Below are 55,848 nucleotides of genomic sequence, written 5' to 3'. Positions count from 1 at the left end.
GTAGAAGTTCAGCTCGATCCCCCCACGTTTCACACTCAGAAACTGGTAGGGCGCCGTCTGTTCGAACGTGATCTCGAATCCGATTGCGGTATAGAACTCACCCACCGACTCGATCGACCGTGCCATCAGTCTGGGAATCGTCTTTTCTGTCATGCCTTCGACGCTAGGAGTTCGGCTCGACCGGTCGCACATAGAAGTGAGAACCCCGACATTCGCTGGTCATCGAACGTCCGGATCTATCTCGATTCAAAATTCCTGTGGCGGAATTCGTTTCGGCCGGCCACCGTTTCGCAACGGCTCAGTCGGGTAGCCGTGCTGTAGCAAGCCACGAGGCAGGAGGGAAGGGTCATGACGAGACCGATACTGGAAGCCCGGAGCCGCAACACGGTCCACAACGAGGGCATGGAGGTCGACTTGGACTCCCTCACGCCCGCGAGCACGCGGGTCATGGTGCGCGATTTCCTCGCCCCGTTGCCCGAAACCGCGGTCGCGGACACGATCCAGGTGTTCGACGAGCTCGCGAGCAACGCCCGCCGCCACGGGCTCCCACCACGAAGTGCCCGCATATCGCTGAACCACGTCCGCGACCGGGTACGCATCGAAGTAGACGACACCGGCCCCGGTGAACCACACCCACGCGCCCCCGACCACACCGGCGGTCTCGGGCTGCTCGTAGTCGACAACCTCGCCAACACCTGGTCTTGTAGCCGGCACAACGGGCACAAAACCATCCACGCCGAACTCACCTTCGCCCACGACGTCCGTCCCGCGGCGTGATCGGCACATCGAGCAGTTACTCGTACAAGCCTCTCATCTGGGCAGCGGGATGTCGGCCTTGAAGCGGTCGCCGGGTGGCAGTCCGCGTAGTACGGCGCTGGTCCAGGCCACCGCCGGTGGCCAGCCGGCCGTGGCGTTGACGAGGTGTTCGGGGAGGGGCATGGTGTAGAACCGCAGGTCGGCGCCGCGGTTCCAGTAGTCCTGGACCGTCGGTAGAACGACGTCGGCGGGGATCAGTTCGTCCCAGATGCCGTGCCACCAGAAGATCGGGCTGTCCGGGATGTGGTGGCCGAGACTCTGTTCCGCGAGAATCCGCATGACCTCGGGGGTGGTGTCGAGCGATTTGCCCGGCTTGAAGTAGGCACTGATCGGCCGGTACGCGCCGGCCGCCGCGATCGTGTAGACACAGCGTTTGCCCATGTCCGCGACAATCGCCTGGCCTTCCGGGGTCAACAGTTCCTCGGCGTCGAACTCGTCGGGGAATTCTCGTGACAGCGCGGCGAATCCGAGCCACATGGTGAAGTTGCTGATTCCGGTGAGCCCCGACTGCGCGGCCACGGCGAAGCGGGCCTGGGCCTGCAGATCAGCAGGGAAGCCGCCGACCGCGGTGCCGAGCAATCGCACGTCGGGCGCATAGGTCTGACGCAGTTCGGCGGCGCGGATCGACCCCGAGCCGCCGCCGGAGTAGCCGTAGAGTGCGATGCCGGAATCGGCCAGCCCCAGCGCCGAATTCTTCATGGCGCGCAGGCTGTCGAGCACCATCTTGCCTTCGTCGTAGGTGTTGAAGGTGTTGAACTTGCCGTCGAAGTCCGCGACATTGATCGCGAAACCCTGGGCCAGCCAATAGACCGCGAGCGCGGCCTCTTTCATCGTTCCGGTCCGCAGGGTGTAGGACGGATTGCACGACGAGTCGGTCGAGTCGATCGCCTCCTGGAACGACACCACCGGCCGCGGGCTGCCCGACCAGGGGATGCCGGGAATGATCACCGAGGTCGCCGTGGCGATCGGATTGTCGTACACATCGTTGCTGCGGTACAGCAGCTGTTCGGTGTGAACAGGGAAGGGTAGCCCGAGCAGCCGGGTCTGCACCGTGCGGGAACGGATGATCTGCCCGGGGGCGTAGGAACCCAGGTCGGCCGGGTCGTCGTACCACGGGTCCTCAGCGGGAACCGGAATCGGCAACAGATCGTAGAGCTGAGGCTCGGTGGGCAATTGCGGCAGCTGATTCTGATCCGGCGGAAAGCTCGGATACGGATCTGCCGCGGCGACCGTGGTGCCCGATATCGCCAGACACATCGCTGCCAGCGGGGCGACCGCCCATCTCCGCGCAACTCTCGGGTTCTTCATCGAATCCTCACTTCGGTAGGTGACGCCGATTACAGCACGCCACCTTGTTGTTAACAAGAGCTCTTGTTGCTATTTCGTATTAGCTACGCTGATCTGCGTGACATCGATCGAAAAGCGCCCACGGCGAATCCAGGGGCTCGACGCCGAGCAGCGCCGAGCCCGTCGGCGCGAGCAGATCCTGCACGCCGCGTTCGAGCTGATCGCCGCCAACGGATACCCGAACACCTCCATCGAGCAGATCTGCCAGACCGCACTGGTCGGCAACAAGGCGTTCTACGAGTTGTTCGACAGCAAGGAGGCCTGCTATCTCGCCCTGTTGCAGCAGGTCAGCGAGCGATTGCAAGCCGACGTCGCCGCCGCGCTCGCTCGTGCGCAGGGCGATCGCGATGCCGTCGTCGTCGAGACCCTCAGCGCCTTCGCGCACGCGCTGGTCGACGACCCCCGCGTCGCCATCGTCACCTTCGGCGAGGCGAGCGCCATCTCGGCCACGGTCGAACAGCAGCGCCGCACCAACCGACGGTGGGCGGCCGAATTCCTCGAAACACTGTGGCGTGATTACGGATTCGTGCCCGCCACCGGTTCGCGGGTCGACCTGCACGCCCTGGCTGTCGCCACCATCGGTGGGCTGTTCGACACGGTCTCGGACTGGCTGCACCACACCACCCGCGGCACTTCGGGTGACATCGACACCCTCATCCGCGACCTCACGGCATTCACCCAGATCGTCCACCTCGGCCTGGGCGCGGCCGCGCGGACACCTGACCCGAGCAACTAAAAACAAGAGCCCTTGTTCAAAACAAGAGCTCATGTTGTAATCGGCTGCACCTACCGAAGGAGCAGCCATGCAGTGCCGCATGCATTCCGTTGCCACCACCGCACGTCAGATCGGTGCGCTCCAACGATCCGGGGTCATCGACCTTCGGCGACCACTCCAGGTCGCGCGCATCGCACGCACGATGCGCACCTACGGCCCGATCGCCGGTGGCGTACGCAGCTCCGCGCAACGGACGCCGGACCGGATCGCGCTCAGCGACGGCGACCGGCGGATCACCTACCGTGAACTCGACGAACGCACCGACGCCATCGCCGCCCGCTGGTACCGGGACGGGTTCGGTACCGACCACACCATCGGCGTCCTCTACCCGGACGGCGCACCACTGGTCGAAACAATGGTCGCCGCAGGCAAACTCGGCGCGCGGCTGGTTCTGCTCAACACAGGTTTCGGCGCCACCCAGCTCACCGATGTACTGGCCCGCGAGCAAGTCGACGCACTAGTTCTCGACCCGAGCCTGCCCGTCGCGGCCACTCCCCTGCCCGACACGATCACCGTGCTCACCCTCGATGGCAGCGGTTCCCAGCGGCCACCAACGCCGGCCCGGCAGGGCGGGTTCGTCCTGCTCACCGGCGGCACGACCGGAACACCGAAAGGTGCGCCACGCCGGGTCGAATCACCCTTGGCGGCAGCACAATTCGTCGACCGGGTACCGCTGCGACGCGAGCAGACCGTGCTGTTGTGCGCACCGTTGTTCCACGGAACGGCGCTGTCACAGTTCATCCTGGCGCTCAATCTCGGTTCCACGATCGTGGTGCACGGAAAATTCGACGCCGCCCGCGCGCTCGCCCAGATCGCCGAACACCGTGTCGAGATGGTCGTCCTGGTACCGACCATGCTGCGGCGCATCCTCGATCTGAGCCCAGAAGTGCTGGCACACACCGACACCACCTCGCTGCGCATCGTGTTCACCGCGGGCGCGGCGCTACCCTCGGCGCTCGGCACCAGGGCGATCCAGACGTTCGGACCCGTGCTCTACAACTTCTACGGCTGCACCGAAACCGGCACCGCCACCATCGCGACCCCACAGGACTGGACAGCCGCACCCGGCACCGTCGGCAAGGCCCCGGTGGGCATCACCGTCGCGCTCTACGACTCCGACGGCACCCGCATCACCGACCCCGACGTGGTCGGGACCGTCTACGTCGGCAACTCGATCGCCTTCGCCGGATACTCCGGCGGCGGCTCCAAACAGACCCGCGACGGCCTGATGAGCACCGGCGACCTCGGCCACTTCGATTCCAGCGGAAGGCTTTTCATCGACGGCCGCGACGACGACATGATCGTCTCCGGCGGCGAGAACGTCTTCCCCGGAGAAATCGAAGACCTCCTCTACACCCACCCCGCCATCACCGAAGCAGCCGTCATCGGCGTCCCCGACGAAGAATTCGGCCAACGCCTCGCCGCCTTCATCGTCCCCACCGGCAACCTCGACGCCGACACCGTCCGCACCTACGTAAAAACCCACCTCGCCCGCTTCAAAGCCCCACGCGACGTCACCTTCGTCGACGACCTCCCCCGCACCCCCACCGGCAAAATCGACCGCCGAACCCTCCTCACCCTCACCTGACCACCGACACTGCGTCAGCGCCTCAGACCGAGAACCCTGCGCCGGTCGGGGAAGGCAAGTGCTACCTCCGTGCGAACTTGACGAAGATGGCGGCGACGACCAACCAGCCCGCAGCATAGGCCGCGGCGCGGATGGGGTTCCAATTGTCGATGAGCAGAAGAGCGCCGAAAACCGCGAGGCCGGCGAGCAGGAGCATGATCCGCATGGGATCAATCCTCCCGTCTCGGCATCATCGGCACAATGCCACGGCAAGAAGCACTTCCGACGACGAACCACCGCCGCGAGCAACGACCTTGGGGTCGGCCCGCGGCGTGGTCGGGTGTCAGCTTTCGATGGCGGCGTGGAAGGCGACGGTGTCGAAGATGTCTTCCATTCGGGTGGCTTTGCCGTCGCGCATGGTCCAGGAGTGCAGGAAGGGCAAGGTGGTCGAGGTTCCGCTGCGGGCGATGACCTGGCGGGTGCCCAGGACGATGACGCGGTCGTTCTGTTCGATGAATTCGACCGGGTGGAGCACCATGCCGCCGAGGACCGACGGGACGCGAGCGAGGAACTCCTTGATCCCCTCGTGGCCGATCTTGGTTCCGCCCAGGCCGTATTTGTGCATGCCGTCCGGGTGCACCCACTCGACGTCGTCGTGCATGGCGGAGAGGATCTTGGCGACATCACGGGTCGCGAAACCCTCGTACGCGGTGCGGATCACCGCGATGTTCGGCGTCGTCACCTGAGTGTGGTTCATCGCGGCGTCACCTCACGGACGTGTGCGGGGTAGTGCGCGGCGAGGGTACGCCGGATTCCCTCGCGCCAGTCGACGGTGCACGGGCCGGTGAGGGAGCGGCGCATTTCGGGGTCGAACTGGTAGGTCTCGCGGGTGATCTCGGACGGGACGAGTTTCGCCTCGATGCCACTGAGTTCTTCGAGGTAACGGACGCAATCGGTGATCCCGACCGACTCGTCACCACCCCAGTTGACCACCCGGGCGGGTGCCGACGCCGCGTCCCACAGCGCGGGGACCTGGGCGACGAGGTCGTCGGTGTAGAGCAGCGAACACCAATTCTGGCCCTCGAGCGGAACCGGGATCGGCTCGCCGGCCAGCATCCGCTTGAAGTACAGCATGGGCACCCCGCCGTATCCGCCTGGGCCGTAGGCGATATTGAGGCGGGCGATCGTGGTCGGCAGTTCGAGTGTGTTCGCCAACGCTCGCACGGTGCCTTCGGCCGCGATCTTGCCGACCGGGTAGGTGGGCAGCCAGTCGGCGACACCGTCGATCGGGTCGGATTCACGATAGGCGTGGTCGAGGGTCTGCCGCTTGTACAGCGCGCCGGTCGACACGAACAGAAACGCCTCGGCGGTGCGGCAGTGGGTCATCAGCCGCGCGCACGCGGTGGAGTTGACGGTGAGCGCGTCTTCGAAATCGGTGCCGTCACCACGGTGAACCGCCGAGTGCAGCACATGGGTGAAATCGGTCGGCAGCTGCGCGTAACCCGCGGCCGTCGTGTCGTTCATGTCCCAGTGCTCGGTGATCACGCCGGCGGCGCGCAGTTCGTCCTCGACACCCGGTGTTCCGAAGCGGCCGAGGCACCAGACCTCGTTGTGGGCGGCGAGCGCCTCGGCGACCGGTCTGGCGACCTGCCCCGTGCCGCCGGTGATCAGAATCTTCTTGCCCTGCAACGTATTTCTCCCTATCGGTCGGCGTCGGCCTGTGCCAGCGCGCGGTCGAGTTCTTTGCGCAGAATGGACTGGAACGCGGTGACGTGCCGTGGTCCCATCAATGTGTAGTGCTCACCGGGCACATCGATGTAGCGGTTCGCCTCGGTGGTGAATTCGTCCCACCTGCGCAGTTCGTTGTCGATCCAGTCCTGTTTGGTGCCGCGCAACGGGACCGCGCAGAACACACTCATCGAGCGAACGGCGCCGCTCGGCGTGTACGTGCGGCCGAGACCGGTGAGCCCGTCGGCGAGTTCGGCCCACGCCGTGAACTTCGTCAGATCCAGGTCGAGTTCGGCGACGCGGTCGGGCGGGGCGAGTTCGATCAGGCGCGCGAGCTGGTTCCCCTTGGACAGCGCTCGCAGTTCGGCGGGCAGTTCGACGGCCTGCCGCTTGGTGACCAGGTCGAGGAACATCGCGAGATTCGTCGCGGTCTCGGTGAAATCGAGCTCGTCCATGCGGTATTTGATGTGCGGTGGCAGGTTGAAGCTGCCGAGGAAATCGACCCGTTCCCCGTCGGCTTCGAGCCGCTTGGCGATCTCGAACGCTACCGCGGCGCCGAAGGAATAACCGGCCAGGGCATACGGACCGTGTGGTTGCCGCCGTCGGATGGCGCTCGTATAGACGTCGACCATCTCGTCGAACGTGTGGAACGGCTCCTCCCCCTTGTTGAAACCGCGGGCACGCAGCGCGTAGAACGGACGGTCTCCGACGAAGTACTTGGCCAGATTGACGAACACCAGCACCTCACCGACACCGGGGTGCACACAGAACAGCGGCGTTTTCGTACCACTGGTCTGCAACCCCACGATCGGATCGTAACGGCGCGGCCCGCCACCGCCCTCGTCCACGACAGCTGCCAGCTCCCGCACCGACGGTGCGGTCAGGATGGCGATGATCGGCAGGTCCGATACGCCGAAGCGGCGGGCGATCTGCTGCTGCAGCCGAAGAATGTCCAGTGAGGTGCCACCGAGGTCGAAAAAGCTGGCCGTGGCGCTGATTTCGGTTGCCGGAACATCGAAGAGCTCCGCGTAGACATCGGTCAGGATCGACTCGGTACCCCCCTGCGGTGCCGAGTATCCGCCGAGCTGGCGGGTCGTGAGTGCCGCGGTGTCGGCGATGACGCGGTCGTAGCCGCCTGATTCGAGCTGTTGGCGCATGCGCGGCCGCAAGGTCTTGCCCAGGCTCGTCTTCGGGAAGTCCGCTTTGCTCAGGGGCAGAATGAATCCGGGGCGGAACCCGCACAGCAACACCACCGTGGAACGGACGGCCGTCAGTAGGCGATGCAGGTCGGCTTCGTCGGCGGTCTCGGCGTGCAGGGCGATCACGAGCTGTTCGGTGTCACTGCCGGGGCGACGCGTCGGGAACGCGGCCACATAGCCACGGGCGATGCCGTCGAGTTCTTCGACGGCCGTTTCGATCTCGTGGCTGAAGTAGTTCACGCCGTTGACGATGATGCTGTCCTTGCTGCGACCGACCAGCGTGAGCCGGCCGTCGGCCAACCGCCCGAGGTCGCCCGTGCGGAACCAGCCGTCGGCGGTGAATGCCGCGCGGGTGGCCTCGTCGTTGTTGAAGTAGCCGCGGGTGACCATGGGGCCGCGCAGCTGCACCTCCCCCGCCGCGCCCGCAGGCAGCGGTCGCCCGTCCTGGTCGGCCACCCGCAGCTGTAATCCGGGCACCGGATGTCCGACGGCGGCGAACTCCTGCCCGGTGTCGGCCCTGGGGAAGTCGCGATTGTAGATACTTCCCGCGCAGGTCTCGGTCATCCCGAACGCCGGCCACAGCGCGGTCTCGCGTAGACCATAGGCGGCAAAGGTGTCGAGGAACCGTGTTCCGGTCGCGACCACATTGGCTTCGCCGCCGCTCACGATATGCCGCAAGCAGCTCAGGTCGAGACGGGCGCCGTCGACGTCGGGTTCGAACAGCGTATTCAGTTGTCCGAGCAGGAAATTGGGTGTGAAAGTCATGGTCACCCGGTGGCGGGAGACGATCCGCAGGAATTCCATCGGATCGTCGGCCACGACCTCACTCGGCGCATGGATCTGTCGCGCACCGCAATACAGCGGCAGCAGATGCGTTTCGAGCAGGGCCGCGACGTGATCGAACGAGATCCAGTTGAAGGTGATGTCGTCGGGATTCAGCTGCTGTACGGCGGCTTTGGCTGCCATGGAGCTGAGCAGATTGCCGTGGGTGAGTGTCACAGCTTTGGCGTTTCCGGTGGATCCGGAGGTGAGGACCAGCAGCGCGAGGTCGTGGGCGGAGGCGAGGTACGGGGTGGGCTCGTGTTCGCCGGTGCGCAACGATTCCACCGTCACCGTCGCCAACCCGGGAACCGCGGGCATGGTGTCGTCGATCGACTGTGACGTCACCACGAGTGGGCGTTCCAGCAATTCGTCGACATGACGCAACGCGCTCGCCCAGCGGGTCGGATCGGTGGGCTGGGCGACCATCGGGCACGGCACGAACCCGCCGAGGAAACACGCCCACAGCACGGTGACGAAGTCTTCGTGATCATCGAGCAGGAGAGCGACTTTCGACTGCGGGCGCAACCCGCGGTCGCGCAACGCGCCGGTGAGCGACAAGGCCTCGTCGAGCAGTTGGGGATATGAACGGTGCACCCGCACGGTCGGTCCGTCGCCGGTGCGCTGCAGGTAGGTCGTGCCGCTCGTGGGATGGTGCCGGGCGGCGTGCAGGAGAATCTGAGCCACCGACCCGGCGTCGTTGACCGCGTGGGGTACAGGAATGGTCGAAATATTCGATGTAGCAGTCATTGTGCCTATCCACTGATCAGAGTTGCGCCGCGGCGCGATATTCAGGCGGTGGCGAAGACCTCGTCGTACTCCAGCCGTGGCAGCCGTCCCATCCAGGCGTCCGGGCCCGGCTTGCCGATATTGATGACGCACAGCGGGACATGCCTGCCGTCGGGGAAGAACTCGCGTCGCACGGCGTCGCCGGCGAAGCCGACCATCGGGCCCGCGGCCAGACCCGCGGCGCGAATGCCGACGATGAGGTAGGCCACCTGCAGCGCGGCGTTGAACGTGGCCGAGGGCTCACGGACCGCCGGATCGGCGAAGACGTTCTGCGGGTTCTCCATGAACGGAACCAGTTTGGGCAGCTCGTCGTGGAAGTCGAGGTCGGCCGCGAGAACGACCGTCAGCGGCGCCCGCGCGGTCTTGTCCTTGTTGCGGTCGGTCATCGCCTCGACCAGCTTCGACTTCGCTTCGTCCGACCGCACGAGGACACCGCGCAGCGGTTGCTGGTTCATCGAGGTCGGCCCGAACTTCACGAGTTCGTAGACAGCCCGGAATTGCTCGTCGGTCACCGGTTCGTCGGTGAATGTGTTGGCGGTGCGGGCAGCGCGGAACAACATGTCCTGCGCCGCCGCGTCGAGCGCCAGTAGATCGGTTGATGTCGCCGTCATGAATCCTCCGCGGCTCGAGTTACTTAGACTAGTCAGTCCAGTCCAGTAAATAGTAGATAGACTGGCTCGTCCACCCGTAATCTTGGTGACCCAGGCCACTCATCCGTGAAAGGCGCCGACGGACATGTCGACATCGGCAACGCGATCGACCGGACCCGGCGGCCGCCCCCCAGGGGGCGATCCGGGTAAGCGTCGAGCCATCCTCGACGCCGCGATCGACACATTCCTGCGCGACGGCTACGAGCGGGCAACCCTCGACGTGATCGCCGAACGGGCCGGCGTGGCAAAACAGACCGCCTACAACCATTTCGGCGACAAACAGACCCTGTTCCTGGCCGCGGTCGAGCACGAACGGGCCCAGGTGGCAGCGACCTTCGGGACCGCGATCGCCGGGCCGGATCGCACCGACGTCACCGCCGCGCTCGTCGAGATCGGCCACCGCGTCCTGCGGGTGCTGCTCGACGAGCGGGCGTCCGCACTGCGCCGTCTCATCATCAGCGAGGTGGCCCGGATCCCGTCACTGCGCCCCGCCTGCGCCGACGGCGAACCGAAACAGCTGGTGGCCCAGATCGCCGACCTGCTGCGTTCCCGCAGCGAACTCGACGTCGAGGATCCCTCGACCGCGGCCCGTCAGTTCGTCTCGCTTCTCGTCCAGCAGGGTCTGCACGCGTCGATGTACGGCACGATCCCGCTCCCCCGCACCGAGGCCGAGACCATCTGCACCGAGGCCGCCAACCTGATCGTGCGCGCTTTCCGCACCGCTCCGTGACCCTCCCGACCCTCGCCGACAGCAAGGTGACCCACGACGCGAGACGCGGCTGCCACGGCCGCCCCATTTCGAGCGCGTCGACCTGGTGTCGAGGGGTAACCTGTTCAATCGATACAGTCGTCGGATCCGGCGAGGTCGGATCCGGAATCGGAAGTCGGTAAGCCCCATGGTCTCCGCATCGGAGTTGGAAGAACTGGCCCGCCAAGCCGAGGTCGACGGCACCGCTCCTAGAGTCGGTGTGATCATCGAACGCGACGGAACAGTCCTACTCCTGGAGCGTCACGACAGTGGTCCGGTCAAGGTCCCGCTGAAGCTTCCCGGGGCCACGGTGAAGCCGGGCGAAACCCTCGCCGCGGCGGTGACGCGTGGGGTGCGCGAGGAAACAGGGCTTGTCGTCACCGGGATCCGCCATCACGTCGGCGATTTCGACTACCTGTCCCCCGACGCACACCGCGTCCGCCGACTGCATTTCGCCGTGGATGTCGCGGCGTTCGAACCGATTCAGCTCACCGCCCATGCGCGGTACGCCTGGACGCCACTCGACGGCCACCTCCCGGTGACATCCTCCATCCGCGGCATCCTCGGTACGTACCGCGAACTCCGGGGACGCGCCGCAATGTCGTGAGATGGATCCCCACTCCGGCGCCTAGCCCGGCACCGACTCCGCAGCCCTCGTAGGACGCCCCTCGACGAATGGCTCCGCCACCCCGTCGGCATCGACTGCGGCAACCGTCGTGGTCTGCGGCGCCGCGACGGCGTGCGCAGCGGTGGCAACACCGACGTACACCGTCGACTCCACCAGAGATAGACCGATGGCACGAACCTCTCCCGCACCGCACGACGCGCGGCGCCCGTCCTCCGGTGATCAGGCCGCTGAGGCGTCCGGGGTGTGCCTGCCGGCGCGGGCCTGCAGGTCCTTGTCGATCTGCGCGAAGTCGCGGTCCTTGGTCTCGGGGACCCGGCGGTAGACGAATATCAAGGCCACCAGGCAGATCACGGCGAAGATCAGGAAGACGGGTCCTGATCCGATCGCCCCGGTGAGGGGCAGGAAGGCCGTCGACATGATGAAGTTCGACAACCAGCTCACCGCTGAGCCCGCACCCGAGCCCTGTGCCTGCACGTCGGGTGGGAAGACCTCCGCGAGGATCACCCAGAACACCGGGCCCATCCCGATGGCGAAGGACGACACGAACACCAGCATGCACACCAGCAGGATCACCGAACCGAGATCGACGATGAACGAGACACCGAGCAGTGCCACCGAGATCCCCATTCCGACCAGGGAAATCAGCAGCAGCGGTCGGCGTCCGAGCCGGTCGATCAAGCGCAGCGAGACGAATGTCATGGCGAGATTGACGATGCCGATGATGACCGAATACACGATCGAGTTCGAGGCGCTGAGACCGGTCTCCTCCATGATCGTCGGCGCGTAGTAGAGCACGGTGTTGATGCCGACGAACTGCTGCAGGACGGCGAGTCCGAGCGCGACGATCAGCGCGGGGCGGACCCGGGGCGCCAGCAGCACGCGCCAGCCCTTCTGCTCGGGACTGTTGTCCTGTTTCCGAAGCCGCTGGCGTTCGGCTTCCTGGTGGCGGTAGTGCTCGATCACCTTCTCGGCGCCCGCTGCACCGACGACCGAGCCGATGGTGGTTCGTGCTTCGTCGATACGCTTCTGCGCGATCAGCCAGGTGGGCGTTTCCGGCAGCCGTTTCACGATCAGCACCAGCAAGACGGCCGGAATCGCGCCGACCCAGAACATCGCACGCCAGTCGCCGCTACCGCTGAAGGCGAGGTTCACGAGGTAGGCGACCAGCATGCCGACCGTCTGCAGCAGCTGATTGAGCGTGAGCATTCGACCGCGGATCTGCGGCGGCGAGATCTCACCCAGATAGGTGGGAACCAGTGCCGAGGCGATGCCGACACCGAAGCCCATGACCAGGCGGCCGAGGACGAGCAGGGGGAATCCCGTCGCCAGCGCCGACACGATGAAGCCGACCGCGAACAGCAGCCCGGCGCCGCCGAGCACCATTTTGCGGCCGAATCGGTCCGCGAGCCCGCCGGTGAACATGGCCGCGACCAGCGCGCCGAGCAGCAGAATACTTGTCACCAGGCCCTGTTGGGCGTCGTGGAGGTCGAGATCGCCTCGGATGTAGAGCAACGCACCGGAAATGACGCCCGTGGCGTAGCCGATCATGAAGGTGGCGAGGTTGATCCACAGTCCCCACCGAGCGACCATGCGCAATCCCGCGCTGGGAACGTCGAGTTGCGAATTCTCCGAACTCGTCATCTCATTCCCCCTGGCCGGGGAGCCCGGTCGGAGCCCAGCCCTCGGGGCCGGTGCTGCCTGCCGCGTATTCCCCTATCGGCACCCGGTTTTCGCGCCAAGCCTGGCGGACCGGCTCGATGATGCGCCAGCACTGGACGGCCATGTCGCCACGGACCGACAGCGGTGGGATGCCCTCGATCACGCCCCGGAGTACTTGGCCGTAGGGCGGCAGCATGCCCGCGCCGAACTCTCCGGCCAAGCTCACCGGATCGATCTCGAACGAGTCGCCCGGCCCGCTGATGTTCACGTCGAGCCCGAAGGTGTTGGCGCCGAGGGGTATTCCGATGTGGAGCCGGTTGGGTTGCGGGCTGCCGGTCATGCCGACCGGTACTTGCTGCGGCGGCTTGAAGGTGACCGTCACCTCGGTGCGCGGTGAGCCGAGCGCTTTGCCCGAGCGCACCCGGAACGGCACCCCCGCCCAGCGCCAGGTATCGACCGCGAGCACCAGTTCGGCGAAGGTCTCGGTATTGCGGGAACCGTCGATGCCGTCCTCGTCCACGAAGGAGGGCACCTGGCGGCCGTCGATCTCACCCGCGGTGTAGCGGGCGCGGCGACTGTATTCGATCGGGTCGTCGTCCCAGATCCGGGTGGCCCGCAAGATCTGGGCCTTCCCGTCGCGTACGGCGTCTCCGTGCAGGGACGGCACGGGCTCCATCGCGAACAGCGACAGCACCTCGAGCAGGTGGCTCTGGATCATGTCCGCCAGCGCGCCGGTGCCGTCGTAGAAGGCGGCCCGGCCTTCCAGCGTCAGGCTCTCGTCGAAGACCACGTCCACGCTGTGCACGTGCTGGTTGTTGAGCAGGGGTTCGATCATGCGGTTGGCGAACCGCACGCCCAGGATATTGAGGACGGTCGACATGGCGACGAAGTGGTCGATCCGGTGCACATGGTCTTCCGGAACCAGCTGTGTCACCAGTTCGTTGAGCGCGGCGGCGCTCTCGGCGTCACTGCCGAACGGCTTCTCGATCGCCAACCGGGTGCCTTCGGGCAGGTCCAATCCGGTGAGCACGCGGCAGACCTTCTCGGTGACGGCCGGCGGCAGCGCGAAATAGATGATCAGCTGACCCGAGCACGAGTCGAGCAACGCGCGCAGATCGTTCTCGTTGGTGGCATCGGCCCTGACATAGCGGGTGGTCGCGACGACGGCTTCCACCTGCGGTCCGCGCGCGTCCACCGTCGCGAAGGACTCGGTGACCTGCGCCCGCCAGCGGTCGTCGTCCCAGCTTTCCACCGCACTGCCGACGAGCTGAAGCTTGTCCACACTGCCGGTGGTCAACAGCGCGCCGAGGCCCGGCAGCAGCAGCCGCGCGGTCAGATCGCCGCTCGCACCGAGAATCACCAGCGTCTGATCACGTGAACCGTTCGCACCAGTTGTCGAGTCCGAGGTCATAGTCCTTCGCTCCTGTCGTGCGTATTGCGACGAGCAACGCGGCCTGCAATGCCGATCCGACCCTGCGCCCACAGCGGAGCGCCTCCTGCTTGAACTTGCGCGGGACAACTCTATGTTGCCGATGGACCCGGCGCCGGGAGGTCGTGAGCAGCGCGTCACCGGGTGCACGAAACGGCGTGAAGCCGATCAGCGCGACCCGGGTTCCGTTGACCGCGACCATTCATACTCGCGTTCGACATGGCATATCCGCGCCCGGTAGCCGAGATAGAACCGCTCGCGTCCCTGGCGCTGCGCTGCGACATGTGCGACGTTCTCACGCCAGCTCCGTAGGGCATCCAGGTCACGCCAATACGACACGGTGATGCCGCAGCCCGCGTCTCGGGCGAACTCCATGCCCAGGTAGCCGTCGACCTGTGCTGCGAGGTCCGCCATTTCCGCTGCTGCTTCGACGTATCCAGCCAAGTCCGCGGTATCGGCCGACAGGGCCGTGGTCAAAATCGCTGCATAGTAGGGCGGGGCGGTGGTGCGGACGAATGGCAAGTCGCCTTGCCACGACGTCATGACCTCTTCCTTTCAACGGCTCTGCGCCGGTAGACAACACAACGGGTGGTCGCTGGGTGATGATCCACCCGCGACGGTTCAACGGCGACGCGCGGCCATCTGCGGTGGGGGTGCGCCAGAATCGAAGACATGGGTACCGCATCGGCAGTTGCTGTCGCCGTCGTGTTCGTCTGGCTCGGCATGGTGCTGGCCATCTCGTTTCTCGAGGCGCCGCTCAAGTTTCGCGCACCGAACGTGACCCTCGCGATCGGGCTCGGTATCGGCAGGATCGTTTTCCGTGCGCTCAATATCGTCGAAACCTGTTGGGCGGCAGTTCTTGTGGTTACGTTGGCGCTCGGCCTTCCCGACGTCGCGGCAGGTTGCGCTGTCGCTGTCGCGGTGATCGCCCTCGCCGTCCAGGTGATCGCCGTCCGTCCGCGACTGAGCCGTCGCAGCGACGCGGTGTTGGCCGGGCTCGATGCACCGCGCTCACTCGGCCATTACGGCTATATCGCGCTGGAAGTGGTGAAAACGGTCGCGCTGCTCGTCGCGGGTATCGCCCTGCTGATTTCCGCCTGACACCTCGCGGAAGGGCCGCCGCGAAGCCGCGATCGCACCTATTTCTTGGGGACCGAGGGCCACCAGACCTTGTCGCCCAGGAGTTCGAACAGGGCCGGGACCACCAGGGTTCTGACCACGAAAGTGTCGAGCAGGATGCCGATGCCGACGACGATGCCGAGCTGGGTGAGGGTGATCAACGGCAGTACGCCCAGGACGCAGAACACCGCGGCCAGTACCGCGCCCGCGCTGGTGATCACCGCGCCGGTGGATGCGACGGCGCGGACCATGCCCTGGGTGGTGCCGTGGGTCGCGGCCTCCTCACGCGCTCTGGTCACCAGGAAGATCGTGTAGTCCACGCCGAGTGCGACCAGGAACAGGAAACCGAACAGTGGCACGTTGGTGTCCAAAGCCGGGAAGCCGAACACGGTGCCGCTGATCCAGCTGCCCGCACCGAGGGCGGCGAGCGCGCTCAAGACCGTGACGCCGACGAGCAGCACCGCCGCCGGGACCGCGCGCAAAAGGGCAAGCAACACCAGCAGAACGACGACCAGGATCAGCGGGATCACCAGTCCCTGGTCCCGGCGCGCGGCGTCGCGGATATCGAGGGCCTCGGCATCGGAGCCGCCGACGAGCGCTTCACCGTTGGGGATCGCGCCGAGTGCCGACCGCATCGCCTCGACGGTGGTGAACGCGTCGGCCGAGCCGGGCGGCGCGTCGAGGACCACCGACCACCGCGTCGTACCGGTGTCGGAGTTTCCGGTTCGGGTCGCCCGTGAAATCCCTGGCACCGTATCGAGCTCGGCCTGCACCGACGGTGCGGCCGCCGTGCGGGCGATCACGACGGCGGGGTCGGCGGAGCCGGAGGGGAAGTGTTCGGCCAAGGTCTGTAGTCCGTCGACGGATTCGGCTTCGACCCGGAACTGCTCGGTGCGTGACAGGCCGATGTCGGTGGTCGCGAGACCTGCGGCGAAGACCACAAGGACCGCCGACGCGACACCGGCGACGAGGGCCGGGCGGCGCACCACACGCATGGCGACGTTCGCCCAGATGCCGTGCTCGGCCGGGTCACGACCGTCGGCGTGCGGCACGAACGGCCAGAAGATCTTTCGCCCGCACAGCGCCAAGGCCGGGGGCAGGGCGAAGAGGACGAAGATCAACGCGACGACGAGTCCGGCCGCCGCGAACGCACCGAGGCTGCGCGTGTTCGGCAGCGCGGCCAGCAGCAGAGTCAGCAGTGCGAGCACAACGGTGACATTGCTGGCCAGGATGGCGGGCGCGGCATGGCGCACGGCGGCGCGCAGAGCGTCGCGATGGTCGTCGTGGCGATGCAGTTCGTCGCGGTACCGGGAGACGAGCAACAGTGCGTAGTTCGTGCCCGCGCCGAAGACCAGGACGCTGGTGATACCGGAGGTCGAGCCGTCGAAGGTGAGACCGGTGAGCTGGGCCAGTGCGGTGCCGACGCTGGTGGCGACGCGGTCGGCCAGGCCGACGACCGTCAACGGGACGAGCCAGAGCACCGGTGAGCGGTAGGTGAGGATCAGCAACACCATCACCACGAGCGCTGTGACGATCAGCAACAGGGTGTTGGCACCGGAGAAGGAGTCGGCGATGTCGGCGCCGAAGGCGGGACCGCCGGTCACTTGCACGCGCAGCGGTTCGGGCAGGTCCGTGGTGAGGGTAGTGCGCAGTTCGTCGACGCGATCGGTCAGCGCGAACCCGTTGAGGTCCGCAGGCACCGGGATCTGAGCGATGGCGGCGCGGCCGTCGGGCGCCGGGACGACGCGCGGACCGCCCGACGCGGAGACCTCGGCCCGAGTGAGCGCGGCCTCGAGTGCGGCCAGGTCGGGCGGGGTGAGCACGCCGTCATCGGTGCGGGTCGCCACCAAGATCGCGGCGGCTTCGTCCGCGCCAGGGAAGTCGTCGGCGGCAGCGGCGGCCCGAGCGGATTCCGCCGAGGACGGCAACGACACCGGAGCCTGCCCGGCGCTCTGGTTGCTGCCCGCCGACGCGATGACAGCCATCGCGGCCACGAACACCGCGAGTAGCAGCGCCCACGATCGTCGCCCGGTCACCATCCGGGAGAACCGATCCCATCCCTGCCCTTCGCTGAGTCGCATCACGCGGACAACTATTTCAGAAACTTAACTATCTGACAATGTCAGCCCCCGGAAGCGACTAAGCTCGCAACCGGATCGAGAGGAGACATGCGTTGGGTGACCAGACCATCGAGGACACCGATCCGGCTCGCGACCGGTCGGAGCTGGAAACCGAGATCGCCCGCGATCTGCGCGCGCTGACCGCGGTCTCCGAACAGATCGGTCATGTCTTCGCGCGGTCGAACGATCTGCGCCCCAACGACTTCCGTGCCCTGATGCATGTGGCAACCGCACAGGCCGAAGGCGCACCGGTGACCGCGGGGCGGCTGAGCACACTGATGGGTATTTCCGCGCCCGCGGTCACCTACCTCGTCGAGCGGATGATCGAATCCGGCCATCTCGAGCGAGTACCCGACGCCACGGACCGCCGACGAGTGCACCTCGGCTACACCGACCACGGCATGTCCGTGGCGGCCGGATTCTTCGAGCCACTCAGCACCCGCACCCGAGCTGCGATGGCCGAGCTGCCCGCTGCCGATCTCGAGGCTGCCCACCGAGTGTTCGTCGCGATCACCGGCGCGCTGCGCGATTTTCACAGCGAGTTACCGGCGCAGACCGACCGCTGAGCCCGTCGCCGACGTCGGGCTCGGCTCGCCGACCGCGCCTCCACCGCTCGTCCGCCGCCCACAGCGTCGTTGGGCTCGATCCGCGCACCGCCGTGCCACATGCCTGCCGTGGCCGATGTCGGTGGCAGACTCGAACGGTGGTGACAAAGCAGTGGGGTGACACCGAGAATCGGCAGTGGATTCTTCGGCGCAGGCCAGAAAACATATTGAGCGACAACGACTTCGAATTGCAGCATGCGCCCGTACCCGAACCCGGTCCGATGGAGGCGCTGGTGCGGGTGCGGTGGCTGGGGATCGACGCTACTCAGCGGGGTTGGCTCAACGAGGAAGCCGGGTATATCGAGCCGGTGCCGCTGGACACGGTGATGCGTGGCAGCGGTGCCGGTGAGGTTGTGGCCTCGAACAACCCTGACTATCCCGTCGGGTCCTGGGTGGTGGGGATGGTCGGGTGGCAGGACTACGTCATCGCCGGTGGGCAGGGATTGTTCGGCTTGAACGTGGTTCCCGACGGTATCGACCCGAAACTGATGCTGAGTGCGTTCGGGGTGAACGGGCTCACCGCCTACTTCGGGATGGTCGATATCGGCAAACCCGAAGTCGGCGACACCGTCGTGGTTTCCGCGGCTGCCGGTTCCACCGGGTCACTGGCCGGGCAGATCGCCAAGGCCCTGGGTTGTCGGGTGATCAGGATAGCCGGGGGTCCGGCCAAATGTGCCTGGCTGACCGAGACTGCGAAGCTCGACGTCGCCATCGACTACAAGCACGACAACGTGGCCGAGCGGCTGGCCGAGGCTGCGCCGGACGGTATCGATGTCTTCTTCGACGGTGTCGGCGGCACCATCCTGGAGGCCGGCCTGGCCAACCTGGCGAGGAGCGCGCGGGTGGTGCTGTGTGGCGGCATCGCCTCCGGCTATACCGCGACCGCTCCGGCGGCCGGGCCCCGCAACTACATGGAGCTGGCCATGCGTCGCGCGCGCATGGAGGGCTTCATCTTCCTCGACTACGTCGAGCGTTTCCCCGAGGCGTTCGAGCGGCTGACGACCTGGCATGCCGACGGTGCGCTCGTGGTCGCCGAGAACATCGTCGACGGTCTCGAATCCGCGCCGAGCGCGCTGCGCGGCCTGTTCGGCGGCGCCAATATCGGCAAGCAACTCGTGCGCATCGATACATAGGGAGATCGCCGGAATCGGCAGGAACGAGGTGGCTATGCCGTCGGGTCCAAGGGTGAGTCGATGAGTGACGGTACGACGCTGCGGTCCTGGTGGAAGGACCCGGTCGACTACCGCTGGCTGGTGCGCACCCTCGCCGCTCGCTCGGCGCTGCTGCCGCTGAAGGTGCTGATGGGCACCGCCGGTGCGGGGATCGCGGTCATGGGTCTGGTGATCGCGGGCACGCCTGCGGGGCCGCCCGTCGCGGCGTCCGTTGTCGGAGTTCTGGCGGGCGCGCTGTGGGCCGCGCGCTGGTGGCTGCTGCCCTGGCCAGGCAGAACGGAGTCGCTGGTCCTGATCGCCTGCGCCGATCTGCTGTTCACGATCGAGTTCCTCCAGGTGCACAACCGCCTGTTCGGCGCCATGGGTGCCGTACTACTGCTGGCGACCGGCAGTTATCTGAGCTTCTTCCACAGCGCACGGGCGGTGGCCGCGCATTCGGCCTGGTCGGTGCTGTCGGTGGTGGTGCTGTCCGTGCGGATCGCGACGGGCGGGGACGGCGTCACCCTCGCGGTCGCGGTGGGTCTGCTGCTGGCGACGGTGATCACCGCGGTGCCCGCGTTCCAGCTGCTGTACTGGCTGCTGCGCATCGAGTCGCTCTCGGACCCTCTCACCGAACTGCTCAACCGGCGGGGCCTCGAGAACCGGCTCCCCCGACTCGTCGAGGACCATCGCGCCGTCTGCGTCATCTCCTTCGACCTGGACCGGTTCAAGAGCGTCAACGACACCTGGGGCCACCGCATCGGCGACATCGTGCTGATGCGAACCGCCCGGCGTCTGCGCGAGGCCACTCCGGATTCGGCGGTGGTGGCGCGGACCGGCGGCGAAGAGTTCGTCGTGGCCGCTCCGATCGCGGCGGCCGACGCCCGCGAGGTCGCCGAACACCTCTGCCGGGTGGTCGCCGCGCCCTCGGATAGCGAGGTGGGCGTGACAGCCAGCATCGGCGTCGCGGTCTTCGACGCGACGGCCTGCCCGCACTGCCCACGCCCCACCCCCGACCGCTTGCTGCAGTGCGCCGACGCGGCGATGTACCAGGCGAAACAGTCCGGTGGAAACCTGGTCGTGCTCGACGACCTCACCCGGCCGCCCGGGCACTCCCACACCCCGGACGGGGAATGAACCGGGAATTGCCGCTGCCGAGGGCGGTGCGCACCACGGCGATCAGCCGGAAAGCGCAGGAATGCGGGCGATCTCGCGGCCGATCCGGGTGAGAAGTCGGCTGGTCAGGTCCGGGTCTTCGGCGGTGTTCGAGTCGGTGTAGTCGCCGAGAGAGTAGACGGCCGTGAAACCGGCTCGGTGCCAATGGTCGCGGGGCAGGGTGTTGCGGCCGGCGACCGCGACGACGGGGGTGGGGTGGGCGCGGCCGGCCAGAACCGCAAGGAGTTTTCCGTGGGCGGTCTGCTCATCGATGCTGCCCTCGCCGGTGATCACCAGGTCGACATCGGGCAGGTGGCGGTCGAATCCGAGCAGTTCGAGAAAGAATTCGGCACCGGAGACCATGGTGCCGCCGAGCAGCAGGGCGGCGAAGCCGATCCCGCCCGCGCTGCCCGCACCAGGCGAGACCGCGACAGCCGCCGCGTCCGGATAGCCGCTGCGGACGAAAGCGCGGACCAGGTTGCCCAGTCCGTCGTCGAGAAACCGGACGTCGGACTCGGTGGCGCCCTTCTGCGGGCCGTACACGGCGGCTGCACCGTCCGGTCCTAGCAATGGGTTGGTGACATCGCTCGCGACCACGATGTCCACCTCGCTCAACCGGACCGCCCGCGACGAGTCGACCGTGTGGACGCGGGCGAGACTCCGCCCACACGCGCGCAATCGCTGTCCACTCGCGTCGGCGAAGGTGAAGCCGAGCGCGGTGAGCATCCCCATCCCACCGTCGGTGCAGGCGCTGCCGCCGAGCGCGAGAACCAGGCGTTGCGGCCGGTGCCGCAGCGCCTGCGAGATCGCTTGTCCCACACCGAGACTGCTCGCGTCCAGCGGCAGCATTCGGCCGTTCGGCAGGGTGGCGAGGCCGCAGGTGCTCGCGACCTCGACCACGGCGGTGCCGTCGCCGACGGCGATCCGCGCGTACGTCGGGGTTCCCGACGCCGCGGCCACTGTCACCGGATACGGCGTGAAACCGGCCGTGACCGCCGCGTCGACGCTCCCGTCGCCGCCGTCGGCCATCGGCATCCGCAGGCTGTCGATCCCCGCCTCCGCCAAGCCGTCGGCCAGGCGGTCGGCGACCTCGGCCGCGGTGAGGCTTCCTTTGAATTTGTCCGGGGCGACCAGAACCCTCACGCGGTCGACGTCCTCTCTGCGGTCCGGATCTCAGTCCGCTTGCGCTACCGCGCCGAGCAGTTCCCGGACCCGGTTGGCGACGGTGATGAATTCCGGCGTCTCCATCGTCGTGGCGTAGTCGCGGTGCGCGGGCAGGTCGACATCGAGCAATTCGATGATCTTGCCCGGCCGTGGACTCATCACGACCACCCGATTGGCGAGATAGACGGCCTCGGCCACCGAATGCGTGACCAGCAGGACCGTGGTACCCGTCTCCCGCCAGATCCGGTGCAGTTCGACGTTCATCCGTTCCCGGGTGAGCGCGTCGAGTGCGCCGAACGGCTCGTCCATCAGCAGCACTTCCGGTCGGTGCAGCAGGGCTCGGCACAGCGAAACCCGTTGCTGCATACCACCGGAGAGTTCGTGCGGCAGGGCGTTCTCGAAGCCGCCGAGGCCGGTCATCTCGATGAGCCGATCACATTCGGCGGCCGCTGCCCGCTTGTCCATGCCGCGCATCTCTGCCTGCAGCAGGATGTTCTTGCGTACGGTTCGCCATTCCAGCAGCGCGGCACGCTGGAATACGTAACCGATATTGCGCTGCGGCCCCCGCACGGAGGCGCCGCCGAGTTCGACGCTGCCCCCGCTCGGGTCGGTGAGGCCCGCGACGACTTTCAGCAGCGTCGATTTGCCGCAACCGGACGGGCCGACGATCGACACGAATTCGCCGCGACGGACGTGGAGGTCGACATCGTGCAGGGCGGTGACCTCACCGCGGGTGGAGGAGAACCTTACGGTCAGCCCGTCTACGGCGACCGCGGTGCCGGTGCGGGTGTCGGTGGGTGTGCTCATTTCGTCACCTGTTCCGTCACGGCCGGCTGCTCGGGGTAAATTTGGAGTCCCAGTACTTGCCCGGGTCCTCGGCCTGCTCGAGGAGCTTGGCGTTGCTGAGCACCTCGACGGTGGCGCGCCAGTTCGCCTCGGCATTGGTTCCCGGCGCCTTGCCGACGGTTTCCGGGGTGGTGAGCAGCGGGATGGTCTGCTGCCACTGCTGCAGCAGCACCGGCTGCGGCGGCAGTTGCGGATCCTTGCCTTCCATCGCGGCGACCGCGGCCTCGGGCTTTGCTGCCGCGGCGGCGAAGGCCTCGCTGGTCGCGTCGACCATGGCCTGCACCAGTTTGGGCGAGGAGTCGATCGTGGCCTGGTTCGCGATCAGGCCGTTGCTGAAGAAGTTGAGTCCCTGCTCCGAATACCGCAGGTAGCGAACCTCTTTGCCGCTCTTGTTCGCGATGGTGGGACCTTGGTCGTGCGCGAAGCCGATCAGCCCGTCGACGCGGCCCGAGAGCATCGCCGACATCTTGCCCGCGGAGTCGAGGCTCTGCTGGGTGACCTGATCGGCGGGTACGCCCGCCTTGTCGAGATAGACCGGGAAGGTGGTGGTCGGTGCGTCGCCCGCGGAGACGGCGATGGTCTTGCCCACCAGGTCGGCCGGCGTCCGGATATTCGAATCGGCGAATACCTGCACCGCCGACGGCGTGGTCTGCAGGAAGACGCCGACGCTCTTGACCTTGACGCCCTTGTCGATATTGCTCAGGACGGCGGGCGTATCGGCCCAGCCGAAATCGGTCTGCTCGGAACCGGTGGCCTGCGTGGTCTTCGTCGACCCCTGGCCGGCCGAGATCTTCAGATCGATGCCGTGCTTGGCGAAAATGCCTTCCTGCACTCCGTAATAGAACGGGGCGTGCTCGCCGTAGGGGTACCAGTTGAGCATCAGCGACACCGGGGTGGTCTTCCCGTCGGTGCCGGGCTCCTTGGCTTCGGTGCCGCCGCCTCCGCAGCCGGTCAACACCAGCACCGATGCCACCGCGGCGGCCCCGATGGACGTGAGCGTGCGTGTTCGGAATTTCATGCGAGTTCTCCAGCTGTGGCGCGAATACGGTGGTTCGGCATGCTCAAGCCGCCCCGACGACCGAGGCCGTGGATCGACGGGAGGCGTGCCAGGGAATGAGGAACTGTTCGGCGATCTCGATGATCGCGAACAGGATGATGCCGAGCAGCGACATGATGATCAGGGCCGCGAACAGCATTGCGGTGTCGATGTTTCCGTTGGCCTGCAGAATCACATAGCCCAGACCTTCGTTGGCGCCGACGAATTCCCCGACGACGGCACCGGTGACGGCGAGAGTAGCGGCGATCTTGAGTCCGGACATCAGTTGCGGAAGCGACGCCGGGAAACGCACCTTCACGAACGTCTTCCAATTGCTCGCGCCCATGGTGGAGGTGAGTTCGAGGATCTCCGGGTCGACCGAGCGCAGGCCGGCCATACCGGAGATGACGATCGGGAAGAACGCCATCAGCACGGCGACGAGAATCTTGGGGCTGGTGCCGAAGCCGAGCCAGACGATGAACAGCGGGGCGATGGCGATTTTCGGGATGACCTGCGCGAAAAGGATGAGCGGGTACATCGTTCGCTCGACGCTACGCGAATAGATCATCACCAGGGCGACGGCTTCACCGATCAGCGCGGCGATGATGAAGCCGACCACCGTTTCGTAGGTCGTGACCCAGGTGTTCTCGAGCAGGTACGCCGAGTTGTCGACGGTGGTGCGCCAGGTGTCGGCGGGCGACGGCAGGATGTAGGGCTCGACGAGCTCGAATTTCGTGACGGCCCACCAGGCGACGACGAGCACCGCCACCAGGGCGAGTGGCCGCCAGACGGTCGACCAGAGACCGGCCGGGGAGGGGAGCTTTCGGCGCCGGGGGCGAACGGGTTGCGCCGCTTTCGGTGCGGGGGAACCGGCCTCGACGGACGTGACTACCGCCATCTGGAGTCCTAAAGCTAGTAGTGGAGCGGGATTCGAACTGCACCCGCTGGGAATGCGCTTTCCGAAGCTGGATCCGAGGCTAGTGTGACCCGACCCACAGTGTCAAGGGTTTCGAATCGGACCAGGTCAGGGGCGGTGCAAAACGCTGCTGTCGCGCAGGATCACCCGGCCGGGCACGAATTCGTGTGCGCGCGAGGACGTTGCGGTGTCGTCGAGCGCGAGCGCGACGGCCCGTTCGCCGATGTCCACCAGCGACAGCGCCACCGTCGAGAGCCCTGGTACGTGGTCGCGCAGCGTGGGAATGTCGTCGAACCCGGCTACGCAGACATCGTCGGGCACCGCCAAGCCGAGCTCGCGCCAGGCCGCGATCGCCCCGATCGCCATCACGTCGCTCACGGCGAAGACGCAGGGCGGGACCGGCTGCCCGTGGCGCAGATCCAGGGCCGCGGCGAGGCGACGCGCCGCACTGAAACCGCCGTCGCGGGAGAAGTCTCCCGCGATCTCGACCAGCGGTGTCACACCCTGCGACGCGAGCGCCTCGACGAAGCCGTTGCGCCGGTCGACGGCGGTCCTGATGTTGCCGGGCCCGCCGATCACCGCGAAGTCGCGATGACCCTGACCGAGGAGTGCGTGCGCCAATTCGGCTGACGCCACATAGTTTTCGGGCTCGACGGCGGCACCGAAGGACAGCGGTTGCCCGACGACGACCACCTTGCCGTTGTTGTCCAGATACCGCGCGCACTCCTGCTCGAGATCGCGGTCGAGATCGCCGCTCTGGCGCGAACCCGCGAGGATGATCGCGTCGGCGCGGTGCGAGATGAACGTGCTCACCGATTCGCGCTCGATGTCGAAATCGCGTTGCGTGCTGGCCAGCAGGACGAGCTTGCCCGCCCGGCGCGCCGCCGTCTGCACCCCCTGCACGATCGAGGAGAAGTAGGGGTCGGCGATGTCGTGCACGACGAGTCCGATCAGCCCGGTCGACGACCGCGCCAGGGCCTGGGCCTGGGCATTCGGCACATAGCCGAGCTCCGCGGCGGCGGCACGGACCCGGTCGGCCACGCCTTCGCCGGGCACCCGCGACGACCCGTTGAGCACGCGCGAGGCGGTCGCCTGGGAGACGCCCGCCCGGATCGCGACGTCTTGCAATCTCACAGCCGCCATGACTTCGTGCCTCGTTCCCTCGGTTCGGGGTGGGGGTTGACCGGACTCGGTGACTTAGCATAGCTTGGAAAGCGCATTCCGAGCTGACTTGTCCATCGCCGTGTGCGGAGTTTCTCCGCACCGTCCGCGACCCATTCTGCGGGTCGTCAGCCACGCAAATCAGAAGAGGCACAGAACAATGCCCGATTCCACTCCCCCGCGCACGCTCCGCATCGCCATGAACGGCGTCACCGGGCGCATGGGTTACCGCCAGCACCTCGTGCGCTCGATCCTGCCGATCCGCGACGCGGGCGGCCTCCTGCTCCCGGACGGCAGCCGCGTCCAGGTGGAGCCCATCCTGGTGGGCCGCAACGCCGCCAAGCTGGCCGAACTCGCGGCACAGCACGGTATCGCCGAATGGAGCACCGATGCCGCCGCCGTCATCGCCGACCCATCCGTCGACATCTACTTCGACGCACAGGTCACGTCCCGGCGCGCCGAGGCGCTCGCGGCGGCGATGAAGGCGGGCAAGCACGTGTTCACCGAGAAGCCGACCGCCGAAACGCTCACCGAGGCGGTAGAACTCGCCAGGGTCGCCGCGAACGCGGGCGTCACCGCGGGTGTCGTGCACGACAAGCTCTATCTGCCTGGCCTGGTGAAATTGCGCAGGCTGGTCGATGAGGGCTTCTTCGGGCGGATCCTGTCGCTGCGTGGCGAATTCGGCTACTGGGTCTTCGAGGGTGACGGCCAACCCGCCCAGCGGCCCAGCTGGAACTACCGCGCCGAGGACGGCGGCGGCATCGTCGTCGACATGTTCTGCCACTGGAACTACGTGCTCGAGGGGCTACTCGGCAAGGTCGAGGCGGTCACCGCGAAGGCGACGACCCATATCCCCACCCGGTGGGACGAGCAGGGCAAGCCGTACGACGCCACCGCCGACGATGCCGCCTACGGCATCTTCGAGATGGCCAACGGCGTTGTCGCGCAGATCAATTCGTCGTGGGCGGTGCGGGTGTACCGCGACGAGCTCGTCGAGTTCCAGATCGACGGTACGCACGGTTCGGCCGTGGCCGGATTGCGCAAATGTGTCGCACAGCATCGCTCGCATACGCCCAAACCCGTGTGGAACCCGGATCTCCCGGTCACCGAACCGTTCCGCGATCAATGGCTCGAGGTGCCGGCGAACGCCGATCTGGACAACGGCTTCAAATTGCAGTGGGAGGAGTTCCTCGCCGACGTGGTGCACGAGCGGCCGCACCGCTACGGGCTGCTCTCCGCCGCGCGCGGTGTCCAGCTCGCCGAACTCGGGCTGCGCAGCTCCGCCGAAGGCCGCCGCATCGAGATTCCGGAGGTCACGCTGTGACCGCGGCCTCGACCGATGTGTCGGTGCTGCTGCCCGCCGGTGACCGGCTCGAACGGTACGTCCTCGGCGCTCCGGGTGCGTGGACGCGGCCGACCGGGCCGATCACCTCGCGGGTGGCTTTCGCGGCCGCGCATGTGATTCCGCATGCCACGGCCGACAACACGCCAGGCGCGCCCGTGACGATCGACTGGGACGCGACGCTGGCCTACCGGCACGAGCTGTGGTCCTACGGACTCGGTGTCGCCGATGCCATGGACACCGCGCAGCGCGGGATGGGCCTCGACTGGCGGACCACCGCCGAATTGATCCGGCGCTCCGGCGGCGAGGCCGCCTCCACCGGTGGCAGGCTCGCCTGCGGTGCGGGCACCGATCAGCTCGACCTCGACGGCCTGCCCGCCGGATCGGCCGGGCTCACCAGGATCGTCGACGCCTACCGCGAGCAGATCGACGTGGTGACCGAGGCGGGCGCGCAGGTGATCCTGATGGCTTCGCGGGCTCTCGTGCGGGTCGCGGAGTCGGCGGCCGACTATGTGGACGTCTACGAGCGACTGCTGGCGGGTGTCGACCGGCCGGTGATCCTACACTGGCTCGGCACCATGTTCGATCCCGCGCTGCACGGCTATTGGGGTAGCGACGACATCGCCACCGCCACCGAGACTTTCCGGACGCTCATCGAGAACAACAGGTCGAAGATCGACGGCGTCAAGGTCTCGCTGCTTGATGCCGGACACGAGATCGCGCTGCGGCGCGCCTTGCCCGCGGGGGTCCGGCTCTACACCGGCGACGATTTCAACTACCCCGAGCTCATCGTCGGTGATACGCAGGGATATTCGGACGCACTGCTCGGCATCTTCGCGGCGGTCTATCCGGCCGCCTCCACCGCACTGCAGGAACTCGACAACGGCAACGTCGCACGCGCATCCGAAATACTCGCCGGCACACAGGAACTCGGACGGCATATCTTCGCGGCGCCGACCTACTACTACAAGACCGGGATCGCGTTCCTGTCGTGGCTCAACGGTCGTCAGCCCGGCTTCTCCATGGTCGGCGGGTTGTCCACGGGCCGTTCCGTCACGCACCTGGCCGAGCTCTTCCGGCTCGCCGACCGGGCCGGGCTGCTGGCGGACCCCGAACTGGCCGCGCACCGCATGCGGCTGTACCTCGAACTGAACGGACTCGGATCATGACATCGGTTGTCGCGCAGCAGGTCCCGTACGACTCGGCCGCGCCGTACCGGTCGCTGTCGCTGAACACCGCGACGACCAAGCGGTGGACCCTGGCCGAGGCGGTGGACGGTGCGGCCAGGGCCGGGCTCGGCGCGATCGGGCTGTGGCGTGATCGGGTCGACGAGCTCGGGGCCACTACCGCGGCGAAGATCGTGGCCGACGCGGGTCTGCGCGTCTCCAGCCTGTGCCGCGGCGGCTTCCTGACCGGGCGGGAAGACGGACCGGCCGCGCTCGACGACAACCGCCGTGCGATCGACGACGCGGCGACACTCGGCACGCGGGAACTGGTGATGGTGATGGGCGGGATCCCCGATCGGGATCTCGCGGGCGCCCGAGCACGGGTCGAGGAGCGGCTCGCGCTCCTGGTCCCCTACGCCGCCGAACGCGGCGTACGCCTGGCGCTGGAACCGCTGCACCCCATGTTCTGTGCCGATCGAGCCGTGATTTCCACACTGGCACAGGCACTCTCGATGGCAGCGCCGCATCCGGCCGAGACGGTGGGTGTCGTGGTCGACACCTTCCATCTCTGGTGGGACCCGACCCTGGCGGAACAGATCGCGCAGGCCGGTGCGGACGGCCGGATCAGCTCGTATCAGGTGTGCGACTGGCTGAACCCGATGACCGCCGACCCGCTGCTGTCCCGGGGCATGATGGGCGACGGCGTCATCGACTTCGCGACCATCGGACGCTGGGTCCGCGACGCCGGGTACCGCGGCGACGTGGAAGTCGAGATCTTCAACGCCACGGTGTGGTCGAGCGACGGCCACGAGGTGATCGAGACGATGAAGCGACGGTATCGGGAGCTGGTACTGCCGTCCCTTGTCGGCTGAGGTCACCCGGCCGCGGTGCTGTCAGCGTTGACGGCTGCCCCATCGGATTATGCGCGAGAACTTCTTTCGAGCCCGCCGGCCACGGGCTGCTCGCCCGTGGCCGTCGTGTCCGGACAGGTGACGGATGAGGTCGGCACGCTCGGCAGCGGAGATTTCCGGGTGTGCGAGGGCGCAGGCCACGGCGTCGTGTGCATAGTAGGGACGCCTCCTGTCGTAGGCACTTCGCGCCGCGTCGAGGACCTGGGCGGGAGGGTAATGCCCTGTCGACGCCAGGCATAGGCGGGCGAGTTTCGTGATGGTGCTGGGGAACAGGCCGTGCGAGACGGTGTCGCCCGGCTTGCCTTCGGCGAGGGTGATCAGACCGGCCAGGATCCGTGGGCTGTCCGGGGTAGGGATATCGACGGGGGGCGGAAAATCACGGGCCAGGTAGGTCAAGACGGCCCATGCACCGTCAGTGGAGTCGAATGCCGCATGCACCGCCTCGAGCAGGTCCGGTCGCATCAGCCGGGCCGTGCACAGCAATTGCGCATCGGGGACGTCGCGCAGGACGAGGCACAGTCGCCGCGTGTCCGTAACCGAGATTTTGTCCAGTGCCACGAGAGAATCGGTGGACCCGGCGAAGTCCACATCCCGAGGCCGGATACCGGAGAACACGGTGCGCAGGACGGAGTCCGACAGCCACTCCATCGGCACCGGCCCGAAGAACGCCACGAGCCGGATGACAGCTTCGTCCACCGGCATTCGGACCGCCGTCTCCATCGGGAGACGGGCAATCACATCACCCAGGGCAGCCGTGAGCCGACTTCGCGAAAATTCCGGCAGGACTTCGTGAATCGTATATGCGTAGGCATACCGAGAGTGGACATAGCGGCTGATGCCGAGCAGGTCACCCACCAGCCGCTCGTGGTCGATGTGGCCACCGATCACGAGCTGTCGCCACGCCTGGTACGAGGCATACCGCCGGTGTTCGATGAAGTCCGGTGGGCGAGGATCGCTGCGGAAGAGCTCGGCTCCATGATCCGCTCGGCCGGTCATGATCATGGAGGATAAGCAAACTCCTCCGCTACCGCGAGCGACCGAGGCTTGCTAGTACCGCCTGCGCCGATCGTTCACCCGAGGTGGCCGCGTCGGCCAGGGACGGTACATCGAGCTGGTAGTCGCACGGCTGTCAGCGGATCCTCAGGTTTGCCTGGGAAGGTCGGTGACACCCCAGACAAAGGAGTCGTTCGTGTTCAACCGTTGGGGCGAGCTGGTACATAGATTTCGTTTCGCCGTCATCGCGGTTGTCGGTGCCGCGCTGCTCGGACTCGGTGGGTACGGGCTCGGATTGTCCGATCACCTCACCTCGAGCGGCTGGGACGACCCCGGCTCCGAATCCTCGCAGGGCTCGCGGATCGCCGACGAGGCGTTCGGCCGCGACCATACCGCCGACGTCATCGTGCTCTACAACGCTCCCGACGGTAAGACGATCGACGATCCGGAGTTCAGCGGCACGGTTGTCGCAGGTCTGAGCAAGGCATTGGCCGAGCACCCCGACGCAATCGACAAGATCAACGGCGCCTATTGGCGGGTGGGCGACGCGGCCGCGGTGCCGTCGGTGTTCGGGTCGGCCGACAAGCGGCACGCGTTCGCCTCGGTCGCGCTCGTCGGTGACAACGACACCGACCTGCTGCGTAGCTACCGGGCGGTGAGCGACGCCTTCCACATCGACGGTGTGGACGTGGAGGTCTCGGGACTGCAGGCCATCGGCGGCACCCTGAACGACACCATCGCCACCGACGTCCACCGGATGGAACTGCTGGCCATTCCCGCTGTGGCGGTGCTCCTGTTCTTCATCTTCGGTGGCGTCGTCGCCGCCGCGCTGCCGCTGATCATCGGTGGGCTCACCATCTTCGGCGCCAACGGCATCGTGATGGCGATCACGAACTTCACCGACGTCAACTCGTTCGTCTCCGCCGTGGTGTCGATGATCGGCCTTGGCCTGGCCATCGACTTCGCCTTGTTCATCGTCAGCCGGTTCCGGGAAGAGCTGGCGGCCGGTTACGACACGCGCGCGGCAGTCCGGCGCACGGTGATGACCGCCGGACGCACCGTCATCTCCTCGGCGACGATGATCGTCGCCAGCCTCGGCGGCATCCTGCTGTTCCCCCAGGGATTTCTCCGCTCGGTCGCCTACGGCACCATCGCGACGGTGTCGCTCGCCGCCCTGACCGCGGTGACGATCCTGCCCGCGATGCTGGCCGTGCTCGGGCCACGGGTGGACATGCTCGGCATCAAACGCTTCCGCAAGACCAAGTCCGCCGAGGAGATCGAGAACGGCTTCTGGGGCAGGCTCCCCCGCTGGGTGATGCGACACCCTTTGAAGGTGGCCGTGGCGGTCGTCGTCGGGCTGCTGTTGCTGATCATCCCGATCAGGAACCTGACCTTCGGCGGCATCAACGAGAAGTACCTCCCGCCCGACAACAGCACCCGGCTCGCCCTCGAGCACTTCTACGAGGTGTTCCCACTGAAGAAGACCGACCCGATCCAGCTGGTGTTCGTCGGCAAGGACACCACCGCCATCGGCGCGGTCTGGAAGCAGGCCAACCAGGCGCCCGGGCTCGTCGGCCAGTTCGGCGTGCCCAGCAACACCGGCTCCAACGATCCGGCGGTGTATCGCACCTCGGCCACCCTGGTCGATCCGACCGGCAACGCCGAGCCGACGATCGACTACCTACGCGCCATCGACGTACCGGACGGGGTGGACATGTATGTCGCGGGGCAGCCCGCGATCATGGCCGACAGTATCGACAGCCTGCTCGACCGGATGCCGCTGATGATCGCGCTGGTCCTGTTCGTCACCACGCTGCTGATGTTCCTCACCTTCGGTTCACTGGTACTGCCGATCAAGGCGGCGCTGATGAACGCCCTCGGGCTCGGTTCCACACTCGGCATCCTGACCTGGATCTTCATCGACGGTCACGGCGCCGGGGTACTGAACTTCACGCCACAACCGATCAGCGCACCGGTACTCATGCTGATCATCGCGGTGATCTACGGCTTGTCGACCGATTACGAGGTCTTCCTGCTCTCCCGCATGGTCGAGGCCCGCGCCCATGGCGCGTCGACCACCGAAGCGATCCGCACCGGCACCGCACAGACGGGCCGCATCATCACCGCGGCCGCGCTCATCCTGCTCGTCGTCACCGGCGCGTTCGCGTTCTCCGATCTGGTGATGATGCAGTACATCGCCTACGGCATGATCGCGGCACTGTTCATCGACGCGACCATCCTGCGCATGCTGCTCGTCCCCGCCATCATGAAGCTCCTCGGCGACGACTGCTGGTGGGCGCCCAAGTGGGCCAAGCGAATTCAGGAGAGGATCGGCCTGTCCGAACCGGTCCTCGCCGACGACCGACCCGACCGGGACGCGATGGTCGACCTGGTGCGGACGACACCCGTCACCGACCCGCCGACCATGCGAATGGCCGCGGTCCCCGACGGCAAGCCGGCACGCACACCCCGCCGCCCACGCACCGTCGCCGAGATCGAAGCCGAAGCCCCGACCCATCGCCTCGGCAGAATCGTCGACCGGCCGTTTCGTTGAGAAGCCGCCGAAAATTCCGGAACCGGACGGAGGAACTCGCAGACACGGGCGAGTCGAAGCGAACGGAGATCGACGGAATTGTCGTCGGATCTCGTCGGCTGGCACTACTGGCATTACAGCGCGTCCGGACGGGTAACTTCGGCGTTCCTTGACTTCACTACTGAGTGCGCTCATTATTGAGTGGACTCAGAAGTAGGGAAGGGCACCATGCGAGCATTCGTGATCGACCGGTACAAGGAGCCCCTGCGGGAGGCGGACGTCGCCGAGCCGGTGATGGGCGACCACGATGTGCTGGTCCAGCTCCGCGCCGCCGGGCTCAACAGCCTCGACGAGAAGATCAGGGCGGGCGAGTTCAAGCGGATCCTTCCGTACAAGCTGCCGCTGGTCCTCGGCAACGATCTCGCCGGAACGGTGATCGGCGTCGGGCCGAAAGTGCGGGAGTTCAAGGCTGGTGACGAGGTGTTCGCCCGGCCCGACAAGGACCGGATCGGTACGTTCGCCGAACGCATCGCGGTCGCCGAAACCGACCTGGCGCGCAAGCCGTCCTCGGTCGGCTTCGAGGAAGCCGCCTCGCTGCCGCTGGTGGCCTTGACCGCATGGCAAGCGCTGGTGGAACGCGGTGATCTCGGTCCGGGGCAACGGGTCCTCATCCATGCCGGTGCGGGTGGAGTCGGGTCGATCGCGATCCAGCTCGCCAAGCACCTCGGCGCCACGGTCGCCACCACCGTCAGCACCGGCAATGTCGAGTTCGCGCGGGAGCTGGGCGCCGACGTGGTGATCGACTACCGCCAGCAGGACTTCGAACAGGTACTCGACGGATACGACCTCGTCCTCGACAGCCTCGGCGGCCAGAACTTGGAGAAGTCGCTGCGGGTGCTGCGCCCGGGCGGCACGGCGATCGGGATCGCCGGACCGCCCGACCCGGCGTTCGCCCGCCGGCTGGGCGCTAACCTCGTACTCCGCCTGGCCGTCGCCGCACTCAGTCGCGGGATCCGCCGCCGGGCCGCGCGGCTCGGCGTGAATTACGAGTTCCTCTTCATGCGGGCCGACGGCGCCCAGCTGCGCCGAATCGCCGCCCTGGTCGACGACGGCGTCCTGCGCCCGGTCGTCACCAGGGTCTTCGACTTCGACCGCACCGAGCAAGCACTGCGGTCTCTGCAAGACCGGGGCACCCGCGGCAAGTCCGTCATCACCATCCCCTGACCCACCGAGCCAGAAAGCGGACCGTCATGAGCACGCACGGGAACGTCATCACCTCCTACAAGGACGCGCCGACCCGCACCGTCACCGCGGGCGGGGTGACCTACGCCTACCGTGAGCTCGGACCGAAAGGCGGTGTGCCCGTTGTCTTCTTCGTCCATCTCGCGGCGAACCTCGACAACTGGGACCCCAGGATCATCGATCCGCTGGCTCGGCAGCACCACGTCGTCACCTTCGACAATCGTGGTGTCGGGGCGTCCTCCGGCCGGGTGCCCGACAGCGTCGAGGCGATGGCCGACGACGCCTACACCTTCGTCACCGCGCTCGGCTTCGACGAGATCGACGTCTTCGCCTTCTCGCTCGGCGGCTTCGTCGCCCAGGACCTGGTGATGAAACACCCCGCGCTGGTGCGCAAACTCGTCCTCACCGGCACCGGACCCAAGGGCGGCAAAGGCATCGACAAGGTCGTAGGCGTCACCTACCGCGACATCCTGCGTGCCACCGCGACCCGCGCCGATCCCAAAGAGTTCCTGTTCTTCAACCGCGACGCCGACGGCAAGGCGGCCGGGCGTGCGTTCATCCAGCGGCTCGCGGAACGCACCACCGACCGCGATGAACCCGTCAGCGTGCCGACACTGCGCACGCAGTTGAAGGCGATCAAGAAGTGGGGGCTGTCCTCCCCCGATAACCTCGCCACGATCACCCAGCCGACCCTGATCGCCAACGGCGACAACGACCGGATGGTGCCCTCGGTCCTGTCCGAGGACCTGCACCGGCGCATCCCCGACAGCGAGCTGATCATCTACCCCGGCTCCGGGCACGGCGGAATCTTCCAGTTCCACGACGAGTTCGCCACCGCCGCAGCCGAATTCCTTGCTCGGTAGATTCCCCAGCACCCGATGGAGTGGCGCCGGAGCCGCTCGCAGGATGGGCACGATAGCCTCGGCGTGAGTCGATTCACCCAGCAACGAAGGACCGAAGGTGTCACCCCAAGCCGGCAGGCGCGAGCGAAACAAACAGCAGAAGCTCGAGCGGATCACCGCCGCCGCCCGTGAGCTGTTTGCCGAGCGCGGTGTCGACGAGGTCACCACCCAGGAGATCGCCGACAAGGCCGACATCGGCGCGGGCACCCTGTTCCTCTACGTCAAGAACAAGGGCGAACTCCTGCTGCTCGTGCAGAACGCCGGCTACGCCGAGGCTCTCGCACGCGGCGTCGCGGCGGCCGAAAACCTCCCTGACACCCTCGACGCGATCATGGCGATCATCCGCAGCATCGTCGAGTGCAACCGTACACAAATCGACAACGGACGAACCTACCTGCGCGAGATGGTCTTCGGCGACTCCGAGGAACCCCATCATCGCGACGCGCTCGCACTGACACTGCAGACCGAAGCAGCGGTTGCCGACGTACTCCGGCGTGAACAGCGCATCACCCCCACCGACGCCGCCGCGCTCGCCCACATCGTCTCCGCGATCATGTTTCTCAGCATGGCGGCGACCGGCAACATCACCACCTCGACCGACGACATCGTGCAGCAGATCAGGGACCAGGTCCGGGTCCTGCTACGGCGGTGAGACCGAGCCGACCCGCGCCGGGTCAGGCCTTCATCTCGTAGGTCCCGGCCAGCCCGCGCGCCTTGGCGAGCACACGCTCGAAGCGAGCCTTGTCGAAGGCGGGGCGGCGAACCAGGTCGAGGGCCCGGCGTTGCTGGACGGCGGTGGCGGTCGGTTTGTTGTGCAAGGCGAGGGCGTTCGTGGAGAAGCCGCGAACGAAGCCGTCGAAGATCTGGTCGATGACCGCGGGGTCGGTGCCCTCGATCACCGCCTGCTCCAGCACAAGCTGCGCGTAGGGCACCGCGGTGAACAGCTCGCCGAAGGCGAACAGGAAGTCGACGTCCTGCTGCTGTGACGGCGTCGGGGCGGCGACGGCGAGCAGTGCCTGCAGCGCGAGCACCTGCTCGAGGAACACCGCGACATTCGGCACGTCACGGAAGCTCTCGAAGACCGGACGCCAGTCGGCGAAGCGGATCCGGCCGAGGCCACTGCTCGGTCCCTGCCGGAACAGGAACTCGTCGTCGGCGGTGTCGTGCCGAGTCGGTACCGGTTCGTAAGCGGCGCAGGCCAATTCGGCGCCGAGCGGTTTCACGATCGAGCCGAGACGCGGAGCGAGCTTGCGACTCGTCCACGACAGCGCACCGGCCGCGGCGCGGGTGGCCGCCTGGGGCGCCACCGCGACACCGGGCAGCGATCGCATCGCGGCCAGACCGGCATCGGCCGGGTGGAACATGTAGTTGGCCATGAACTTCAGCGACAGTGCCATGTTGACGTGGACGGTGCCCTCCAGCCTCGGGAGCCCGAACATGGCCGTCATCGCGACGGGGAAGTACATGTCGTTCTCGAACCCGCGCGCGGCGATCACATCGGCGAGGTCTTCGATCACGCGCTGCCCCTGGCGGGTCACCGACATCTTCTCGATGGCGTTGAACAGCAGGTAGCGCCGATCCTCCGGTGCGGCCGAACGCATGTAGTCGACCGCGCGAGCACTGTAGAGCTTCATCGCGGCGATTCGTGCGTAGGAATCGGTGATCAGGGCTCGGACCTGTGGGAACTCGGTGACTCGGTGCCCGAACAGAATCCGGTTCTCCGCGTGGTCGATCGCCTCGTAGAAGGAGTGCTCGCAGGCGCCGATCGCGCCGAAGCCGAGGTTGAACTTGCCGACATTGACCGTGTTCATCGCCGCGTGGAACGCATCCTCGCCGCGGTGCAGGATGTCCTCCTCGGCGACGGGATAGTTCTCGAGCTCGAACGCGGCGACATAGATCTGGTTGTTGACGACGTTCTTGCGCAGCTTGTACGCCTCGTGCTGGGAGTCCGCGACGAAGAAGAGATAGCCCTCGTAATCCTCCTGCGTCGGTTTACCCTGCATCGCCGCCGCGCTGTCGATGATCGGCTTGTCCGAGCGACGGCCGAATACCGAGACCATCGAGGCCAGGTTGCCGTTGCCGATGTAGTACTTGCCGCCGGTCGCGGTGTATCCACCGTCGGGCTGGGGGTCGACGATCATGTCGGTGGAGTACACGTCGGCGCCGTGTTCCTTCTCCGACAAGCCGAAAGCGAAGATCTCACCGGCCTCGAGTTGGGCGGCCGCCTTCTGTTTGGCCACGGTGTTGTCGCTCTGCCAGATCGGCCCGAGACCCAGGATGGTGACCTGCCAGATGTACCAGTAGGTCATGCCGTAGAAGCCGAAGATCTGGCTCAGCATGGCGTTGCGCGAGGTGTCCCAGCGCTTGTTCGGGTCACCGCCCGCCTCCGCGGCCGGAGTGAGGAAGGTCGCGAACAAGCGCTCCTTCTTCACGAACTCGAGGAATTCCGACGGCCAGACGCGAGTGCGATCGTCGTCGAGCAGCCTGGTCTTGCCCCGCGACTCGAACCAGTCGACCGTCGCGCGCAGCAACCTGCGCGTCTCCGGGTCGAACTGCGCGAAGTCGGCGGTGTTCGGGTTGAAGAGATCTTGGGGCATCACGGCTCCTCCTGCGGGCGTCCGGCGCGGTCGGACGGTTCATTCAGCACTGTAGCATTTTCATACAGTCATGTAGGAAAAGTGGACGGGTTGCTATTGTGTGCGCATGGGTAGCGAGACGGCAGTGCAGCGGCGAGGGCGGGCCGCGCATCTCGGCCCCGAGCGGCGCAGACCCCAGGTGCTCGACGCGGCGCTGGCCATCGCCGCCGACCACGGCGTCGCGGCGGTCACGATGGGCGCGGTCGCCGATTACATGAAGGTGACTCGCCCGGTGGTCTACGCCTGCTTCCCGGATCGGGTCGAGTTGATCGACGCACTGATCCAGCGCGAAGAGACCTTCCTGATCTCCGGCGTGCTCGACCTGCTGCCGCCGCGCACCACCAACGCCGACGAGACGGTCTTCGTGGAGGGGTTCCGCGCCCTGTTGCACAAGGCATCCGAACGGCCCGACGCCTGGCGGCTGATCTACGGCAATCCCGATCCCGCGGTCGCCGGTTCCTTCGGGCGCGGCCGGCGGCTGGCCGTCGAACGCTGCACGGCGCTGCTGCGCCCGACCTTGCACGCCTGGGGCATCGAGGACGCCGAGCGCAAACTCCCCGCGCTCGTGGAGTTGTGGGTCTCGGCGGCGGAAAGCGCGGTCCGGACCCTGTTCACCGATCCGGACGAGTGGAACCCGGATGATCTCGGCGCCTTCGTCGGCTCGGCGGTCTACCGCGCGATGCGTAGCGCATAAGGCCGCCAAGACCCTCCCGCGCCGGCCCGGCGTACCGGTTGCCGGTACCGGCGTTACCGGATACCCTGAGCATGTCGGTGCACAACTGTTCACTCAAATATGACAGGCAGGGCGGACCATGGGGTCTCGTTACACAGATTCGGTCAGTGCGTGGCGCGAGCAGGTGCGCAAGGAACTGCGCACGGTCACCGAGTTCGCCCAGGAAGCCCGAGCCGCCGCCACCGTTCGCGGGCGAGGAATCGGCCGCGTCGCCGACGGAGCCCGGCGCGACGTGACCGCGGAGGCACGAGCGTTCGCCGACGATCTCGCCGATCTCGCCGATGCCGCCCTGCGTTCACGCACGGACGGCCGGAAGTCGCTGGGCAACCTCTTCGGAAGCCGTGCGCGCAGACGCCGTTGAACCCAGCGTCGGCCGCGAGGCGTACGCGCGATCCAGACCTCACCGCCGGCCCGGCTAGCCTGTGAGCAAGGCCGGGTGCACGCGGATGTCGTCCGGCCATGGTGGCAACGACGACGACAAGGAGTCCACGGGTGGCTGTCCTGGACGCGAAGCTGAGCGGCATCTACGACGAGGTATTGCGCCGCAATCCCGGGGAATCCGAATTCCACCAGGCGGTACACGAGGTTCTCGACAGTCTCGGCCCCGTCGTCGCCAAACACCCGCAGTACGCGGACGCCGCGGTGATCCGACGCTTGTGCGAGCCCGAACGGCAGATCATCTTCCGGGTGCCGTGGGTCGACGATTCCGGCACCGTGCAGATCAATCGTGGCTTCCGGGTGGAGTTCAATTCCGCGCTCGGCCCGTACAAGGGCGGGCTCCGCTTCCATCCCTCGGTCTATCTGGGCATCGTGAAGTTCCTGGGGTTCGAGCAGATCTTCAAGAACTCGCTCACCGGACTCCCGATCGGTGGCGGTAAGGGCGGCTCGGACTTCGACCCGAAGGGCCGCTCGGAGGGTGAGGTGATGCGGTTCTGCCAGGCGTTCATGACCGAGCTCTACCGGCATCTCGGTGAACACACCGACGTACCGGCCGGCGACACCGGGGTGGGCGGCCGGGAGATCGGCTACCTGTTCGGCCAGTACAAGCGCATCACCAACCGCTACGAGTCCGGGGTACTCACCGGCAAGGGCCTGACCTGGGGCGGTTCGCAGGTGCGCCGGGAAGCCACCGGCTACGGAGCGGTCTTCTTCGTCGACGAAATCCTTTCCGCCGCAGGCCGATCCATGGAAGGCCAGAAAGTCGTGGTGTCGGGTTCGGGCAACGTCGCGATCTACGCGATCGAGAAGGTCCACCAGCTCGGCGGCACCGTGGTCGCCTGCTCGGATTCCAGCGGTTACGTCGTCGACGAGCAGGGCATCGATCTCGAACTGCTCAAGGAGATCAAGGAAGTCCAGCGCGGCCGGATCGCCGATTATGCCGAGAAACGTGGTGGTGCCGCACAATTCGTCGCGGGCGGCTCGCTGTGGGAGGTGCCCTGCGATATCGCGCTGCCGTGCGCGACCCAGAACGAACTCGACGGCACCGCCGCGGGCAAACTCATCGCGAACGGCTGCCGGATCGTCGCCGAGGGCGCCAATATGCCGTGCAGGCCGGAGGCGGTGCGGTTGTTCAACGAGGCGGGGGTGATCTTCGCGCCCGGTAAGGCGGCCAACGCGGGAGGCGTCGCGACCAGCGCGCTCGAGATGCAGCAGAACGCCTCGCGCGACTCGTGGAGCTTCGAGCACACCGAGGAGCGCCTGGCCGAGATCATGCGCGGCATCCACGATCGCTGCCTGGCCACCGCCGACGAATACGGCGTACCGGGCAACTATCAGGCAGGCGCCAATATCGGTGGGTTCATCCAGGTCGCCGACGCGATGCTGGCTCTCGGCGTCATCTGAGCGCTGCCTCGACGGCGAACTGCGCATCGCCCCCAATTGTGGGGGCTGGTGCCAATTCTCGGAATCTGCTCGAGGTGAATGCCTCGCGGCGCTACCTTCTGTCTGCTCGCCGCTCAACGAGCAGATCGGAGTCGATTGATGTTCGCCTTGTCCCTGTCGCACCGCCTTCGGGTGGCCGCGATCGCTGTTGTCACGACCGCCGCCGCGTTCTGTGCGGTAGCGCCACCCGCCGCCGCCGCGCCCGCACGAGATCCGATCCTCTTCGTCCACGGGTGGCGGGGTTCGGCCGTGAACTGGGACTACATGTGGGGACGGTTCCTGAACGACGGGTACTCCACCGATCAGCTGGCACGGTTCACCTACGACAGCACCCAGTCGAACAAGGACATCGCGGCGCAGGTGAAGGCGCAGGCCGACGCGTTGCGGGCGCGGACCGGCGCCGCGAAGGTCGACATCGTCACGCACTCGATGGGCGGCCTCAACAGCCGCTGGTACCTGAGGAATCTGGGTGGCCTCGACCTCGTCGACGACTGGGTCTCCCTCGGCGGACCCAACCACGGCACGGACACCAGCAACAGTTGTTACGACGTCTCCTGTGTGGAGATGCGGGCCGGGTCGACCTTCCTCACCGACCTCAACAGCGGCGACGAAACGCCGGGACGGGTGAACTACGGGACCTGGTGGTCACCGTGCGACGAGATCATCAACCCCGATGAGAGCACAATCCTCAACGGCGCCACCAACACCCGCACGGCCTGCCTCGGCCATCTCCCCCTGCTGTCCTCGGCGCAGGTGTACGAAGGGGTACGTGATTTCGTGAGGTAACGGCCCGCCCCGCCCCTTCCAGGCCACCGACGGTCGTTTGTCTTTCGCAGGCTGGGTAGTCCCGTGCAGTAAGGACAAAAGGGGCGGGATGCGAGGAGTAGACCCATGAGCACCACCAGTTGGATCGTGACAATCATCGTCGCGGTTCTGATAATCGCCGTGCTGGCCACCGTCGTCGCGGCATTCCTGCGCAAGCGTCGTGAACACCACCGGGTCGAAGCGGCCGGAATCCGGGAACGAGTGGCGGGGCAGGAACTCGAGGTCGGGCAGCGGGAGGCGCGGGCGGAGGAGCTCGCCGCCAGGAGCCGCGCGGCGCAGGCCGAAGCGGACGCCAAAGCCGCGCAGGCCGAACAGCTCGCTCAGCAGGCCCAGGTGCACCACAGCGACGCCGCGGATTCACGAGCCGAGCTGGACAAGGAACGGGAGCGCGCGGACCGGCTCGACCCGGACCGCAAGCGGGCGCGGACCACGGACGACCAGCCCGAGCAAACGCCGAACACCTGACAAAGCCGAACTCCTGAGGAGGTTGCCATGACATCGGCCGACGCCGATTCGACCCGCCTGCGCGAAGAACGCGCGGAGCTCATCGACAGACGAGCGAAGCTGAGCGAGTCGATCGAACGCGTCCAGCACGTCGGAAGTGCCGCTGACGGTGAGGAATACGTCGAGGCGCGGGAAGAGAAGGCCCTCATCCAAACCCGTCTCGACGAGATCGACGAAATCCTGGCCGGGGATCGGCGGTCCTGACGCGTCATCCACCCCAATCGTCCGGCAAGTATCGTTCACTTACGCCGAACATGTGCTGGACGAGGGGGCTGACCACAGATGAACGATGTGCCGCACATCCTCACTCCCGGCGAGACCTGCTGGCAGATCGCCCGAGCCGACCGCCTGGCCTGCATCATCGACGCGGCCGACTACTTCCGCTATGCCAAATCCGCGATGCTGCGGGCGCGCAAACGCATCGTGCTGATCGGCTGGGACTTCGACACCCGGATCAAGTTCGAACCGCAGAAGAAGACCCTGGACGGGCCGGACCGGCTGGGCAAATTCCTGTCGTGGCTGCCGAAACAACGGCCGGACCTCGACATCTATCTGCTGAAGTGGAATGTCGGCGCGTTCGCCGCGATCGGCAGGGGGATGACACCGATCTTCGTCGCCAACTGGTTGACCGATCGGCGGCTGCACTTCGAAATGGACGGCGCGCACCCGATCGGCTCGGCGCACCATCAGAAGATCATCGTGATCGATGACCAGCTCGCGTTCTGCGGCGGCATCGACATGACCGTCGACCGCTGGGACACCAGCGACCACCGCGACGACAACGCCTACCGAACCGCGCCGAACGGCCGCCGCTACGGCCCGTGGCACGACGCGACCACCGCCGTGGACGGCGCCGCCGCGAAGGCGATCGGCGAACTGGCCAGAGCCAGATGGAAGGCGGCGACCGGGCAGGAACTGGGGCCGGTCGACGAGATCGCCGGGGACACCCCGTGGCCGGAGGGGCTGGAACCGACGATGCGATCCGTCGACGTGGGGATCGCCCGGACCCTTCCCGAGCTCGCCGACCGCGCCGAGGTCCGTGAGATCGAGGCGCTGTATCTCGCGGCGATCGCGGGCGCGACCCGTTCGCTGTACATCGAGAGCCAGTACCTGGCTTCGCGCACCCTCGCCGAGGCGATCGCCGCCCGCCTGCGTGAACCGAACGGGCCGGAGATCGTGCTGGTCCTCCCCCGGCATGCCGACGGCTGGCTCGAGCAACTGGCCATGGACGGTGCCCGCCGACGCCTGCTGCATCTGCTGTGGAAAGCCGACACCGAGCAGCGGCTCGGTGTGTACTACCCGGTCACCGCCGACGGTGCGCCCATCTATGTCCATGCCAAGGTGCTGGTGGTGGACGACCGCCTGCTTCGCGTCGGGTCGTCGAACCTCAACAATCGGTCGATGGGTTTCGACACCGAGTGCGACCTCGCCGTCGAGGTCACGCCCGCCACCCCCGACGGTGAGCTTCTGCGCGAAACCATTCTCGGCATCCGCCGCCGCCTCCTCTGCGAACACCTCGACGCCGACCCCGCCAAGTTCGACGCCACCCTCGCCGAAACGTCCTCGCTCGTTCGCACCGTCGAAGCGCTGCGCGGCGAAGGCCGGACCCTGATCCGGTTCGAGCCCGAAACGGTCGCCGACGAGGATAGCCCGCTGGCCGAAAGCGAACTGATGGATCCCGAACGCACCCCGGCGAGGTTGTGGGACAGTCTTTTTCCGAGAGGCGTTCGCCGCCCGGGGCCGACTCGATAAGCGCGTGGCGGTTCGACTCAGGGGAACCGGGCGGTGAGATCGGTCGAGATCTCGTAGTGGCGTACCAGGAACGACCGTTCGTCGAGCTTCTTGCGGCGCAGCCAGCCGGTCACCTCGGCATTGCATTTACTGGCATTGCACGACGCACACGCGGGTACGACATTGGCGAGCGTGTAGCGTCCGCCGCGTGAGATCGCCCGCACACAGTCCTTCTGCGGCGACGCGACCGCAGAGCCGCAGTAGGCGCAACCGCCCCAGGACGCCTTGAGCGCATCCCACTGCGCGTCGGTGAGGTCGTGGGCGACGAGCCCCATCCGTTTCTTGCGCTTACGCGCCGCGCGAACCTGTTTGCTACCGCCAGTCGGCACGACGGTGAGAATACGCGGTCCGGCGACGGTCACGCGCCATTCCACTGTTACCGGGTCTTGATTGCTTCCTCGGTTCACACGGAGCAGAGTTGGGTTGCACAGCGCGAAACACCCCTCCCGAGCACACTCTGATCGGAGAATCATGGGTCACCGGACGAGTTTCGCAGTGTTTGTCGCGACCGTGAGTTTGTTCATCGCCACGGCCTGTGGAACGTCGTCCGATTCCGGCGGCGATACCACCGGCACATCGGCCGGTGCACAGGCCGAACCCGCCTACGCGGCCACCCTGCGGCCGATGATCACCCAGCTCATGAAGGACAATGTCATTCCCGGCGCTGTCGTTGTCGTCAGATCGCCGAAGGAAGGCGACTGGACCGAGACGTTCGGGACCCGTGTCATCGGTGCCGACGATCCCCTGTCGGCGGACGACTACTTCCGGATCGGCAGCAACACCAAAACCATGACCTCGACGGTCATCCTGCAGCTGGTACAGGAAGGCAAGCTCGCCCTCGAGGACCCGATCGATAAATATCGGCCGGGCGTGCCGAACGGAGACCAGATCACCATCGCCCAGCTCTCCGAAATGCGCAGCGGGCTATACAGTTACACCTTCGACCCGGAATTCAATGCCACACTCGACAGCGACCCGGACAAGGTGTGGACGCCCGAGGAGATGCTCGCGATCGCCTTCTCCCATCCGGTGAATTTCGCGCCGGGGGAGAAATTCGAGTACAGCAATACCAATACGATCCTGCTCGGCCTCGTCATCGAGAAGGTCACGCAGATGTCGGCCGCCGAGAATTTCCAGAAGCGGATCTTCGAACCGCTCGGCCTGAAGCACACCTCGATGCCCGCCGCGACGGACACCTCGATCCCCGACCCGCACCCGCAGGGGTACGCGTTCGGCACCAATGTCTCCACCATCGACACCTTCGCCCTGCCACCCGAGCAGCAGGCCGCCGCCCTCGCGGGCACGCTGCAACCCGGCAACGCCACCGACGCGAGCCCGTCGTGGACGTGGACCGCCGGTGCCGCGATCGCGACGGTCGGCGATATGGCGACGTACGTGCGGGCGCTCGTCGAGGGCGACATGCTCGACGAGCAGCTGCAGCGAACGCGGATGGACAGCATCCAGCCCATCGACCCGGCTGCCCCCGATGTCGCCGGTTACGGCCTCGGCATCGTCCGATTCGGAATGCATCTGTTCGGGCACGACGGTCAGATCCCCGGATACATGACCTTCATGGGACACGACCCGGCCTCGGACCTCACGATCGTGGTCGCCACAAATCTCGCGACAGTGCCGTCGGGCGAGGGTTCGGCCCTGGTACTGGCCAAAGCCATGCTGCCGGTCTTCTACGGCAACGAACCGGCGCCGGACAGCCCGGCCGCACCGGACGCCCCAACCACAACTCCTCGTTGACAGGCCGACTCGTATCAGCGGAGGTGTCAGGAGGGCGTCAGGCTCGTGTCAGGGGCGGGCGACAGAGTGTGTTCATCGAAGAAAGCGGGCCCGCCGAAAAGGGCGGGGCCACAAGCGAAACGAGGGACACGACATGATCACCACCGCTTCTCTGACCGACCAGGACAAGGCCACCCTGCGCACCGCCGCGTACGGCGCTGTCTCGCTCATCGCCGCCGCGGGCGCGCCGCACAAGTCCGTCTCCCAGGGCACCACCGCCCTTACCTCGGCGACCGGGCTGGTCGGGCATGTGCTCTCGGCCAAGTCGCGCGATATCCACCTGCCGGGTAAGACTGTCGCCGAGTTCGCCGATCATGTCCTGCCTGCCCTGACGGCCGCGGTGGAACTGCTCGCCGCCCACGACCCCGCCGAGGCCGACAACTTCCGCGACACCGTCCTCGTCGCCGTCCAGGCCGCCACCCACACCAAGAAGGACTCCTCGCCCGCGGTGACCGCGATGGCTGCCAAGATCACCGCCGCCCTGGCCTGACAACGGCCGAAACCGTAAAGGGCTGTGCGCAGATTCCCGGATCTGCGCACAGCCCTCGACGGCTGCCCGCCAGTCCTGTTATGGTCACTATGACCATAATGAAGGAGAAGGCGATGGCCGACATCAGCAGCTACCCCGGACTGCGGCACCTCAGGGGCGCCCCGACCGTGCACGTCAGACACGTCCGCAAGGGCAAACTCCTGCACGACGGCACGGGGCTGAGCTTCTGGTTCCGCCCGAGCACGGCGGTGCTCAGCGAGGTTCCGGTGGACGACCGCGAGCTGCCGATGCTCTTCCACGCCCGCACACACGACCACCAGGACGTCACGGTCCAGCTGACGGTCACCTACCGCTGCACCGATCCCGCGACGACGACGAGCCGGATCGACTTCTCGATCGACCCCGACACGGGGACCTGGCGCCAGGACCCGCTGAGCCAGATCGCCAACACCCTCACCGAGAACACCCAGCAACACGCCCTCGAGGTCCTGGCCACGCTCGATCTCGAGACCGCCATCCGCACCGGCGTCGAAAAGGTCAAGGACGCTACGGGCAATCTGACCGCGGCCCACATCGGGCTGGAGATCATCGACGTCCGCGTGGTCGCGATCCGCCCCGACGCGGAGATGGAGAAGGCGCTCCAGACCACGGTCCGCGAGAAGGTCCAGCAGGAAGCGGACCGGGCGACCTACGAGCGACGCGCGCTCGCCGTCGAACGCGAGCGCGCGATCAGCGAGAACGAACTGCAGAACCAGATCGAACTGGCGAAACGGGAGGAGCTCCTGGTGGTCCAGCGCGGCGCGAACGCATTGGAGAAGGCCGAGGGCCAGGCCAGAGCCGACCGGATCGCCGTCGACGCCAAGGCCGACGGGATCCGCAAGCTCGCCGAGGCCGAGGCCGCCGGTGAGAAGGCGCGCCTGGATGCCTACCGGGACGTCCCCCAGGAAACGCTGTACGCGTTGGCGGCGAAGGAACTCGCGGGCAACCTGCCGGAGATCGGCAGCCTCACCCTGACCCCGGACATGATCGCCCCGATCCTGCAACGGTTCACCCGATGAGCCTGGCCCCACGAATAGTGCTGGTGCACAGGCGAACCGAGCTGTCGGAGCTGCTGGCGCGGCACGGCACGCGCGGGCAGGTGGAGTTCTTCCTGAACTCGCGCGGCAGGTCACTCGACGAGGTGGTGGAGCGCGACCGGCGGACCCGCGCGGCGATCGGCGAGGTCAGCGCGGCCATTCCGCTCGACTGGCGGCGCGGCACAGTCGAGCGGGAAGACCTGTCGCGGTTCCTGTTCGGCCCCGAGGACATCGTGGTGATCGTCGGGCAGGACGGCCTGGTCGCCAATGTCGCCAAGTACCTCGACGGCCAGCCCGTCATCGGCATCAGCCCGGAACCGGGCGTGCTCGCCGAGCATTCTCCCGCCGACGCGACGGAACTCCTGCACAGCACCGGTAACACCGAGGACCGCACGATGGTCGAGGCGAGAACGGACGACGGCGCGACCCTGCGCGCGCTCAACGAGATCTACATCGGTCATCCGAGCCACCAGACCAGCCGGTACCGCATCCGTGACGAGCGCCAGGCATCGTCGGGCGTCCTCGTCGGCAGTGGGACGGGTGCGACAGGCTGGTGCCTGTCGGCGCACCGCGAACGGAAAAGCCCTGTCCCCCTGCCCCATCCCACCGAGCGCAGACTCGTCTGGTTCGTCCGCGAGGCGTGGCCGTCACCGGCCACCGGAATCGCGCACACCGAAGGCGAGATCACCGGCGAAAGCCTGCACATCGACGTGGAATCGGACGGACTGGTCGCCTTCGGCGACGGCATCGAGCACGACGCACTACGCCTCGGCTGGGGCCAACGGCTCAGCGTCGGCCTCGCCACCACCAGTCTGCGCCTGGTGCGTTGAAGTAGGACAGTCAGTCGCCTACCGGGCAGACCCGAACCAGATCGGTTCGCAGGCAACGATGTCGCAGCCGATGCGCGGGTCGTAGATGGCTCTGCCCAGCTCCGCCGATCCCGTGTCGCTGAGCAGCGTGTACAGCAGATCCCCGACCACATTCGCACTGCCGGTATCGACGATCGCTTCGGCTCGGCGCACCGGCACCGGCTCGGTCCCCGGTGCGGCCACGGCTACCCCGGCACCGAGCAGTGTGACGGCGGCACCGGCCACCAGGCTCTGCGTCATCGCGAATTTCATCGTTCTCCTTCGATCGAACCGACCCGATCGTCACACTGCCGTTCGGCGCTGCGGCCCGACAGACGGAAGAATCAGGGGCTGCGTGGAAACCTGCCCCCGGACGAGCGTGTCAAGACACAATCCCGGCCATTGATTGTGGCGCGTGGTGGGGGCGGGGAAATACATACCGTTTTCGATGTGAAAGCAATTCGCACGAAACGCATCATCGTCTCCGTGATGACCACCGCCATGGCCTCCATCGCGCTCGTCAGCACGGCCGTATTGCCGTCGGCACCCGCTGTGGCGGCTCCGAGTTCGGGCGGGCAGATCTCCCTTCAGGGGGCGGTCAATGTTCGCGATATCGGCGGTTACCGCACCTATGACGGAGCGACTGTCAAGTCCGGCAAGGTGATTCGCGCCGACGCCTTACCCAAGCTGACCGATGGTGATGTGGCCACCCTGGCCGGGCGCAACCTGAAATCCGTGGTCGACCTCCGCACCCCCGGGGAGGTGCAATTCATGGGGGCCGACCGGTTGCCCGCCGGGGTGCCGCTGGTTGCCCGACCCGTCGACGACACCGGATTGTTCGTCCAGATGATGCAGATCATCCAGACCAAGGATCCGCAGCGCCAGCAGGAAGTACTGGGTAACGGTGGTGCCGAACGGATCATGAGCGGTGTCTACGCCAGTTTCCTCACCGACGCGTCGCGTGCCGCATTCGGGGCCACCGTTCGCGAACTCGCGGCCACCGACGGTGCCCTGCTCTATCACTGCACGTCCGGGAAGGACCGGACCGGGTTCCTCACCTATGTGGTGTTGCGCGCGGTCGGCGTCCCCGAGCAGACCGCACGTCAGGATTATCTGCGCTCCAACGAATTCCGTGCCGCCGCCGACGCGAAACTGCGCGAGCAGGTGAAACAGGCCGGGTATATGCAGAACCCCGATCTGCTCATCCCGCTGCAGGAAGTCCGCACCGAATATCTCGACACCGCGGTGCGGAAATTGGAACAGGATTACGGCAGCTTCGGCAAATTCCTCACCGACGGCCTCGGCATCGACGGGATGACGCTGGTGAAATTGCGGAAGAACCTCGTCGGCTGACCGAAATAGCGAACCGTACCCGCGTGGTGGGTCAGGGCCGCACGAGCCGTGACCCACCACCTATTCGTGTCGGGGGGCGATCGCTCGCGCGGCTTCGGCGGCGACGTCGACCAGGATCCGGGCGAGCCGGGCCGTGCCCGGCGGATGCTGCCCACCGATCCGCCCGGACAGCGACAGCGCGGCGATCCCCTCGTCGGCCCTGATCGGCACCCCCACGCACACGATGCCGGTCATCGACTCCTCACGATCGAGGGCGACTCCCTGATGATTCCGCACGCGGTCCAGTTCGCGGTGCAGTCCGCTGCGGAGGGCGATGGTGCGGGAGGTGAGGCGCGAAAGGTGCTGTGGGAAAGCCAGTTCGATGACGCTCGGCTGGAGGGTGGCCAGCAGCGCCTTGCCGATTGCGGTGCAGTGCGCGGGGATGCGGCCGCCGAGGCGGGTCGGGGTACCGGCACCGCCGCGGCCGACCACCTTGTCGATGATGAGCACCTCGGGGCCGTCGAGCACGCCGAGGTGCGCGACCATGCCGGTGGTTCGGCACAATTCGTGCAGCAGCGGCCCCATCGCATCGCGAATCTCGTTGTGCTCGATGGCGAGACCGCCGAGTTCCAGTGCCCGGGTGCCCAGACGGTAGCCGCCGGGTGCGTGCGCGAGCCAGCGCAGCCGGATCATCTGATCGATGATGCGGTGCACACTCGAACGGGGCAGACCGGTGCGTTCGGCGACGTCGATCAAGGTGCGCATCGGTACGGGTCCGTCGAAGCTGTCCAGAATCAGGGTCATCCGCTCGATCATCGAGACCGGTGCGCGGCCGGTGCGCGCCGTTGTCCGGGGCGCGACGCGTTCGTCGACGGTCATGCCTCACCTCACTGCTGTTGGCTGTGGGCATCACTGTGCCGGTCCGGCGGCGCGCGGGAATCGCGGAAACTACGGAAGTCGTGCGCGCGGACTACGGAGATCGCCTCCCCGGAGCTCGATTTCGCGACGTCACACGGTGAGTCGGCTGACCCAGGCGGCGATCTGGGTGCGGGAGGTGAAACCCAGTTTGGTGAGGATGTGGTCGACATGGCTCTCGGCGGTGCGGACCGAGATCACCAGTTCCTGCGCGATCCGGCGGTTGCCGTAGCCGCGCGCGATCAACATCGCCACGTCGCGTTCCCTTCGGGTCAGCACCTCCAGTCCCGTGTCGACGGCGGCGACCGTCGACGGTTCGCTGCCCGTCGCGTAGTCGACGGCGTCCTCGGCGGTGAGTCCGGCGCCCGCGTCGAAGCAGGCAGCGAACTCCCGGGCACCGAGTGCGTGCTCGACCTGTTCGCGGATCCGCCGACCGATGAGCTGGGTCATCGCGTGCGCGAGGCGTTGCGAACTGCCCCGGCGGACGGCCGTCGCCGCACCCATCAGCCGTGCCGCGCGCTCGAAGTCGCCGTCGGCGGCGGCCGCCCAGGCCAGGCCGTCGACGCTGGTGGCGATCCAGGCGCACCGGTCGAAGAGCCGGAACAACTCGATCGATCGGCGCAGGGCGGCGACCGCGCCGCGCTGATCGCCGGCGCGCTGTCGCTGGGTGCCGACCGCCCAATGGGCGAGTCCGCCGAGCAGGTGGGAGCCGTGTTCGCTGGTCACGGCCAGGAGTTGCTCGGTGAGGGCGGCGGCGTGCGGGTCGTCGAGGGCCAGCGCGCAGACAGCGGCGAATGCCAGGCTTTCCATCTCCACGCGTGGGTGCGTGCACTCACGCGCGCAGACCGATACCGCCAGGGCGATGTCGAGTGCGCCTCGTGGATCGCCCGCACCGAAAACTAGCACGGCCCTGGCCATTTCGGTCTCGGAACGCACCTGGGCCGACCCGGTTTCGGCGGCGATCGCGGCACCGACGCCGGCGAATTCCGCCGCCTTCTCGGACTCACCGCGCATCGCGGCGATCACCGCGCAAGCAGCCAGCGCCCTGGCCCGGACGACAGTGCGCTCGGTGTTCTTCGCCAGCGCCTCCGACAGCCAGCGGTAACCCTCCAGCAGCAGGTGGCAGTGCTCCCAGAACGGCCACAGCTCGGACGCGATCTCGAGCGCGCGCCGGGCACCGGCCGGATCGTCGAGGCAGAACTGCAGCGCGGCACGCAGATTGGCGTGTTCGCGGGCGACATCGCCGAACCAGGTGGTGTCCGCGGAGCTCCAGTACTCGTCGCGACCGCGGCGCGCGAGGCGGTAGTAGTACTCGCGATGGGCGATCCGGGCGGCGTATTCGGCGCCGCGCGCTCGCAAACGATCACCGGCGAACTGGCGCAGCGGCTCGAGCATCGTGTACCGCCCCGCGCCGTCGACGCCCGGGCCGTAGCTCAGCACGGACTTGTCGACCAGCCCGGTGAGCGCGTCGAGCAGGGTCTGCGGTGCGCCGACGTGGCAGACCGCTTCGGCGGCGGCGAGGTCGACACCGCCCGCGAAGACCGACAGCTGTTCCCACAGCTTTTGCTCGTCCGGTGTACACAGGTCGTAGCTCCAGCGAATCGCCGACGCCAACGTCTGCTGGCGTTCCGGTGCGGCGCGCGGGCCGGTGGTGAGCAGCCCCATCGCGTCGTCGAGTCGGGCCAGGACCTGCTCGGGGGTGAACATCCGCATCCGCAGCGCCGCCAATTCGAGGGCGAGCGGGATGCCGTCGAGGCGGCGGCAGATCGCGATCAGTGTCGCCGGATCGGCGGCGCGTCGTGCGAAATTCGGGTCCGCGGCGGTGGCGCGGTCGATCAGCAGGCGGATCGCCGGGTTGTCGAGGCCGGCCTGATCGGAGCCGGGTACCGGCAGCGGGGCCACGGGCAGAATCTGCTCGCCGGGGACGCCGAGCGGTTCGCGGCTGGTCGCGAGGATCCGCAGGCCGGTGGTGGCCGGGATCAGCCGGTCCGCGAGCGCGGCGCAGGCGTCGATCATGTGCTCGCAGTTGTCCAGGATCAGTAGGAGATCGGCGTCGGCCAGGTGCTCGGTGAGGGCGGTGAGCGGCGCACTGATGTCGTCACGCAATCCGAGTTCGCGTGCGACTGTCGATGCGACCAGGTCCGGATCGTTCAGATGAGCCAGCTCTACCAGCCACACGCCGTCGGGAAACGCCCGCCGAGCCACCTCCCCCACCCGCCTGCTCAACCGCGTCTTGCCGACCCCACCCACCCCGGTCAACGTGAGCAACCGCGTGCCACCGAGCAGCTTCCTGGCCGCGGCGACATCATCGTCGCGCCCCACAAAGCTGGTCACCTCCGCCGGAAGATTCCCCGACACCCGCCTACCCACACCCCACTGTCGCACACGAAGTTCCAGCACACAGGCGGACCGGAAGGCCATCGGTACGCTCACGGGATGGGTGGGGACTTGACAGATCGAGCCGGCCGAAGCACGGGGCAACCAGGTGAGCGGGGCGAGCACCCGAACATGTCGCGCCCGGCCCGTCTCAACGCTCACAGCGCTGTCGCTATAGCCCTCGCCCTGCACAGCGATCACGCCTTGCGCGAACTCATCGACGCGGCCACGCCGGTCGGCACCGGGATCGGCGGGAAGTCGGCGCTGCTCGAGGTTGCCGGGACACCAGTTTTCGTGAAGCGAGTGCCACTCACCGACCTGGAACGGCAGCCGGAGCACGTCCGATCCACGGCGAATTTGTTCGAGCTGCCGCAGTTCTACCACTACGGCGTCGGCCTCATCGGTGGGGCGGGGTTCGGGGCCTGGCGCGAGCTCGCCGTGCACATCATGACGACCAACTGGGTGCTGGCCGCCGAACACGCGGGCTTCCCGTTGATGTACCACTGGCGCGTACTGCCCGACACCAACCCACTGCCGGACGAGCTCGCCGACATCGATCGCGTCGTCGCCTACTGGGGCGACCGGCCGCAGGTGCGTCGGCGGATCGAGGCTGTCCGGGACTCTTCGGCGAGCATCGCGCTGTTCCTGGAGTACATCCCGCACACCCTGCACGAGTGGCTCGACGCCCGGGTCGCGGCCGGCGACGACGCCACCGATCAGGCCGTTGCCATGGTGGAACGGGAACTGGCCGCCGGCACCGCGTTCATGAACAGCCGTGGACTGCTGCACCTCGACGCGCACTTCCACAACATCCTGACCGACGGTCGACGCCTCTACTTCGCCGACTACGGGCTCGCGCTCGCCTCCGGGTTCGACCTCTCGCCGCAGGAAGCCGCGTTCTTCGACCGGAACAAGAGCTACGACCGCGGTTTCACCGCGACCTACCTGGTGAACTGGCTGCTCACCGCGCTGTACGGGCTCCGACGGGAAGACCGGGAGAAGCGCCTCGCGATGGTGCGCGGCATCGCCGACGGCGAACCTGCGACAGGAATTCCGGACGGAGCCGCCGCAATCATCACCCGGCACGCGCCGGTCGCCGCCGCGATGTCGGCGTTCATGCGCGCGTTCCAGCAGACGACTCGGCGCACGCCGTATCCGGACGAGGAGATCGGACGACTGTGCCGCGGATGAGTGCCTCAGGTGGATTTGTCGGCAGCGCTGTTCCTTTTCGCCGGGAGCGGGCCGCCGATGAGGACGTCGGCCCAGCGGGTGGACGGGTCGATGTCGAGGAGGAGGGCCTTCACCAGGAGGGTGAGAGGGATGGCGAGGATGGCGCCGAGGCCGCCCAGTACCCAGGACCAGAACACCAGGGACAGGAAGGTGATGGTGACGCTGAGTCCTACGGCGTCGCCGACGAATTTGGGTTGGATGATCGACTGGATCACAAAATTGATCGCGCTGTAGACCACGATCACCCACACCATCAGAACCGGTCCGCTGTCGAGCAGAGCCAGCAGCGCGGGTGGGATCACGCCGATGATGAAGCCGACGTTCGGGATGTAGTTGGTGATGAACGACAGCAGCGCCCACAGCAGCGGTAACGGCACTCCGAGCAACCACAGTGCACCGCCGTCGATCACCGCCACGATCGCACCGAACACTGTCGAAACGACCAGATATTTGCGGGTGCCCGCCGCGAAACTGCCGAGTGCCTGAGCGATGGCGGGCCGTTCGGCGGCGACCACGGCCATTCTCGGCCGCATGCTCATCCCGTCGACCGCCATGAACAGCAACAGCGCGGCCACGAAGAACAGATTCGAGAACACCCCGACGACACCGCCGAGCAGGTTGTCGAGCAACCCGACGAGTTTGCCGAGGTCGATGTCCTGCAAGGCCTTCTGGGTCTGGTCGTGACTCAATCCGGCGGCGTCGAGCCAGCCACGAACGGTATCGAGCAGATTGTCGAGACTGCCGGTGTACTGCGGTAGCCGCGAAGCCAATTGCGCGGCCGAAAGCGCTAGCGCCCCACCGAAACCCACCAGAATGAGCAACACCGCGCCGAAGGCGAGCAACATACCGAGCCAGGCCGGACCACCGCGCTGCTGCACTCTGGTCTGGATCGGTTGCACGGCGATGGTGAGCATCAAGGCCAGAAATGTCGGACCCACCACACCGGCGAAGGCTTTCAACCCGGTGACGCAGATGATGATCGCGGCTATCGACAACAGCACGACGAGACCGCGGGGAATGGACCACCCACCCGCGCCGGGAGACTGCCGGACCGTGTCCGTGGTGTGCATGCGACGACGCTAATCCCGTGCGCCCTGCCTCCGGATCACCCGTTCGGGGTGAATTCGCCGCGCGGTCGGTGCGGAATTCATCCATTACGGGTGATTTCGTGGGTGCAGCCGCTTTCTACGCTTGGCCGGACATGGCGAAAGGATCGCGATGCTCGGCTTTCTCGTCCCCACCGATCAGCGCCGCACCCTCGACGAACTGACCGACAAACTCGACCTGTCGGTGGGCGCGGTGGCGGCGAAGCGCTCGGCGTTCTGGATCATGCTCGTGCTCTCGGCGGTCATCGCGATCTCTGGTGTGATCGGTGACTCCACGGCCACCGTGATCGGCGCGATGATCGTCGCCCCGCTGTCGATCCCGATCCTCGGGGTCGCTCTCGGTGTGGCGACCGGGCGCGCGGTGCTGGTGGGCCGCAGCGCGCTGCTGGTGGTCGCCGGTATCGCGGTGGTGGTCGTGCTCGGTTTCCTGTTCGCGCAGCTGCTGCCGAATCCGGTGAATGTGCTGTCGAACGCGCAGGTCGTCGGGCGGACCTCACCCAAACTGATGGATCTGACCGCAGCGCTGGCCACCGGTCTCGTCGCGGCGGTGGCGATCACTCGCCGTGATGTGGGTGACGTGCTGCCCGGTGTCGCCATCGCGATTTCACTGGTGCCGCCGCTCGGCGTGGTCGGGGTGTGCCTCGGCTCGCAGGCGCCCGCCCTGGCACTCGGTGCGTTCGTGCTGTTCGCCTCCAACATGCTGGCGATGATCATCACCACCACCACGGTGCTGCTACTGGCCGGTTACGGGCGCGACGCCGAGGCGCCGACCGGTGGTCGCGGTCGCGCCTACGTGGTGCTCGGCGCGGCGCTGATCCTGGTGGCGGTGCCGATGGTGATCAATTCGCTGTCGACGCTGTGGGCCGGGCAGATCTCCGACGTCGCCCGCGACTGGCTGCGCGAGCAGCCCGGCGCCCAGGTGGTGGACGTGACTCTGCACAGCGACACCGCCACCATCACCGTCCTCGGTCCGCAACAGCTGCCCGACCTGGCCGAATTGCAGCGCCGGGTCGACGATCTCGTGCCCTGGCACCCCGACGTCGTGGTCGTGCACAACGTCGGGGGCCGGGTGCGACCACGGTGACACCGACGTCGCCGCGACACCCGACGTGTTCACCGACCCGGTGGGCGCTCAGCACGAAAGTGAGGGATCAACAATGGATTTCTGGGACGTCATCTGGGCCATTGTCGTAAGTTTCGCGTTCATCGCCTATCTGCTGCTGATCTTCGTCATCCTGACCGATCTCTTCCGGGACCGGAAAACCTCGGGCTGGGTGAAGGCGATCTGGGTGCTGTGCCTGTTCCTCTTCCCGTTGATCACCGGGCTGGTGTATTTGATCGTGCGCGGTGACGGAATGGGCGAACGCACCGCCGAAGCCGAGCAGCAGGCGAAAGCCGCGACCGACAGTTACATCCGGGAAACCGCCGGCACCAGTTCGGCCGCCCAGATCGCGGACGCCAAGAAACTGTTGGACTCGGGTGCTATTACCGAGGGCGAATTCCAGCAGCTCAAGGCGAAAGCTCTCGCCTGACTCCCCCGCCCAGATCGATGGCCACCGGTCGCGACCGGTGGCCATCGATTTCCGTACTTTCAGCCGAGCAATTTCGTCTTCGCGGAAGCGAACTCGGCGTCCGACAGCGCACCGGCCTGGTGGAGTTCACTGAGCTTGGTCAGTTCGGCAACCACGTCGACACCATCCGGCTGCGGGGCAGGCTGTCCCTTACACACATCTGACGCTGCCGACGAACAAACAGGTGGAGCTCGCGGTGGGCGATGGATACCGAAGAAACAAAAAGA

Annotated in this window: 55 protein-coding genes (1 of these 55 only partly in view); 31 read left to right on the top strand and 24 right to left on the bottom strand. The window is 66.9% G+C overall.

Annotated elements, in window-relative coordinates; all coding sequences use genetic code 11:
- Positions 1 to 192, bottom strand: the beginning of a protein-coding gene (locus HYG95_RS13370) for a VOC family protein (protein WP_255495292.1). It extends 546 nt beyond the left edge of the window; only the first 192 of its 738 coding nucleotides appear in the window; it begins with the start codon at positions 190 to 192; the stop codon falls past the left edge of the window.
- Between the two features lie 156 nt (positions 193 to 348).
- Here HYG95_RS13370 and HYG95_RS13365 point away from each other — a divergent pair, with 156 nt between their 5' ends.
- Positions 349 to 777, top strand: coding sequence for an ATP-binding protein (locus tag HYG95_RS13365; protein ID WP_181698278.1), 429 nt, complete (start codon positions 349 to 351; stop codon positions 775 to 777).
- 33 nt (positions 778 to 810) lie between these two features.
- On the opposite strand, the gene HYG95_RS13360 is transcribed toward HYG95_RS13365, so the two are convergent.
- The gene (locus HYG95_RS13360) at positions 811 to 2,124 is read right to left on the bottom strand and encodes a lipase family protein (RefSeq protein ID WP_181698277.1); all 1,314 of its coding nucleotides are present in this window, start codon (positions 2,122 to 2,124) and stop codon (positions 811 to 813) included.
- A gap of 97 nt (positions 2,125 to 2,221) precedes the next feature.
- On the opposite strand from HYG95_RS13360, the gene HYG95_RS13355 reads away from it, so the two are divergent.
- Both HYG95_RS13355 and HYG95_RS13350 read left to right on the top strand, forming a co-directional pair.
- The gene (locus HYG95_RS13355) at positions 2,222 to 2,899 is read left to right on the top strand and encodes a TetR/AcrR family transcriptional regulator (protein WP_370465783.1); all 678 of its coding nucleotides are present in this window, start codon (positions 2,222 to 2,224) and stop codon (positions 2,897 to 2,899) included.
- Positions 2,900 to 2,966: 67 nt separating this feature from the next.
- Positions 2,967 to 4,526 carry an AMP-binding protein gene (locus HYG95_RS13350; RefSeq protein WP_181698276.1) on the top strand — a complete coding sequence of 520 codons (1,560 nt, stop codon included), beginning with the start codon at positions 2,967 to 2,969 and terminating at the stop codon, positions 4,524 to 4,526.
- Positions 4,527 to 4,587: 61 nt separating this feature from the next.
- Here HYG95_RS13350 and HYG95_RS13345 read toward each other — a convergent pair whose 3' ends face one another.
- The 5 genes from HYG95_RS13345 to HYG95_RS13325 all read right to left on the bottom strand — a co-directional run bounded on the left by HYG95_RS13345 (position 4,588) and on the right by HYG95_RS13325 (position 9,651).
- Entirely contained in the window at positions 4,588 to 4,731 is a 144-nt protein-coding gene (locus HYG95_RS13345) for a hypothetical protein (protein ID WP_181698275.1), read from the bottom strand.
- 117 nt (positions 4,732 to 4,848) lie between these two features.
- A complete protein-coding gene (locus tag HYG95_RS13340) occupies positions 4,849 to 5,262 on the bottom strand; it encodes a nuclear transport factor 2 family protein (protein ID WP_220139399.1) in 414 nt (137 codons plus the stop codon).
- Positions 5,259 to 6,194, bottom strand: a complete 936-nt coding sequence (locus HYG95_RS13335) for an NAD(P)-dependent oxidoreductase (protein WP_181698274.1) — start codon at positions 6,192 to 6,194, stop codon at positions 5,259 to 5,261. The genes HYG95_RS13340 and HYG95_RS13335 overlap by 4 nt, the downstream gene beginning before the upstream one ends.
- A gap of 11 nt (positions 6,195 to 6,205) precedes the next feature.
- Positions 6,206 to 9,001, bottom strand: a complete 2,796-nt coding sequence (locus tag HYG95_RS13330) for a non-ribosomal peptide synthetase (protein ID WP_181698273.1) — start codon at positions 8,999 to 9,001, stop codon at positions 6,206 to 6,208.
- 41 nt (positions 9,002 to 9,042) lie between these two features.
- Positions 9,043 to 9,651, bottom strand: a complete 609-nt coding sequence (locus HYG95_RS13325) for a malonic semialdehyde reductase (protein ID WP_181698272.1) — start codon at positions 9,649 to 9,651, stop codon at positions 9,043 to 9,045.
- 124 nt (positions 9,652 to 9,775) lie between these two features.
- Here HYG95_RS13325 and HYG95_RS13320 point away from each other — a divergent pair, with 124 nt between their 5' ends.
- Entirely contained in the window at positions 9,776 to 10,420 is a 645-nt protein-coding gene (locus HYG95_RS13320; protein ID WP_181698271.1) for a TetR/AcrR family transcriptional regulator, read from the top strand.
- A gap of 166 nt (positions 10,421 to 10,586) precedes the next feature.
- On the top strand, positions 10,587 to 11,045 hold the full coding sequence (locus tag HYG95_RS13315) for an NUDIX hydrolase (protein ID WP_181698270.1): 459 nt from the start codon (positions 10,587 to 10,589) through the stop codon (positions 11,043 to 11,045).
- A 240-nt stretch (positions 11,046 to 11,285) separates the two neighbouring features.
- Here HYG95_RS13315 and HYG95_RS13310 read toward each other — a convergent pair whose 3' ends face one another.
- The 3 genes from HYG95_RS13310 to HYG95_RS13300 all read right to left on the bottom strand — a co-directional run bounded on the left by HYG95_RS13310 (position 11,286) and on the right by HYG95_RS13300 (position 14,697).
- On the bottom strand, positions 11,286 to 12,707 hold the full coding sequence (locus tag HYG95_RS13310; protein WP_181698269.1) for a sugar porter family MFS transporter: 1,422 nt from the start codon (positions 12,705 to 12,707) through the stop codon (positions 11,286 to 11,288).
- Position 12,708: 1 nt separating this feature from the next.
- Positions 12,709 to 14,136 carry a glucose-6-phosphate dehydrogenase gene (locus HYG95_RS13305; RefSeq protein ID WP_181698268.1) on the bottom strand — a complete coding sequence of 476 codons (1,428 nt, stop codon included), beginning with the start codon at positions 14,134 to 14,136 and terminating at the stop codon, positions 12,709 to 12,711.
- Positions 14,137 to 14,322: 186 nt separating this feature from the next.
- A complete protein-coding gene (locus tag HYG95_RS13300; protein ID WP_181698267.1) occupies positions 14,323 to 14,697 on the bottom strand; it encodes an antibiotic biosynthesis monooxygenase in 375 nt (124 codons plus the stop codon).
- 129 nt (positions 14,698 to 14,826) lie between these two features.
- On the opposite strand from HYG95_RS13300, the gene HYG95_RS13295 reads away from it, so the two are divergent.
- A complete protein-coding gene (locus tag HYG95_RS13295) occupies positions 14,827 to 15,255 on the top strand; it encodes a hypothetical protein (RefSeq protein ID WP_181698266.1) in 429 nt (142 codons plus the stop codon).
- Between the two features lie 38 nt (positions 15,256 to 15,293).
- Here HYG95_RS13295 and HYG95_RS13290 read toward each other — a convergent pair whose 3' ends face one another.
- Positions 15,294 to 17,354: an MMPL family transporter gene (locus HYG95_RS13290; RefSeq protein ID WP_181698320.1), complete on the bottom strand. Its 2,061-nt coding sequence runs from the start codon at positions 17,352 to 17,354 to the stop codon at positions 15,294 to 15,296.
- Between the two features lie 92 nt (positions 17,355 to 17,446).
- Here HYG95_RS13290 and HYG95_RS13285 point away from each other — a divergent pair, with 92 nt between their 5' ends.
- The 3 genes from HYG95_RS13285 (at position 17,447) to HYG95_RS13275 (ending at position 20,286) form a co-directional block, all read left to right on the top strand.
- Positions 17,447 to 17,959: a MarR family winged helix-turn-helix transcriptional regulator gene (locus HYG95_RS13285; protein ID WP_220139398.1), complete on the top strand. Its 513-nt coding sequence runs from the start codon at positions 17,447 to 17,449 to the stop codon at positions 17,957 to 17,959.
- Between the two features lie 137 nt (positions 17,960 to 18,096).
- A complete protein-coding gene (locus tag HYG95_RS13280) occupies positions 18,097 to 19,131 on the top strand; it encodes an NADP-dependent oxidoreductase (protein ID WP_370465782.1) in 1,035 nt (344 codons plus the stop codon).
- Between the two features lie 60 nt (positions 19,132 to 19,191).
- Entirely contained in the window at positions 19,192 to 20,286 is a 1,095-nt protein-coding gene (locus HYG95_RS13275; RefSeq protein ID WP_181698265.1) for a diguanylate cyclase, read from the top strand.
- 42 nt (positions 20,287 to 20,328) lie between these two features.
- Here HYG95_RS13275 and HYG95_RS13270 read toward each other — a convergent pair whose 3' ends face one another.
- From HYG95_RS13270 to HYG95_RS13250, 5 genes are all read right to left on the bottom strand, one after another.
- The gene (locus HYG95_RS13270) at positions 20,329 to 21,447 is read right to left on the bottom strand and encodes a glycerate kinase (RefSeq protein ID WP_181698264.1); all 1,119 of its coding nucleotides are present in this window, start codon (positions 21,445 to 21,447) and stop codon (positions 20,329 to 20,331) included.
- A 30-nt stretch (positions 21,448 to 21,477) separates the two neighbouring features.
- Positions 21,478 to 22,275 carry an ABC transporter ATP-binding protein gene (locus HYG95_RS13265; RefSeq protein ID WP_181698263.1) on the bottom strand — a complete coding sequence of 266 codons (798 nt, stop codon included), beginning with the start codon at positions 22,273 to 22,275 and terminating at the stop codon, positions 21,478 to 21,480.
- Between the two features lie 16 nt (positions 22,276 to 22,291).
- Positions 22,292 to 23,332, bottom strand: a complete 1,041-nt coding sequence (locus HYG95_RS13260) for an ABC transporter substrate-binding protein (protein WP_181698262.1) — start codon at positions 23,330 to 23,332, stop codon at positions 22,292 to 22,294.
- 43 nt (positions 23,333 to 23,375) lie between these two features.
- The gene (locus HYG95_RS13255) at positions 23,376 to 24,248 is read right to left on the bottom strand and encodes an ABC transporter permease (protein ID WP_181698261.1); all 873 of its coding nucleotides are present in this window, start codon (positions 24,246 to 24,248) and stop codon (positions 23,376 to 23,378) included.
- Positions 24,249 to 24,374: 126 nt separating this feature from the next.
- Positions 24,375 to 25,409, bottom strand: coding sequence for a LacI family DNA-binding transcriptional regulator (locus HYG95_RS13250; protein ID WP_181698260.1), 1,035 nt, complete (start codon positions 25,407 to 25,409; stop codon positions 24,375 to 24,377).
- Between the two features lie 178 nt (positions 25,410 to 25,587).
- On the opposite strand from HYG95_RS13250, the gene HYG95_RS13245 reads away from it, so the two are divergent.
- The 3 genes from HYG95_RS13245 to HYG95_RS13235 are packed head-to-tail and all read left to right on the top strand — an operon-like array spanning position 25,588 to position 28,807.
- A complete protein-coding gene (locus HYG95_RS13245; RefSeq protein ID WP_181698259.1) occupies positions 25,588 to 26,751 on the top strand; it encodes a Gfo/Idh/MocA family protein in 1,164 nt (387 codons plus the stop codon).
- Complete coding sequence (locus HYG95_RS13240; protein WP_181698258.1) at positions 26,748 to 27,938, top strand: dihydrodipicolinate synthase family protein; 1,191 nt, start codon at positions 26,748 to 26,750, stop codon at positions 27,936 to 27,938. The genes HYG95_RS13245 and HYG95_RS13240 overlap by 4 nt, the downstream gene beginning before the upstream one ends.
- Positions 27,935 to 28,807 carry a sugar phosphate isomerase/epimerase gene (locus HYG95_RS13235; protein WP_181698257.1) on the top strand — a complete coding sequence of 291 codons (873 nt, stop codon included), beginning with the start codon at positions 27,935 to 27,937 and terminating at the stop codon, positions 28,805 to 28,807. The genes HYG95_RS13240 and HYG95_RS13235 overlap by 4 nt, the downstream gene beginning before the upstream one ends.
- Before the next feature lie 21 nt (positions 28,808 to 28,828).
- On the opposite strand, the gene HYG95_RS13230 is transcribed toward HYG95_RS13235, so the two are convergent.
- A complete protein-coding gene (locus HYG95_RS13230; RefSeq protein WP_181698256.1) occupies positions 28,829 to 29,848 on the bottom strand; it encodes a hypothetical protein in 1,020 nt (339 codons plus the stop codon).
- A gap of 187 nt (positions 29,849 to 30,035) precedes the next feature.
- On the opposite strand from HYG95_RS13230, the gene HYG95_RS13225 reads away from it, so the two are divergent.
- The 4 genes from HYG95_RS13225 to HYG95_RS13210 all read left to right on the top strand — a co-directional run bounded on the left by HYG95_RS13225 (position 30,036) and on the right by HYG95_RS13210 (position 35,168).
- Positions 30,036 to 32,393, top strand: a complete 2,358-nt coding sequence (locus HYG95_RS13225; protein WP_181698255.1) for an MMPL family transporter — start codon at positions 30,036 to 30,038, stop codon at positions 32,391 to 32,393.
- A 207-nt stretch (positions 32,394 to 32,600) separates the two neighbouring features.
- On the top strand, positions 32,601 to 33,596 hold the full coding sequence (locus HYG95_RS13220) for an NADP-dependent oxidoreductase (protein ID WP_181698254.1): 996 nt from the start codon (positions 32,601 to 32,603) through the stop codon (positions 33,594 to 33,596).
- 26 nt (positions 33,597 to 33,622) lie between these two features.
- Positions 33,623 to 34,477 carry an alpha/beta fold hydrolase gene (locus HYG95_RS13215; RefSeq protein WP_181698253.1) on the top strand — a complete coding sequence of 285 codons (855 nt, stop codon included), beginning with the start codon at positions 33,623 to 33,625 and terminating at the stop codon, positions 34,475 to 34,477.
- 97 nt (positions 34,478 to 34,574) lie between these two features.
- Entirely contained in the window at positions 34,575 to 35,168 is a 594-nt protein-coding gene (locus tag HYG95_RS13210; RefSeq protein WP_181698252.1) for a TetR/AcrR family transcriptional regulator, read from the top strand.
- 22 nt (positions 35,169 to 35,190) lie between these two features.
- Here HYG95_RS13210 and HYG95_RS13205 read toward each other — a convergent pair whose 3' ends face one another.
- Positions 35,191 to 37,113, bottom strand: a complete 1,923-nt coding sequence (locus HYG95_RS13205) for an acyl-CoA dehydrogenase family protein (protein WP_181698251.1) — start codon at positions 37,111 to 37,113, stop codon at positions 35,191 to 35,193.
- 106 nt (positions 37,114 to 37,219) lie between these two features.
- On the opposite strand from HYG95_RS13205, the gene HYG95_RS13200 reads away from it, so the two are divergent.
- The 7 genes from HYG95_RS13200 to HYG95_RS13170 all read left to right on the top strand — a co-directional run bounded on the left by HYG95_RS13200 (position 37,220) and on the right by HYG95_RS13170 (position 42,847).
- Positions 37,220 to 37,846: a TetR/AcrR family transcriptional regulator gene (locus tag HYG95_RS13200; RefSeq protein ID WP_181698250.1), complete on the top strand. Its 627-nt coding sequence runs from the start codon at positions 37,220 to 37,222 to the stop codon at positions 37,844 to 37,846.
- A 118-nt stretch (positions 37,847 to 37,964) separates the two neighbouring features.
- Complete coding sequence (locus HYG95_RS13195) at positions 37,965 to 38,246, top strand: hypothetical protein (protein WP_181698249.1); 282 nt, start codon at positions 37,965 to 37,967, stop codon at positions 38,244 to 38,246.
- Positions 38,247 to 38,344: 98 nt separating this feature from the next.
- On the top strand, positions 38,345 to 39,727 hold the full coding sequence (gene gdhA, locus HYG95_RS13190) for an NADP-specific glutamate dehydrogenase (RefSeq protein ID WP_220139397.1): 1,383 nt from the start codon (positions 38,345 to 38,347) through the stop codon (positions 39,725 to 39,727).
- Between the two features lie 138 nt (positions 39,728 to 39,865).
- Positions 39,866 to 40,552, top strand: a complete 687-nt coding sequence (locus HYG95_RS13185; protein WP_181698247.1) for a triacylglycerol lipase — start codon at positions 39,866 to 39,868, stop codon at positions 40,550 to 40,552.
- Between the two features lie 105 nt (positions 40,553 to 40,657).
- Positions 40,658 to 41,056 (top strand): transmembrane domain-containing protein, encoded by a 399-nt coding sequence (locus HYG95_RS13180; protein ID WP_181698246.1) that lies wholly within the window; start codon positions 40,658 to 40,660, stop codon positions 41,054 to 41,056.
- 27 nt (positions 41,057 to 41,083) lie between these two features.
- The gene (locus HYG95_RS13175; RefSeq protein ID WP_181698245.1) at positions 41,084 to 41,299 is read left to right on the top strand and encodes a hypothetical protein; all 216 of its coding nucleotides are present in this window, start codon (positions 41,084 to 41,086) and stop codon (positions 41,297 to 41,299) included.
- 78 nt (positions 41,300 to 41,377) lie between these two features.
- The gene (locus HYG95_RS13170) at positions 41,378 to 42,847 is read left to right on the top strand and encodes a phospholipase D-like domain-containing protein (RefSeq protein WP_181698244.1); all 1,470 of its coding nucleotides are present in this window, start codon (positions 41,378 to 41,380) and stop codon (positions 42,845 to 42,847) included.
- 17 nt (positions 42,848 to 42,864) lie between these two features.
- Here the strand turns inward: HYG95_RS13170 and HYG95_RS13165 are convergent, their stop codons facing one another.
- Positions 42,865 to 43,215 (bottom strand): HNH endonuclease, encoded by a 351-nt coding sequence (locus HYG95_RS13165; protein ID WP_370465781.1) that lies wholly within the window; start codon positions 43,213 to 43,215, stop codon positions 42,865 to 42,867.
- Between the two features lie 181 nt (positions 43,216 to 43,396).
- On the opposite strand from HYG95_RS13165, the gene HYG95_RS13160 reads away from it, so the two are divergent.
- The 4 genes from HYG95_RS13160 (at position 43,397) to HYG95_RS13145 (ending at position 47,073) form a co-directional block, all read left to right on the top strand.
- Positions 43,397 to 44,638, top strand: coding sequence for a serine hydrolase domain-containing protein (locus tag HYG95_RS13160; RefSeq protein ID WP_370465780.1), 1,242 nt, complete (start codon positions 43,397 to 43,399; stop codon positions 44,636 to 44,638).
- A gap of 133 nt (positions 44,639 to 44,771) precedes the next feature.
- Positions 44,772 to 45,167 carry a hypothetical protein gene (locus tag HYG95_RS13155; protein ID WP_181698242.1) on the top strand — a complete coding sequence of 132 codons (396 nt, stop codon included), beginning with the start codon at positions 44,772 to 44,774 and terminating at the stop codon, positions 45,165 to 45,167.
- Positions 45,168 to 45,256: 89 nt separating this feature from the next.
- The gene (locus HYG95_RS13150) at positions 45,257 to 46,225 is read left to right on the top strand and encodes an SPFH domain-containing protein (protein WP_255495289.1); all 969 of its coding nucleotides are present in this window, start codon (positions 45,257 to 45,259) and stop codon (positions 46,223 to 46,225) included.
- Positions 46,222 to 47,073, top strand: a complete 852-nt coding sequence (locus HYG95_RS13145) for a hypothetical protein (protein WP_181698241.1) — start codon at positions 46,222 to 46,224, stop codon at positions 47,071 to 47,073. Before HYG95_RS13150 ends, HYG95_RS13145 begins: the two co-directional genes overlap by 4 nt.
- Positions 47,074 to 47,091: 18 nt before the next feature.
- Here the strand turns inward: HYG95_RS13145 and HYG95_RS13140 are convergent, their stop codons facing one another.
- Complete coding sequence (locus tag HYG95_RS13140; protein WP_181698240.1) at positions 47,092 to 47,364, bottom strand: hypothetical protein; 273 nt, start codon at positions 47,362 to 47,364, stop codon at positions 47,092 to 47,094.
- A gap of 177 nt (positions 47,365 to 47,541) precedes the next feature.
- On the opposite strand from HYG95_RS13140, the gene HYG95_RS13135 reads away from it, so the two are divergent.
- Positions 47,542 to 48,444 carry a tyrosine-protein phosphatase gene (locus tag HYG95_RS13135; protein WP_370465779.1) on the top strand — a complete coding sequence of 301 codons (903 nt, stop codon included), beginning with the start codon at positions 47,542 to 47,544 and terminating at the stop codon, positions 48,442 to 48,444.
- 60 nt (positions 48,445 to 48,504) lie between these two features.
- On the opposite strand, the gene HYG95_RS13130 is transcribed toward HYG95_RS13135, so the two are convergent.
- Positions 48,505 to 49,302, bottom strand: a complete 798-nt coding sequence (locus tag HYG95_RS13130) for an IclR family transcriptional regulator (protein ID WP_181698239.1) — start codon at positions 49,300 to 49,302, stop codon at positions 48,505 to 48,507.
- A 129-nt stretch (positions 49,303 to 49,431) separates the two neighbouring features.
- A complete protein-coding gene (locus tag HYG95_RS13125) occupies positions 49,432 to 51,660 on the bottom strand; it encodes a LuxR C-terminal-related transcriptional regulator (protein ID WP_370465778.1) in 2,229 nt (742 codons plus the stop codon).
- Positions 51,661 to 51,846: 186 nt separating this feature from the next.
- On the opposite strand from HYG95_RS13125, the gene HYG95_RS13120 reads away from it, so the two are divergent.
- Complete coding sequence (locus tag HYG95_RS13120; RefSeq protein WP_181698237.1) at positions 51,847 to 52,905, top strand: protein kinase family protein; 1,059 nt, start codon at positions 51,847 to 51,849, stop codon at positions 52,903 to 52,905.
- 5 nt (positions 52,906 to 52,910) lie between these two features.
- Here the strand turns inward: HYG95_RS13120 and HYG95_RS13115 are convergent, their stop codons facing one another.
- Entirely contained in the window at positions 52,911 to 54,014 is a 1,104-nt protein-coding gene (locus tag HYG95_RS13115; RefSeq protein WP_181698236.1) for an AI-2E family transporter, read from the bottom strand.
- 148 nt (positions 54,015 to 54,162) lie between these two features.
- On the opposite strand from HYG95_RS13115, the gene HYG95_RS13110 reads away from it, so the two are divergent.
- Positions 54,163 to 55,134, top strand: a complete 972-nt coding sequence (locus HYG95_RS13110; RefSeq protein WP_181698235.1) for a DUF389 domain-containing protein — start codon at positions 54,163 to 54,165, stop codon at positions 55,132 to 55,134.
- 73 nt (positions 55,135 to 55,207) lie between these two features.
- The gene (locus HYG95_RS13105) at positions 55,208 to 55,582 is read left to right on the top strand and encodes an SHOCT domain-containing protein (RefSeq protein ID WP_181698314.1); all 375 of its coding nucleotides are present in this window, start codon (positions 55,208 to 55,210) and stop codon (positions 55,580 to 55,582) included.
- A gap of 59 nt (positions 55,583 to 55,641) precedes the next feature.
- On the opposite strand, the gene HYG95_RS24845 is transcribed toward HYG95_RS13105, so the two are convergent.
- On the bottom strand, positions 55,642 to 55,737 hold the full coding sequence (locus HYG95_RS24845) for an SHOCT domain-containing protein (RefSeq protein ID WP_370465777.1): 96 nt from the start codon (positions 55,735 to 55,737) through the stop codon (positions 55,642 to 55,644).
- Positions 55,738 to 55,848: the final 111 nt, after the last annotated feature.

Source organism: Nocardia sp. GTS18 (assembly GCF_013839555.1).
GTDB classification, from domain to species: domain Bacteria; phylum Actinomycetota; class Actinomycetes; order Mycobacteriales; family Mycobacteriaceae; genus Nocardia; species Nocardia rosealba.
This window is presented reverse-complemented; position numbering and strand designations above follow the sequence as displayed.

Excerpts from the sequence above, each read along its gene's own strand:
- HYG95_RS13145 (WP_181698241.1), top strand. The coding sequence starts at position 46,222 with ATGAGCCTGGCCCCACGAATAGTGCTGGTGCACAGGCGAACCGAGCTG.
- HYG95_RS13275 (WP_181698265.1), top strand. The coding sequence starts at position 19,192 with ATGAGTGACGGTACGACGCTGCGGTCCTGGTGGAAGGACCCGGTCGAC.
- HYG95_RS13365 (WP_181698278.1), top strand. The coding sequence starts at position 349 with ATGACGAGACCGATACTGGAAGCCCGGAGCCGCAACACGGTCCACAAC.
- HYG95_RS13185 (WP_181698247.1), top strand. The coding sequence starts at position 39,866 with ATGTTCGCCTTGTCCCTGTCGCACCGCCTTCGGGTGGCCGCGATCGCT.
- HYG95_RS13140 (WP_181698240.1), bottom strand. The coding sequence starts at position 47,364 with ATGAAATTCGCGATGACGCAGAGCCTGGTGGCCGGTGCCGCCGTCACA.
- HYG95_RS13115 (WP_181698236.1), bottom strand. The coding sequence starts at position 54,014 with ATGCACACCACGGACACGGTCCGGCAGTCTCCCGGCGCGGGTGGGTGG.
- HYG95_RS13290 (WP_181698320.1), bottom strand. The coding sequence starts at position 17,354 with ATGCGACTCAGCGAAGGGCAGGGATGGGATCGGTTCTCCCGGATGGTG.
- HYG95_RS13340 (WP_220139399.1), bottom strand. The coding sequence starts at position 5,262 with ATGAACCACACTCAGGTGACGACGCCGAACATCGCGGTGATCCGCACC.
- HYG95_RS13170 (WP_181698244.1), top strand. The coding sequence starts at position 41,378 with ATGAACGATGTGCCGCACATCCTCACTCCCGGCGAGACCTGCTGGCAG.
- HYG95_RS13320 (WP_181698271.1), top strand. The coding sequence starts at position 9,776 with ATGTCGACATCGGCAACGCGATCGACCGGACCCGGCGGCCGCCCCCCA.
- HYG95_RS13315 (WP_181698270.1), top strand. The coding sequence starts at position 10,587 with ATGGTCTCCGCATCGGAGTTGGAAGAACTGGCCCGCCAAGCCGAGGTC.
- gdhA (WP_220139397.1), top strand. The coding sequence starts at position 38,345 with ATGGTGGCAACGACGACGACAAGGAGTCCACGGGTGGCTGTCCTGGAC.
- HYG95_RS13330 (WP_181698273.1), bottom strand. The coding sequence starts at position 9,001 with ATGACTGCTACATCGAATATTTCGACCATTCCTGTACCCCACGCGGTC.
- HYG95_RS13175 (WP_181698245.1), top strand. The coding sequence starts at position 41,084 with ATGACATCGGCCGACGCCGATTCGACCCGCCTGCGCGAAGAACGCGCG.
- HYG95_RS13245 (WP_181698259.1), top strand. The coding sequence starts at position 25,588 with ATGCCCGATTCCACTCCCCCGCGCACGCTCCGCATCGCCATGAACGGC.
- HYG95_RS13260 (WP_181698262.1), bottom strand. The coding sequence starts at position 23,332 with ATGAAATTCCGAACACGCACGCTCACGTCCATCGGGGCCGCCGCGGTG.
- HYG95_RS13250 (WP_181698260.1), bottom strand. The coding sequence starts at position 25,409 with ATGGCGGCTGTGAGATTGCAAGACGTCGCGATCCGGGCGGGCGTCTCC.
- HYG95_RS13255 (WP_181698261.1), bottom strand. The coding sequence starts at position 24,248 with ATGGCGGTAGTCACGTCCGTCGAGGCCGGTTCCCCCGCACCGAAAGCG.
- HYG95_RS13345 (WP_181698275.1), bottom strand. The coding sequence starts at position 4,731 with ATGCGGATCATGCTCCTGCTCGCCGGCCTCGCGGTTTTCGGCGCTCTT.
- HYG95_RS13265 (WP_181698263.1), bottom strand. The coding sequence starts at position 22,275 with ATGAGCACACCCACCGACACCCGCACCGGCACCGCGGTCGCCGTAGAC.
- HYG95_RS13215 (WP_181698253.1), top strand. The coding sequence starts at position 33,623 with ATGAGCACGCACGGGAACGTCATCACCTCCTACAAGGACGCGCCGACC.
- HYG95_RS13155 (WP_181698242.1), top strand. The coding sequence starts at position 44,772 with ATGATCACCACCGCTTCTCTGACCGACCAGGACAAGGCCACCCTGCGC.
- HYG95_RS13310 (WP_181698269.1), bottom strand. The coding sequence starts at position 12,707 with ATGACGAGTTCGGAGAATTCGCAACTCGACGTTCCCAGCGCGGGATTG.
- HYG95_RS13360 (WP_181698277.1), bottom strand. The coding sequence starts at position 2,124 with ATGAAGAACCCGAGAGTTGCGCGGAGATGGGCGGTCGCCCCGCTGGCA.
- HYG95_RS13130 (WP_181698239.1), bottom strand. The coding sequence starts at position 49,302 with ATGACCGTCGACGAACGCGTCGCGCCCCGGACAACGGCGCGCACCGGC.
- HYG95_RS13305 (WP_181698268.1), bottom strand. The coding sequence starts at position 14,136 with ATGACCTCGGACTCGACAACTGGTGCGAACGGTTCACGTGATCAGACG.
- HYG95_RS13220 (WP_181698254.1), top strand. The coding sequence starts at position 32,601 with ATGCGAGCATTCGTGATCGACCGGTACAAGGAGCCCCTGCGGGAGGCG.
- HYG95_RS13110 (WP_181698235.1), top strand. The coding sequence starts at position 54,163 with ATGCTCGGCTTTCTCGTCCCCACCGATCAGCGCCGCACCCTCGACGAA.
- HYG95_RS13295 (WP_181698266.1), top strand. The coding sequence starts at position 14,827 with ATGGGTACCGCATCGGCAGTTGCTGTCGCCGTCGTGTTCGTCTGGCTC.
- HYG95_RS13325 (WP_181698272.1), bottom strand. The coding sequence starts at position 9,651 with ATGACGGCGACATCAACCGATCTACTGGCGCTCGACGCGGCGGCGCAG.
- HYG95_RS13105 (WP_181698314.1), top strand. The coding sequence starts at position 55,208 with ATGGATTTCTGGGACGTCATCTGGGCCATTGTCGTAAGTTTCGCGTTC.
- HYG95_RS13230 (WP_181698256.1), bottom strand. The coding sequence starts at position 29,848 with ATGATCATGACCGGCCGAGCGGATCATGGAGCCGAGCTCTTCCGCAGC.
- HYG95_RS13205 (WP_181698251.1), bottom strand. The coding sequence starts at position 37,113 with ATGCCCCAAGATCTCTTCAACCCGAACACCGCCGACTTCGCGCAGTTC.
- HYG95_RS13350 (WP_181698276.1), top strand. The coding sequence starts at position 2,967 with ATGCAGTGCCGCATGCATTCCGTTGCCACCACCGCACGTCAGATCGGT.
- HYG95_RS13195 (WP_181698249.1), top strand. The coding sequence starts at position 37,965 with ATGGGGTCTCGTTACACAGATTCGGTCAGTGCGTGGCGCGAGCAGGTG.
- HYG95_RS13300 (WP_181698267.1), bottom strand. The coding sequence starts at position 14,697 with ATGACGTCGTGGCAAGGCGACTTGCCATTCGTCCGCACCACCGCCCCG.
- HYG95_RS13235 (WP_181698257.1), top strand. The coding sequence starts at position 27,935 with ATGACATCGGTTGTCGCGCAGCAGGTCCCGTACGACTCGGCCGCGCCG.
- HYG95_RS13150 (WP_255495289.1), top strand. The coding sequence starts at position 45,257 with ATGACCATAATGAAGGAGAAGGCGATGGCCGACATCAGCAGCTACCCC.
- HYG95_RS13120 (WP_181698237.1), top strand. The coding sequence starts at position 51,847 with ATGTCGCGCCCGGCCCGTCTCAACGCTCACAGCGCTGTCGCTATAGCC.
- HYG95_RS13200 (WP_181698250.1), top strand. The coding sequence starts at position 37,220 with ATGGGTAGCGAGACGGCAGTGCAGCGGCGAGGGCGGGCCGCGCATCTC.
- HYG95_RS13180 (WP_181698246.1), top strand. The coding sequence starts at position 40,658 with ATGAGCACCACCAGTTGGATCGTGACAATCATCGTCGCGGTTCTGATA.